General features: G+C 72.9%; 50 protein-coding genes (2 of these 50 only partly in view). 35 read left to right on the top strand and 15 right to left on the bottom strand.

Annotated elements, in window-relative coordinates; genetic code table 11:
• The 5 genes from ACGFIA_RS08475 to polA all read left to right on the top strand — a co-directional run.
• Window positions 1–193, top strand: partial view of an ABC transporter ATP-binding protein gene (locus ACGFIA_RS08475; RefSeq protein WP_393259239.1) — the end only. It extends 518 nt beyond the left edge of the window; 193 of the gene's 711 nt are visible here — the last part of the coding sequence; the start codon falls outside the window, past its left edge; its stop codon occupies window positions 191–193.
• Between the two features lie 32 nt (window positions 194–225).
• Window positions 226–1137 (top strand): ABC transporter substrate-binding protein, encoded by a 912-nt coding sequence (locus tag ACGFIA_RS08470; protein ID WP_393259237.1) that lies wholly within the window; start codon window positions 226–228, stop codon window positions 1135–1137.
• Window positions 1138–1139: 2 nt separating this feature from the next.
• Window positions 1140–2114, top strand: coding sequence for an amino acid ABC transporter permease (locus tag ACGFIA_RS08465; protein WP_393259235.1), 975 nt, complete (start codon window positions 1140–1142; stop codon window positions 2112–2114).
• A complete protein-coding gene (locus ACGFIA_RS08460; RefSeq protein ID WP_357380944.1) occupies window positions 2111–2914 on the top strand; it encodes an amino acid ABC transporter ATP-binding protein in 804 nt (267 codons plus the stop codon). Before ACGFIA_RS08465 ends, ACGFIA_RS08460 begins: the two co-directional genes overlap by 4 nt.
• A 72-nt stretch (window positions 2915–2986) precedes the next feature.
• A complete protein-coding gene (polA, locus tag ACGFIA_RS08455) occupies window positions 2987–5686 on the top strand; it encodes a DNA polymerase I (protein ID WP_393259233.1) in 2700 nt (899 codons plus the stop codon).
• 455 nt (window positions 5687–6141) lie between these two features.
• On the opposite strand, the gene ACGFIA_RS08450 is transcribed toward polA, so the two are convergent.
• From ACGFIA_RS08450 to ACGFIA_RS08435, 4 genes are read right to left on the bottom strand one after another with little or no spacing between them, the layout of a single operon-like run.
• The gene (locus ACGFIA_RS08450; RefSeq protein ID WP_073830920.1) at window positions 6142–6489 is read right to left on the bottom strand and encodes a DUF3140 domain-containing protein; all 348 of its coding nucleotides are present in this window, start codon (window positions 6487–6489) and stop codon (window positions 6142–6144) included.
• Window positions 6476–6694 carry a DUF2945 domain-containing protein gene (locus ACGFIA_RS08445; RefSeq protein WP_393259231.1) on the bottom strand — a complete coding sequence of 73 codons (219 nt, stop codon included), beginning with the start codon at window positions 6692–6694 and terminating at the stop codon, window positions 6476–6478. The genes ACGFIA_RS08450 and ACGFIA_RS08445 overlap by 14 nt, the downstream gene beginning before the upstream one ends.
• A gap of 41 nt (window positions 6695–6735) precedes the next feature.
• Window positions 6736–7338: a Uma2 family endonuclease gene (locus ACGFIA_RS08440; RefSeq protein WP_393259229.1), complete on the bottom strand. Its 603-nt coding sequence runs from the start codon at window positions 7336–7338 to the stop codon at window positions 6736–6738.
• Window positions 7339–7394: 56 nt separating this feature from the next.
• Complete coding sequence (locus ACGFIA_RS08435; RefSeq protein WP_357380951.1) at window positions 7395–8198, bottom strand: methyltransferase domain-containing protein; 804 nt, start codon at window positions 8196–8198, stop codon at window positions 7395–7397.
• A gap of 312 nt (window positions 8199–8510) precedes the next feature.
• Between ACGFIA_RS08435 and rpsA the strand changes: the two genes are divergently transcribed.
• Both rpsA and coaE read left to right on the top strand, forming a co-directional pair.
• Window positions 8511–10040 (top strand): 30S ribosomal protein S1, encoded by a 1530-nt coding sequence (rpsA, locus tag ACGFIA_RS08430; protein ID WP_357380953.1) that lies wholly within the window; start codon window positions 8511–8513, stop codon window positions 10038–10040.
• A gap of 159 nt (window positions 10041–10199) precedes the next feature.
• Entirely contained in the window at window positions 10200–11378 is a 1179-nt protein-coding gene (gene coaE, locus ACGFIA_RS08425) for a dephospho-CoA kinase (protein WP_393259332.1), read from the top strand.
• Between the two features lie 41 nt (window positions 11379–11419).
• Here the strand turns inward: coaE and ACGFIA_RS08420 are convergent, their stop codons facing one another.
• Complete coding sequence (locus tag ACGFIA_RS08420; protein WP_393259225.1) at window positions 11420–13030, bottom strand: hypothetical protein; 1611 nt, start codon at window positions 13028–13030, stop codon at window positions 11420–11422.
• A 295-nt stretch (window positions 13031–13325) separates the two neighbouring features.
• Between ACGFIA_RS08420 and uvrB the strand changes: the two genes are divergently transcribed.
• From uvrB to ACGFIA_RS08400, 4 genes are all read left to right on the top strand, one after another.
• Window positions 13326–15431 carry an excinuclease ABC subunit UvrB gene (gene uvrB, locus ACGFIA_RS08415; protein ID WP_357380959.1) on the top strand — a complete coding sequence of 702 codons (2106 nt, stop codon included), beginning with the start codon at window positions 13326–13328 and terminating at the stop codon, window positions 15429–15431.
• A 16-nt stretch (window positions 15432–15447) separates the two neighbouring features.
• Complete coding sequence (locus ACGFIA_RS08410; protein WP_357380961.1) at window positions 15448–16284, top strand: helix-turn-helix transcriptional regulator; 837 nt, start codon at window positions 15448–15450, stop codon at window positions 16282–16284.
• A gap of 25 nt (window positions 16285–16309) precedes the next feature.
• Window positions 16310–16678, top strand: coding sequence for a VOC family protein (locus ACGFIA_RS08405; RefSeq protein ID WP_357380963.1), 369 nt, complete (start codon window positions 16310–16312; stop codon window positions 16676–16678).
• A gap of 85 nt (window positions 16679–16763) precedes the next feature.
• A complete protein-coding gene (locus ACGFIA_RS08400) occupies window positions 16764–17657 on the top strand; it encodes a DUF5753 domain-containing protein (RefSeq protein ID WP_357380964.1) in 894 nt (297 codons plus the stop codon).
• 99 nt (window positions 17658–17756) lie between these two features.
• On the opposite strand, the gene ACGFIA_RS08395 is transcribed toward ACGFIA_RS08400, so the two are convergent.
• Complete coding sequence (locus ACGFIA_RS08395) at window positions 17757–18050, bottom strand: antibiotic biosynthesis monooxygenase (protein WP_357380967.1); 294 nt, start codon at window positions 18048–18050, stop codon at window positions 17757–17759.
• A 394-nt stretch (window positions 18051–18444) separates the two neighbouring features.
• On the opposite strand from ACGFIA_RS08395, the gene ACGFIA_RS08390 reads away from it, so the two are divergent.
• Window positions 18445–19443, top strand: coding sequence for a TerC family protein (locus ACGFIA_RS08390; protein WP_357380969.1), 999 nt, complete (start codon window positions 18445–18447; stop codon window positions 19441–19443).
• A gap of 57 nt (window positions 19444–19500) precedes the next feature.
• Here ACGFIA_RS08390 and ACGFIA_RS08385 read toward each other — a convergent pair whose 3' ends face one another.
• Both ACGFIA_RS08385 and ACGFIA_RS08380 read right to left on the bottom strand, forming a co-directional pair.
• The gene (locus ACGFIA_RS08385; protein ID WP_357474998.1) at window positions 19501–20370 is read right to left on the bottom strand and encodes a C40 family peptidase; all 870 of its coding nucleotides are present in this window, start codon (window positions 20368–20370) and stop codon (window positions 19501–19503) included.
• A gap of 99 nt (window positions 20371–20469) precedes the next feature.
• Entirely contained in the window at window positions 20470–21567 is a 1098-nt protein-coding gene (locus ACGFIA_RS08380; RefSeq protein ID WP_393259220.1) for a mandelate racemase/muconate lactonizing enzyme family protein, read from the bottom strand.
• Between the two features lie 44 nt (window positions 21568–21611).
• Between ACGFIA_RS08380 and ACGFIA_RS08375 the strand changes: the two genes are divergently transcribed.
• Window positions 21612–22409: a tyrosine-protein phosphatase gene (locus ACGFIA_RS08375; RefSeq protein WP_357380975.1), complete on the top strand. Its 798-nt coding sequence runs from the start codon at window positions 21612–21614 to the stop codon at window positions 22407–22409.
• A 4-nt stretch (window positions 22410–22413) separates the two neighbouring features.
• Here the strand turns inward: ACGFIA_RS08375 and ACGFIA_RS08370 are convergent, their stop codons facing one another.
• Complete coding sequence (locus tag ACGFIA_RS08370; protein WP_357474992.1) at window positions 22414–23283, bottom strand: serine hydrolase; 870 nt, start codon at window positions 23281–23283, stop codon at window positions 22414–22416.
• Window positions 23284–23356: 73 nt separating this feature from the next.
• Between ACGFIA_RS08370 and ACGFIA_RS08365 the strand changes: the two genes are divergently transcribed.
• Entirely contained in the window at window positions 23357–24022 is a 666-nt protein-coding gene (locus tag ACGFIA_RS08365) for a class I SAM-dependent methyltransferase (protein WP_393259217.1), read from the top strand.
• Between the two features lie 386 nt (window positions 24023–24408).
• Here ACGFIA_RS08365 and typA read toward each other — a convergent pair whose 3' ends face one another.
• The gene (gene typA / locus ACGFIA_RS08360) at window positions 24409–26277 is read right to left on the bottom strand and encodes a translational GTPase TypA (protein ID WP_357380982.1); all 1869 of its coding nucleotides are present in this window, start codon (window positions 26275–26277) and stop codon (window positions 24409–24411) included.
• Between the two features lie 131 nt (window positions 26278–26408).
• Here typA and ACGFIA_RS08355 point away from each other — a divergent pair, with 131 nt between their 5' ends.
• Both ACGFIA_RS08355 and ACGFIA_RS08350 read left to right on the top strand, forming a co-directional pair.
• Window positions 26409–27932, top strand: a complete 1524-nt coding sequence (locus ACGFIA_RS08355; RefSeq protein WP_357380984.1) for a DedA family protein — start codon at window positions 26409–26411, stop codon at window positions 27930–27932.
• Window positions 27933–27963: 31 nt separating this feature from the next.
• Window positions 27964–28836 (top strand): transglycosylase SLT domain-containing protein, encoded by an 873-nt coding sequence (locus ACGFIA_RS08350; RefSeq protein WP_357380986.1) that lies wholly within the window; start codon window positions 27964–27966, stop codon window positions 28834–28836.
• Between the two features lie 101 nt (window positions 28837–28937).
• Here the strand turns inward: ACGFIA_RS08350 and ACGFIA_RS08345 are convergent, their stop codons facing one another.
• Entirely contained in the window at window positions 28938–31064 is a 2127-nt protein-coding gene (locus ACGFIA_RS08345; protein ID WP_357474811.1) for an MMPL family transporter, read from the bottom strand.
• Window positions 31065–31200: 136 nt separating this feature from the next.
• Between ACGFIA_RS08345 and ACGFIA_RS08340 the strand changes: the two genes are divergently transcribed.
• The 5 genes from ACGFIA_RS08340 to ACGFIA_RS08320 all read left to right on the top strand — a co-directional run bounded on the left by ACGFIA_RS08340 (window position 31201) and on the right by ACGFIA_RS08320 (window position 36416).
• Window positions 31201–31716 (top strand): MarR family winged helix-turn-helix transcriptional regulator, encoded by a 516-nt coding sequence (locus ACGFIA_RS08340; protein WP_393259214.1) that lies wholly within the window; start codon window positions 31201–31203, stop codon window positions 31714–31716.
• A gap of 2 nt (window positions 31717–31718) precedes the next feature.
• Window positions 31719–33368, top strand: coding sequence for a CocE/NonD family hydrolase (locus ACGFIA_RS08335; protein WP_393259212.1), 1650 nt, complete (start codon window positions 31719–31721; stop codon window positions 33366–33368).
• A gap of 169 nt (window positions 33369–33537) precedes the next feature.
• The gene (locus tag ACGFIA_RS08330; protein ID WP_357380990.1) at window positions 33538–34446 is read left to right on the top strand and encodes a hypothetical protein; all 909 of its coding nucleotides are present in this window, start codon (window positions 33538–33540) and stop codon (window positions 34444–34446) included.
• Between the two features lie 97 nt (window positions 34447–34543).
• Window positions 34544–35119 carry an ArsR/SmtB family transcription factor gene (locus ACGFIA_RS08325; protein WP_393259209.1) on the top strand — a complete coding sequence of 192 codons (576 nt, stop codon included), beginning with the start codon at window positions 34544–34546 and terminating at the stop codon, window positions 35117–35119.
• A 22-nt stretch (window positions 35120–35141) separates the two neighbouring features.
• Window positions 35142–36416 carry an MFS transporter gene (locus tag ACGFIA_RS08320; protein WP_393259207.1) on the top strand — a complete coding sequence of 425 codons (1275 nt, stop codon included), beginning with the start codon at window positions 35142–35144 and terminating at the stop codon, window positions 36414–36416.
• Window positions 36417–36466: 50 nt separating this feature from the next.
• On the opposite strand, the gene ACGFIA_RS08315 is transcribed toward ACGFIA_RS08320, so the two are convergent.
• Window positions 36467–36670, bottom strand: a complete 204-nt coding sequence (locus ACGFIA_RS08315) for a cold-shock protein (RefSeq protein WP_184686822.1) — start codon at window positions 36668–36670, stop codon at window positions 36467–36469.
• 181 nt (window positions 36671–36851) lie between these two features.
• Between ACGFIA_RS08315 and ACGFIA_RS08310 the strand changes: the two genes are divergently transcribed.
• On the top strand, window positions 36852–37526 hold the full coding sequence (locus tag ACGFIA_RS08310) for a 50S ribosomal protein L11 methyltransferase (protein WP_357380996.1): 675 nt from the start codon (window positions 36852–36854) through the stop codon (window positions 37524–37526).
• Window positions 37527–37615: 89 nt separating this feature from the next.
• Window positions 37616–38224: a VTT domain-containing protein gene (locus ACGFIA_RS08305; protein WP_357380998.1), complete on the top strand. Its 609-nt coding sequence runs from the start codon at window positions 37616–37618 to the stop codon at window positions 38222–38224.
• A 45-nt stretch (window positions 38225–38269) separates the two neighbouring features.
• On the opposite strand, the gene ACGFIA_RS08300 is transcribed toward ACGFIA_RS08305, so the two are convergent.
• Both ACGFIA_RS08300 and ACGFIA_RS08295 read right to left on the bottom strand, forming a co-directional pair.
• Window positions 38270–38923, bottom strand: a complete 654-nt coding sequence (locus ACGFIA_RS08300) for an MBL fold metallo-hydrolase (protein ID WP_357381001.1) — start codon at window positions 38921–38923, stop codon at window positions 38270–38272.
• Window positions 38924–38931: 8 nt separating this feature from the next.
• On the bottom strand, window positions 38932–39648 hold the full coding sequence (locus tag ACGFIA_RS08295) for a maleylpyruvate isomerase family mycothiol-dependent enzyme (protein ID WP_357381002.1): 717 nt from the start codon (window positions 39646–39648) through the stop codon (window positions 38932–38934).
• 223 nt (window positions 39649–39871) lie between these two features.
• Between ACGFIA_RS08295 and rsgA the strand changes: the two genes are divergently transcribed.
• The 5 genes from rsgA (at window position 39872) to ACGFIA_RS08270 (ending at window position 48372) form a co-directional block, all read left to right on the top strand.
• Window positions 39872–40951 carry a ribosome small subunit-dependent GTPase A gene (gene rsgA, locus ACGFIA_RS08290; protein WP_393259204.1) on the top strand — a complete coding sequence of 360 codons (1080 nt, stop codon included), beginning with the start codon at window positions 39872–39874 and terminating at the stop codon, window positions 40949–40951.
• Between the two features lie 209 nt (window positions 40952–41160).
• Window positions 41161–44103, top strand: a complete 2943-nt coding sequence (gene uvrA / locus ACGFIA_RS08285) for an excinuclease ABC subunit UvrA (protein WP_357381007.1) — start codon at window positions 41161–41163, stop codon at window positions 44101–44103.
• Between the two features lie 100 nt (window positions 44104–44203).
• The gene (locus ACGFIA_RS08280; protein ID WP_357476881.1) at window positions 44204–44692 is read left to right on the top strand and encodes a Rieske (2Fe-2S) protein; all 489 of its coding nucleotides are present in this window, start codon (window positions 44204–44206) and stop codon (window positions 44690–44692) included.
• 83 nt (window positions 44693–44775) lie between these two features.
• Window positions 44776–46719 carry an excinuclease ABC subunit UvrC gene (uvrC, locus tag ACGFIA_RS08275; protein WP_357476884.1) on the top strand — a complete coding sequence of 648 codons (1944 nt, stop codon included), beginning with the start codon at window positions 44776–44778 and terminating at the stop codon, window positions 46717–46719.
• Window positions 46720–47715: 996 nt separating this feature from the next.
• Window positions 47716–48372: a C39 family peptidase gene (locus tag ACGFIA_RS08270; protein ID WP_393259201.1), complete on the top strand. Its 657-nt coding sequence runs from the start codon at window positions 47716–47718 to the stop codon at window positions 48370–48372.
• 105 nt (window positions 48373–48477) lie between these two features.
• Here ACGFIA_RS08270 and recQ read toward each other — a convergent pair whose 3' ends face one another.
• On the bottom strand, window positions 48478–50334 hold the full coding sequence (gene recQ / locus ACGFIA_RS08265) for a DNA helicase RecQ (RefSeq protein WP_393259199.1): 1857 nt from the start codon (window positions 50332–50334) through the stop codon (window positions 48478–48480).
• A gap of 199 nt (window positions 50335–50533) precedes the next feature.
• Here recQ and rapZ point away from each other — a divergent pair, with 199 nt between their 5' ends.
• The 7 genes from rapZ to secG form a co-directional block, all read left to right on the top strand.
• The gene (gene rapZ, locus ACGFIA_RS08260) at window positions 50534–51430 is read left to right on the top strand and encodes an RNase adapter RapZ (protein ID WP_135244018.1); all 897 of its coding nucleotides are present in this window, start codon (window positions 50534–50536) and stop codon (window positions 51428–51430) included.
• Window positions 51427–52431: a uridine diphosphate-N-acetylglucosamine-binding protein YvcK gene (yvcK, locus tag ACGFIA_RS08255; RefSeq protein WP_357381018.1), complete on the top strand. Its 1005-nt coding sequence runs from the start codon at window positions 51427–51429 to the stop codon at window positions 52429–52431. Before rapZ ends, yvcK begins: the two co-directional genes overlap by 4 nt.
• Window positions 52432–52485: 54 nt before the next feature.
• Complete coding sequence (gene whiA, locus ACGFIA_RS08250) at window positions 52486–53466, top strand: DNA-binding protein WhiA (protein ID WP_018788213.1); 981 nt, start codon at window positions 52486–52488, stop codon at window positions 53464–53466.
• Between the two features lie 265 nt (window positions 53467–53731).
• The gene (gene gap / locus ACGFIA_RS08245) at window positions 53732–54736 is read left to right on the top strand and encodes a type I glyceraldehyde-3-phosphate dehydrogenase (RefSeq protein WP_357476887.1); all 1005 of its coding nucleotides are present in this window, start codon (window positions 53732–53734) and stop codon (window positions 54734–54736) included.
• Window positions 54733–55932 carry a phosphoglycerate kinase gene (locus ACGFIA_RS08240; RefSeq protein ID WP_393259196.1) on the top strand — a complete coding sequence of 400 codons (1200 nt, stop codon included), beginning with the start codon at window positions 54733–54735 and terminating at the stop codon, window positions 55930–55932. Before gap ends, ACGFIA_RS08240 begins: the two co-directional genes overlap by 4 nt.
• Entirely contained in the window at window positions 55933–56724 is a 792-nt protein-coding gene (tpiA, locus tag ACGFIA_RS08235) for a triose-phosphate isomerase (protein WP_357381024.1), read from the top strand.
• Between the two features lie 95 nt (window positions 56725–56819).
• Window positions 56820–57063 carry the 5' portion of a preprotein translocase subunit SecG gene (gene secG / locus ACGFIA_RS08230; protein WP_091420428.1) on the top strand. Its footprint extends 17 nt past the window's final position, so 244 of the gene's 261 nt are visible here — the first part of the coding sequence; the start codon lies at window positions 56820–56822; its stop codon lies off the right edge, out of view.

Here is a 57063-nt window from a genome sequence, read left to right as displayed (position 1 = left end):
GATCTTCACGATCATCACGGAGATCAACCAGCAGGGCACCACCATCCTGCTGGTGGAGCAGAACGCCCAGCAGGCGCTGGCGCGCGCCCACCGGGCGTACGTGCTGGAGACCGGCCGGATCGTCAAGAGCGGTTCCGGCGCGGACCTGCTGCACGACCCCTCGGTCAAAGAGGCCTACCTCGGCGTGGCCTGACCGACCGACCCCTCGCAATAAGGAGTACAGCCATGTTCCACCCCAACCCCGGACGGCGGGCGGCGCTCGGCGTCGCCGGTGCGGCCGTCCTGCTGCTCTCCCTCGCCGCGTGCGGCGAGAAGGAGAACTCGGCCGAGCCGGGCTCCGGCCCGTCGGTGTCCGCCGCGGCCGACTCCAACCTGGCCGCGAAGGTGCCGGACGCCATCAAGGCCGACGGCGTGATCAAGGTCGGCACCGACTCGACGTACGCCCCGGCCGAGTTCCTCGACCAGGATGGCAAGACCGTGGTCGGCTTCGACGTGGAGCTGTTTAACGCGGTGGCGCAGAAGCTCGGCCTCAAGGCCGAGTACGAGTCGGCACCGTTCGACGCGATCCTGCCCGGTGTGGGCTCGGGCAAGTACGAGGTCGGCGTCTCGTCGTTCACCATCAACCCCGACCGGCTCAAGAGCGTCAACATGGTGAGCTACTACTCGGCGGGCACCCAGTGGGCGACCAAGAAGGGCAACCCGGCCGGGGTCGACCCGGAGAACGCCTGCGGCAAGAAGATCGCCGTGCAGGTCGGCACCGTCCAGCTCGACGACATCACCGCCCGGTCGAAGAAGTGCACCGACGCCGGCAAGCCGGCCATCAAGATCGACCAGTACCAGGCGCAGAGCGACGCCACCGCCGCCGTGGGCAGCGGCAAGAACGACGCCATGCTGGCCGACTCCCCGGTCGGCGCGTACGCGGTGAAGCAGAGCAACGGCCAGCTTGAGGTGCTCGGTGACATCTACGAGTCGGCGCCGTACGGCTACGCGGTGAACAAGGACCAGCAGGCGTTCGCCGAGGTGCTCAAGGAGGCCGTGCAGGCGGTCATCGCCGACGGCAGCTACAAGGCCGCGCTCAGCAAGTGGGGTGTCGAGGGCGGCGCCATCACCAACGCTGAACTGAACCCGTCGGTCTGACCATGTCGGTCGACACATCCGGACGGGCACGGCCTGAACCGATCAAGGCCGTGCCCGTGCGGCACCCGGGGCGCTGGGTCGGCGTGGCGGTCATCGCCGTGCTGGTCGCGATGTTCGTGCACATGCTGGTCACGAACTCCGCGTTCCAGTGGTCGTTCATGGTGGACGAGATGTTCCGCCCGCCGATCATCGAAGGGCTGCGCGGCACCATCCTGCTGCTGATCACCTCGATGGTGATCGGCATCGCCCTGGGCGTCGTCATCGCGATCATGCGGCTGTCGCCCAACCCGGTGCTGCGCGGCGTGTCCTGGGTCTACACCTGGTTCTTCCGCGCGGTACCCCGGCTCGTGCTGGCGATCCTCTTCGGCAACCTCGGCATCCTCTGGGCGCGGCTGGAGTTCGGTCTGCCGTTCGACAGGCAGATCGGCGCCCTGTTCGGCCTGCACGACTTCGAGGCCCGGCTGTTCGGGTTCAGCGCGGTCGACATCCTGACCGGCTTCGTCGCCGGCATGCTGGCGCTGGGTCTGTCCGAGGCCGCGTACATGGCCGAGATCGTCCGGGCAGGCATCCAGTCGGTGGACGAGGGGCAGACCGAGGCGGCTCAGGCGCTGGGCATGAGCCGGGCGCAGATCCTGCGGCGGATCGTGCTGCCGCAGGCGATGCGGGTGATCATCCCGCCGACCGGGAACGAGACCATCGCGATGCTGAAGGACACCTCGCTGGTGGCCTTCGTGCCGGTGTCGATGGAGCTGTTCTTCCAGCTCAAGGCCGTCGGTTCCCGGACCTTCCAGCCCTTCCCGATGTACGTCGCCGCGACGTTGTGGTACCTGCTCCTCACCAGCGTCCTGCTGGTGGGGCAGTACTACCTGGAGCGCCACTACTCCAAGGGTGTCGGACGCAGCGGGCGAGCCCGGCAGCGGCTACGGGGTCTGGCCGCCGAGAGCGGCGGCACCACGAGTGGGACGGCGGAATCATGACCGAGGCGACGGTTTCCCCGCAGACGCCGACCGCGGAGTCCGGGCTGATGGTGCGGGCCGAGCAGGTGCACAAGTCGTTCGGGCCGCTGGAGGTGCTCAAGGGCATCGACCTGGAGGTCCGCTCCGGTGAGGTGTGCTGCCTGCTCGGGCCCTCCGGCTCCGGCAAGTCGACGTTCCTGCGCTGCATCAACCACCTGGAGAAGATCGACGCCGGCCGGATCTGGGTGGACGGCGACCTGATCGGCTACCGGGAGCGCGGCGGCAAGCTGTACGAGATGCGGGACAAGGACGTGGCCGCGCAGCGCCGGGCCATCGGCATGGTGTTCCAGCGGTTCAACCTGTTCCCGCACATGACGGTGCTCCAGAACGTCATGGAGGCGCCGGTGCTGCTGCGCCAGGCCAAGAAGGCGGAGGCCCGGGAGCACGCCGCGCAACTGCTGGACCGGGTGGGGCTGGGTGACAAGCTCGGCGCGTACCCCGGTCAGCTCTCCGGCGGCCAGCAGCAGCGGGTGGCGATCGCCCGGGCGCTGGCCATGCGGCCGAAGCTGATGCTGTTCGACGAGCCGACCAGCGCGCTCGACCCGGAGCTGGTGGGCGAGGTGCTGGACACGATGAAGGACCTGGCCCGCGACGGCATGACGATGATCGTGGTGACCCACGAGATCGGCTTCGCCCGGGAGGTGGGCGACCACCTCGTGTTCATGGACGGCGGGGTGGTGGTCGAGCAGGGCGACCCGCGCGAGGTGATCTCGGCGCCGCAGCACGAGCGGACCAAGGCGTTCCTGGCCAAGGTTCTCTGACCTCGGCCTCCGGTGCGGCGCGCGCCGCACCGGAGGCCGGAGTTGTCGGGCGTACGGACTAGAGTCGCAGCCGTGACAGCTACGACGCCGCGCCTGCTCCTCGTCGACGGACATTCCCTGGCATACCGGGCGTTCTTCGCCCTGCCGGTGGAGAACTTCTCCACCACCACGGGGCAGCCGACAAACGCCGTCTACGGCTTCACCTCGATGCTGATCAACGTGCTGCGCGACGAGCAGCCCACGCACATCGTGGTGGCGTTCGACGTCTCCCGCCGCTCCTTCCGCACCGAGAAATACTCCGAGTACAAGGCCGGCCGCAGCGAGACCCCCACCGACTTCAAGGGTCAGGTCAGCCTGGTCAAGGAGGTCCTCGCCGCCTTGCGCGTGCCGGTGGTCGAGAAGGAGGGCTACGAGGCGGACGACGTCATCGCCACGCTCGCCTGCCAGGCCCGCGACCAGGGCATGGACGTGCTGATCTCCACCGGCGACCGGGACGCGTTCCAGCTCGTCGGCGAGCACGTGACCGTGCTCTACCCGCGCAAGGGCGTCTCCGACCTGGCCCGGATGGACCCGGCCGCCATCGAGGCGAAGTACGGCGTCACCCCGGACCACTACCGCGACCTGGCCGCGCTGGTCGGCGAGACCAGCGACAACCTGCCCGGTGTGCCCGGCGTCGGCCCGAAGACCGCCGCCAAGTGGATCAACCTGTACGGCGGCGTCGAGGGCGTGGTGGCCCGGGCCGACGAGATCAAGGGCAAAGCCGGTGACAGCCTGCGCGAGCGGCTCGCCGACGTGATCCGCAACTACGAGATCAACTGCCTGGTCTCCGACCTGGAGCTGCCGGTCCGCCCCGAGGACGCCCGCTGGCAGGGCTGGGACCGCGAGGCGGTGCACCAGGTCTTCGACACGCTCCAGTTCCGCATCCTGCGCGACCGGCTCTACCAATACCTGGAGGCGGTCGAGCCCGAGGCCGAGGCGGGCTTCGAGCTGGCCGGCGAGGTGCTCACCGAGCCGGGCGCGCTCGCCGGCTGGCTCGACACGCACGCTCCGGCGGGCGCGTCGGTCGGCATGGCGGTCACGCTCGACACCGGTCCCAACCGCCGGCACACCGCCACCGTCACAGCGATGGCGCTGGCCACCGCCGCCGGCGCCGGCGCTTGGTTCGACCCGAGCCGGCTGGACGCCGGTGACGAGGCCGCGCTGGCCGGGTGGCTGGCCGACGTCGAGCGCCCGAAGGTGCTGCACGACAGCAAGCCGGCCGTGCTGGCGTTCGCCGCGCACGGCTGGGAGCTGCGGGGCATCGCCCGCGACACCCAGATCGCCGCCTACCTGGCCCGCCCCGACCAGCGCTCGTACGACCTGACCGACCTGGCGCTGCGCTACCTGCACCGGGAGCTGCGCGTCGACGCGCCGGAGAGCGGGCAGCTCACCCTCGACGGGCTCGGCGACGAGGGCGTGGCCGAGCAGAACCTCATGCTCCAGGCCCGCGCCACGCTCGACCTGGCCGACGCGATCGACGCCGAGCTGTCCCGCGACGGCGAGCAGTCGGCCCGGCTGATGGCCGGTGTGGAGCTGCCGCTGATGCGGGTGCTCGCCACGATGGAGCGCACCGGCATCGCCGCCGACACCGACTACCTCTCGGAGCTGGAGGCGCACTTCGCCGCCGAGGTGAAGGCCGCCGCCCAGGGCGCGTACGAGGTGGTCGGCCGGGAGTTCAACCTGGGTTCGCCGAAGCAGTTGCAGGAGATCCTCTTCACCGAGCTGGGCCTGCCCAAGACCAAGCGGATCAAGACCGGCTACACCACTGACGCCGACGCGCTCCAGTGGCTGTTCGCGCAGACCGAGCACCCGCTGCTGCATCACCTGCTGCGCCACCGCGACGTCGCGAAGCTCAAGTCGACTGTCGACGGGCTGCTCAAGTCCGTGTCCGACGACGGCCGGATCCACACCACGTTCAACCAGACCGTGGCGGCGACCGGGCGGCTGTCCTCCACCGAGCCGAACCTCCAGAACATCCCGATCCGCACCGAGGAGGGGCGGCGGATCCGGCGCGCGTTCGTCGTCGGCGAGGGCTACGAGTGCCTGCTCACCGCCGACTACAGCCAGATCGAGATGCGGATCATGGCGCACCTGTCCTCGGACGACGCGTTGATCGAGGCGTTCAACTCCGGGCACGACTTCCACGCCGCCACGGCCTCGTCGGTCTTCGCCGTCGAGGTCGGTGACGTCACCGCCGACCAGCGCCGCAAGATCAAGGCGATGAACTACGGCCTGGCGTACGGGCTCAGCGCGTTCGGCCTGTCCCAGCAGCTCGGCATCAGCGCCGAGGAGGCGCGCGGGCTGATGGAGAACTACTTCGCCGGGTTCGGCGGGGTCCGCGACTACCTCCAGGAGGTCGTGGCCCGGGCCCGCCAGGACGGCTACACCTCCACCATCCTGGGCCGCCGCCGCTACCTGCCCGACCTGGTCAGCGACAACCGGCAGCGCCGGGAGATGGCCGAGCGGATGGCGCTCAACGCCCCGATCCAGGGTTCGGCGGCCGACATCATCAAGGTCGCCATGCTGCACGTCGACGGCGCGCTGCGCGACGCCGGTCTGCGCTCCCGGATGCTGTTGCAGGTGCACGACGAGCTGGTCTTCGAGGTCGCCCCGGGCGAGCGCGAGGCGCTGGAGGCGCTGGTGCGCAAGGAGATGGGCGAGGCGTACCCGCTGTCGGTGCCGCTGGAGGTGTCGGTCGGCGAGGGCCACGACTGGAACAGCGCCGACCACTGACCCCGTCCCCACCGACGCCGGCCTCCACCCGGCCCGCAGGCCCCGGTGATCAAGGAGTTCGTGTCACGCCCGAGCCCGTTCGGGGACACGAACTCCTTGATCACTGGGGAAGAGACGGCGGCGAGCGCGACCCCGGCCAGCAGCGGCGGCACCGCCTCGCGGTACGGCGCGACCGGGTCCGGCCACCTCGGGTCGGGTGCGGGCGGGATCAGGCGGATCAGCACGATCCCGGCCAGCGCCGGGATCCACCGGTGCCACATCGGTACGGTGCCGTCGTGGTCGGCGCTGTACCTGATGCCGGTGCCGCCGGTCAGCACCAGGAGGAGCGCCGCGACGCGACGAGCCCGAGGCCCGCCAGGAGGATCACCCGTCCGGCGCGGGATGACGGCCGGCGGTCGGGACGTCTGTCGTCATCGCCGGCACGCTACCAACGCGCGGCGAACGGACCGGGCGGCTCAGCTCTTGAGTGGGTCGTGCCCCCAGTTCATCAGCGACCAGCGCCAGCGGGTGTCCCGGACGTCTCCGGACGGCCGCTGGGCCAGGTGGCGGTGGACGTACCCGATGACCTTGCGCATGTGCTTGTAGTCGGCGGCGGTGAGGTCGGCGCGCTTGCGGCGCAGCAGGTCGACGATGCGCCGGCCGGAGTCGTGGCCGACCGACTCACCGCCCTGGGTGCCCTTCTTGTGCCAGCCGACGTGCTTGGACTCCTCGGTCTCCAGCCAGCGGGTCAGCTCGCCCGGCTTCATGTTCACCGCGTCGGTGAACTCCCGGTAGGTCTGCTGCGGGTCCTCAGCGCGACTCATGGCGAAGCACCTCCGGCCGGTGGGCGACGTCGCGGCCCGAGTCGTCGTTGGTGATCCGGTACTGCGGCTGCGCGGGCGAGGCGTTCACGGTGTGCCAGCGTACGTGGGTGCGCTCGGTCAGCTTCTCCTTGACGACGCCGTACGCCCGGCCGCTGTGGCTGGCCCAGGAGACGTGGTCGCCGGCGCGGAACTCCTTCTCGGCCATGCGGCCCGGTTACCCGTGCCGGACACCGAGTAACGGTGTGGTCAGGGCCGGATCTCCGCGATCGGCAGCTTGATCGCGAAGGGCTCGGACAGCTCGATCACCTCGCTGCTGTCGTCCACCAGCTCGTACTGCCGCTCGCCGCCGGGGCCGATCCGCTCACCGAGGCGGTACGCGTAGAGGTGCACCGGGTCCTGCTCGATCCGCCAGTAGAACGGGATCCGCGCGGCGGCGTACTCGCCCGGCTTGGCGAACCGGTCGACGCGCCGGGTGCCGGGGGAGACGATCTCGACGGCCAGGACGACGTCCGCCGGTCGCAGGAGGGACCTGTCGCTCGGCAGCCCGGCGTGGTGGAGCAGCACGTCCGGACGGCGACTGGAGTCGACGTCCAGACCGATGCTCACCGCCTGGGCCGCGCGCAGATGGGCTGGAACGCGGGATCGCAGCCATATCGCCAGCAGGCTGGCGATGCCTTGGTGGCCGAGAGTGGGGAAGGGCGTCAGGTGGATGATGCCATCGACGAGTTCGACGCTCGGTGCTTCGGGCGGCAGCGTCAGTAGGTCGTCCAGCCTGTAGTCGGTCAGCAGTTGCCGAATGGGGTCAGGGCGCCAGGGAAAGGCTGAGGTGGGGGCCGGGCCGACGCTCATGGGGACAGCGTGCCGCGTGCCACGGGAGGGTCGATCGCACAGCGGGTCCGTTGGCGTCAGCCGGCCGGCTTCTCCGCGACGAAGATCGCGGTGCCGGGGAACAGCCGGCCGCGCAGCGGGCTCCACTGCCCCCAGACCCCCTCGTGCCCGGCCGGCCACTCCGGTTCCACCAGGTCCAGCAGGCGGAAGCCCGCCCCGACCAGTTCCCGGATCCGGTCGCCCAGGGTGCGGTGCTGCTCGACGTACGTGGCCACGCCGTTCTCGTCCTGCTCGACGTACGGGGAACGGTCGAAGTACGAGTGCACGGCGGTCAGCCCGCCCTCGCCCGGGTCGTCCAGGAAGATCCAGCGCATCGGGTGGGTGACCGAGAAGACCCACCGGCCGCCCGGCCGCAGCACCCTCGCCACCTCGCGCATCGCCGCCGCCGAGTCGTCCACGAACGGGATCGCGCCGAACGCGGTGCAGACGGTGTCGAACGCGGCGTCGGCGAACGGCAGCGCGAGCGCGTCGGCCTGCACCAGCGGCACGCGTACCCCGGTGCGCCCGGCGGCCTCGGCGGCGTGCCGCAACATGCCGGCGGACAGGTCGAGTGCGACCGGCCGGGCGCCCTGGGCGGCGAGCCAGCGGGCGGCGGCGGCCGCCCCGGCGCCGAGTTCGAGGACCCGCCGGCCGGTGACGTCGCCGAGCAGCCGGGCGTCGGACTCGCGCAGCCCCTCCGGGCACCAGACGAAGTCGACCTCGCCGAGGAACGCGCCGTGCTCGTCCTGGTACGCGTCGGCGTCGGTGTCCCACCAGCCGCGGTTGGCGCGGCGGATCTCCCCGGCGTCGACCCGTCGGCGGGTCACCCTGTCGTCGTCCACGGGTTCACGCTAGGTCCGGCGGCGCGGACCCGGTGCGGTGGGGTGGCGGCTGGGGCGGATGTGACGGACGAGACAGCGATGGCACCTTACCGAGCAAAATCTCCGCTTTCGCAGGGGATGAGTTCGCACGGACCCGGGAGGGCTTGCACGCTGTGGTAATGCAGCGGGTAGGCTAGACGATGCGCTCGCGGATCGTGTGCCTCGGCAGGGAGCAGGTGCGCGGTCACCGGAGCCACTAATGATCTTCTCGCGTCGATCGTTCGGTGTGCCCGGCGACGGATCCGTTGGCGCGGAAGAGTCACCGCGACACCCATGCCCGCTGTGACAACCCATCCGACCGGAGCAACCGCCCACATGACGAGCAGCATCGAGGCCACCTCGAGCGCCAACAAGGTCACCCACGACGACCTCGGCTCTGAGGAAGCTTTCCTCGCCGCGATCGACGAGACCATCAAGTACTTCAACGACGGCGACATTGTCGAAGGCACCGTCGTCAAGGTCGATCGGGACGAGGTCCTGCTCGACATCGGCTACAAGACCGAGGGTGTCATCCCCTCTCGGGAGTTGTCGATCAAGCACGACGTGGACCCGGCCGAGGTCGTTTCGGTGGGTGACCACATCGAGGCCCTCGTCCTCCAGAAGGAGGACAAGGAGGGTCGGCTGATCCTCTCCAAGAAGCGGGCGCAGTACGAGCGGGCCTGGGGCACGATCGAGAAGATCAAGGACGAGGACGGCGTCGTCCGCGGTTCGGTCATCGAGGTCGTCAAGGGTGGTCTCATCCTCGACATCGGCCTGCGTGGCTTCCTGCCCGCGTCGCTCGTCGAGATGCGGCGTGTGCGTGACCTGCAGCCGTACGTCGGCCGCGAGCTCGAAGCCAAGATCATCGAGCTGGACAAGAACCGCAACAACGTGGTGCTGTCCCGCCGTGCCTGGCTGGAGCAGACGCAGTCCGAGGTGCGCACCGAGTTCCTCAACAAGCTCCAGAAGGGGCAGGTCCGCAAGGGCGTCGTCTCCTCGATCGTCAACTTCGGCGCGTTCGTCGACCTGGGCGGCGTGGACGGCCTCGTGCACGTCTCCGAGCTGTCCTGGAAGCACATCGACCACCCGTCCGAGGTCGTCGAGGTGGGCCAGGAGGTCGAGGTCGAGGTCCTGGACGTCGACCTGGACCGCGAGCGGGTCTCGCTGTCGCTGAAGGCGACGCAGGAGGACCCGTGGCGTCAGTTCGCCCGCACCCACGCGATCCAGCAGATCGTGCCGGGTAAGGTCACCAAGCTGGTGCCGTTCGGCGCGTTCGTCCGGGTGGACGACGGCATCGAGGGCCTGGTCCACATCTCCGAGCTGGCCGAGCGCCACGTGGAGATCCCGGAGCAGGTCGTGCAGGTCGGCTCCGAGGTCATGGTCAAGGTCATCGACATCGACCTGGAGCGCCGCCGGATCTCGCTGTCGCTCAAGCAGGCCAACGAGGGCTTCGTCGAGGGCGAGGAGCACTTCGACCCGACCCTCTACGGCATGGCTGCCACGTACGACAACGAGGGCAACTACATCTACCCGGAGGGCTTCGACCCGGAGACGGGCGAGTGGCTCGAGGGCTACGACAAGCAGCGGGAGACCTGGGAGAACCAGTACGCCGAGGCCCGTCAGCGCTGGGAGGCCCACACCAAGCAGGTGCAGACCTCCCGCGCCGCCGACGCCGAGGCTGCCGCCAACCCGGCTCCGGCCACCACCGGCACCACCTCGACCTCGACCTCGGCCCCGAGCCGTCAGGCCGAGGAGCCGGCCGGCACGCTCGCGACCGACGAGGCGCTCGCCGCGCTGCGGGAGAAGCTCGCCGGCGGCAAGTGACCGGACGCTGACGCGGGTCCGTCCCACCGGACGGACCGCCGACTGCCTCTGACGACGGGCCCCGTCCCCGCGTTCCGCACCAGCGGAGCGCGGGGCGGGGCCCGCGTCGTGTGGCCGGGCGGTTTGGCATGCGGACGAAGGATCCGGTTGACTGTCCGGGTGCTGAAGGTGGGGCTGACCGGCGGAATCGGATCGGGCAAGAGCGCGGTGGCGAGCCGGCTCGCCGCGCTGGGCGCGGTGATCGTCGACTCGGACCGCATCGCCCGCGAGATCGTCGCGCCCGGCACCGACGGGCTGGCCGAGGTGGTCGCCGCCTTCTCCGACCGGGTCCTGGACGCCGACGGGGCGCTGGACCGGGCCGCCCTGGGCGCGCTGGTCTTCGGTGACGAGGCCGCCCGCCGCACGCTCGAAGGGATCACCCATCCCCGGGTACGCGCGCGCAGCGCCGAACTGGTCGCCGCCGCCCCCGCCGACGCGATAGTCGTCAACGACGTACCGCTGCTGGCCGAGGTGGGACTCGCGCCGACGTACCACCTGGTGGTCGTGGTGCGGACGGCCGTGCCGATCCGGATGGCCCGGCTGACCCGCGACCGGGGCATGGCCCCGGCGGAGGCCCAGCGGCGCATCGCCGCGCAGGCCGACGACGCCACCCGCCGCGCGGTCGCCGACGTGCTGCTCACGAACGACGGCACACTCGCCGAGCTGCACGCCGCGGTGGACGTCCTCTGGCGGGACCGCCTGCTGCCCTACGAGCGCAACGTCCGCGAGCGCCGCGCCGTCCCGCCCGACCCGGCGGCGCCGGCCGAGCCGGACCCGACCTGGCCCGAGCAGTACGCCCGGCTGGCCGCCCGGATCCGCCACGCGGCCGGCGGCGACATCCGCGTCGACCACGTCGGCTCCACGGCCGTGCCGGGCCTCGCCGCCCCGGACGTGATCGACATCCAGGTGACGGTCTCCTCGCTGGCCGAGGCGGACGGGCCGCTGGCGCGGCGGCTGGCCGAGGCGGGGTTCCCGCGGCTGCCGGGCGAGTGGTGGGACACCCCGCGTCAGCCGGAGGAGGTGCGCTGGCCCAAGCGGCTGCACGGGAGCGCGGACCCGGGGCGTCCGGTGCGCCTGCACCTGCGGGAGGCCGGTTCGCCCGGCTGGCGGTACGCGCTGCTCACGCGCGACCACCTGCGCGCCGACCCGGCTCGGCGGGCCGACTACCTCCAGGTGAAGCGGGAACTGGCGGCGGCCGCGCCGGAGCACGCCGCGTGGGGCACGGTGACCGATCCCTGGTTCGACGAGGAGCACCTGCGCGCCGAGGAGTGGGCGGCGCAGACCGGCTGGCGGCCCTGACCGGGCGCTCCGGCTCAGCGGGCTGTGGAGGCCCCGCCGGTTCAGCGGGGCGGCGCGGACGGCCCGCCGCTGCCCGGCGTGAGGTCGAGCCGGATCCACACGCCCGGCCGGGTGCGCAGTTCCATCCGGCGCGGCAGGCCGCCGCGGTCCAGCCACAGGCGGCGGTTGCCGGGCAGCTCGAACACGTCGACCGTCCGGTCGCCCAGCCGGTCCTCCCGGACCCGGGCGGTGGCGCCGGGCGCGTGCCGGGCCGCCCGCAGGGCCGCGTCGAGCAGCCGGTCCAGGTCATCGCCGGGCGGTCGCGTGGGGGCGGCGAGCAGCGCGGGCGGCATCGGCGTCGGGAGGGACGCGGGCCCGTCGGGGGGGTGCCGCACCTCGGCCACCCGGTCCGGCCGGACCCACCGCAGGGTACGCCGGCCGCTGCCCTCCTCGACCACGACGAGGTACGCCGACGGGCTCGTCCAGTTCACCGTGCCGGTGGCCCGCAGGTCGGCGGACGGGCCGAGCGGGGCGGCCACGTCCACCGACGCGCCGCGCAGTGCCCGTAGCCGGGCGGGCAGCGTGGCCAGCCGGGCGGCCTCGTCGTCGGTGAGCGCCCGGGGCTGCCCCGGCCGGCCGCCGAGGGCGTCCACCGCGCGCAGGGCGGGCCGGTCGGCACGGATCAGGTCGACGGTGACGGGCGTGCCGTCGGCCAGCCGGCCGGTGAGCCGGTGCAGCCGGGCGTCCGCGTCCACCCACAGCGCCGGCCGGCCGCCGAGCGGGGCCAGGGGCGCCTGGAGCACGTCCACCGGGACGCCGTCGACCTGGTCGCGGCGCAGCCACCGCCCGTCGGCGGCGGGCCTGTCGACCCGGTCGGCCCCGAGCCCGATCAGCAGGTCGCGTACCGCGCCGAGGCCGTGGCCGCCGGCCGGATCGCGCAGCCGCCACCGGTCCGCCGGTGGCACCAGCGGCGGCCGGGCCGGGGTGGGGAGCGCGGCGGGGTCGGGACGTACCAGCAGCGCGGACGCGACGGCCTGCACCAGGCCCCGGTCGGCACCCGCGCCCGGGCCGCCGACGTCCAGGTAGACCAGGGGGCGGGCCCAGTCGACCCAGCCGACCAGTTCGGTACGGGCGGCGTCCGCGCCGACGGTGACCCGGACGCCGGCGCGCACGTCGCGCAGGTTGGTGACCCGCAGCGCTGCCACCCGGTCGGCCTGGGCGGCGGTGAGGGGGCGTTCGGCTGCCGCCTTGTCGGTGTGGCCGGGTACCCACGCCGGCAGGGCGGCGACGAGCGTCGCGGCGGATATCGCAGCCGCCGCCACGAGCGCGGCGAGCGCGAGCCGGCGCCGGCCCGGCCCGTCCGGCGGATCGTCGGCGCCGTCCAGTTCCGGTTCGCCGGCCGGCCGGGTGACGAGCGTGGGGTGGTGGCCGGCGAGCAGGCCGGCGCGGCGGCGACGCCCGGCCACTGTGGCGGGCCGGGTCGGTGTGCTGGTGCGGCCACGCCGGTGACCCCGGCCCGGTTCACGGGGTACGGCCTGGTCGCCGCCGCCACGCGCGGAGGACCGGTGGGGACGGCTCACCCCGCGCGGGCGGCCCGGCTCGTCGGCGGGCGGGGGCGTGCCGGTGCCGGTGTCGGGCTCGCGTCGCGGCCGGCGCTCGGGAGAGGTCCCCACGAGTGGAGAACGCGAGAGCGGGGTTTCGGTGACGAGCAGGGGCGCTCGCGGCGGCCGGTCAGCGCTGCGCGCGACCACCGTCGGCGCGCACGCCGGTCGTCCCGGGTGCTGCGGCCCTGGCGCCGGGGGCGACCGGCCCGCGAGGGGCGATCACCGGCCCGGTCGGCCGCCGCGAGCGGCCTACGGTACGAGGATAGGCCGGTGAGATGAGCCACACAATGCGAATATCGAAGCGGATCAGGGACGGTCAGTGGTCGTGGCCGAAGTGTCGGACCCCGGGCGTACGGTTGGTGTCATGGCGCTCGACATTCCCCGGCTCGACGGCCGCTTCCAGGTCGTCAGTGAGTTCCAGCCGGCCGGTGACCAGCCGGCTGCCATCGACGAGCTTGAGCGCCGCGTGCGGCGCGGCGACCGCAACACGGTGCTGCTCGGCGCGACCGGCACGGGCAAGAGCGCCACCACGGCGTGGCTGGTCGAGCGGCTCCAGCGGCCGACCCTGGTGCTCGCCCCCAACAAGACGCTCGCCGCCCAGCTCGCGAAGGAGTTCGGCGAGCTGCTGCCGGGCAACGCGGTCGAATACTTCGTCTCCTACTACGACTACTACCAGCCCGAGGCGTACATCCCGCAGACCGACACCTACATCGAGAAGGACTCCTCGATCAACGAGGAGGTCGAGCGGCTGCGGCACTCGGCCACCATGTCGCTGCTCACCCGGCGTGACGTCATCGTGGTGGCCACCGTCTCGGCGATCTACGGCCTGGGCACGCCGGAGGAATACCTCGACCGGGCCGTGCGGGTCAAGGTCGGCCAGGAGCTGGATCGCGACCAGTTGCTGCGCCGGCTCGTCGACATTCAGTACACGCGCAACGACATGGCCTTCCAGCGCGGCACGTTCCGGGTGCGCGGCGACACGCTGGAGATCATCCCCGCGTACGAGGAGCTGGCGGTCCGGATCGAGCTGTTCGGTGACGAGATCGAGAAGCTCTACTACCTCAACCCGCTAACCGGTGACGTGGTCCGCGAGGTCGACAGCCTGATGATCTTCCCGGCCACGCACTACGCCGCGGGCCCGGAGCGGATGGAACGGGCGATCCGCGACATCGAGGCCGAGCTGGGCGAGCGGCTGGCCGAGCTGGACCGGCAGGGCAAGCTGCTGGAGGCCCAGCGGCTGCGCATGCGCACCACCTACGACATCGAGATGATGCGCCAGGTGGGGTTCTGCTCCGGCATCGAGAACTACTCGATGCACATCGACGGCCGGCTGCCCGGCAGCCCGCCGCACTGCCTGCTCGACTACTTCCCCGACGACTTCCTCACCGTGGTCGACGAGTCGCACGTGACCATCCCGCAGATCGGCGGCATGTACGAGGGCGACGCCTCCCGAAAGCGGATGCTCATCGACCACGGCTTCCGGCTGCCCAGCGCCGCCGACAACCGGCCGCTGCGCTTCGACGAGTTCCTGGAGCGCGTCGGCCAGATGGTCTACCTCTCGGCGACCCCCGGCCCGTGGGAGCTGGAGCAGGCGCAGGGCGAGTTCGTCGAGCAGGTGATCCGGCCGACCGGCCTGATCGACCCCGAGGTGGTGGTCAAGCCGACGAAGGGGCAGATCGACGACCTCATGCACGAGATCAAGCTGCGTACCGAGCGGGACGAGCGGGTGCTGGTCACGACGCTCACCAAGAAGATGGCCGAGGACCTCTCCGACTACCTGCTGGAGAACGGCATCCGGGTGCGCTACCTGCACTCCGAGGTCGACACGCTGCGCCGCGTCGAGCTGCTGCGCGAGCTGCGCAAGGGCGACTACGACGTGCTGGTGGGCATCAACCTGCTCCGGGAGGGTCTCGACCTGCCCGAGGTGTCGCTGGTGGCGATCCTCGACGCCGACAAGGAGGGCTTCCTGCGCAGCGGCCGGTCGCTGATCCAGACCATCGGCCGCGCGGCCCGTAACGTCTCCGGTCAGGTCCACATGTACGCCGACAAGATCACGCCGTCGATGGCGAGCGCGATCGACGAGACCAACCGGCGCCGGGCCAAGCAGATCGCGCACAACGAGGCGAACGGCATCAGCCCGGAGCCGCTGCGCAAGAAGATCCACGACATCCTCGACGACATCTACCGTGAGGCGGAGGACACCGAGAACAGCAACGTCGGCGGCGCGGCGCGGCAGTTGTCCCGGGGCAAGGCGCCGGTCAAGGAGACGCGCAGCCGCCGGGGCGCGGCGGCGACCCCGTCGCGGGAGGGGATGGCCCGGGCCGACCTGGCCAACCTCATCCAGGAGCTGAACGACCAGATGCTCGCCGCCGCGCGGGAGCTGCAGTTCGAGCTGGCCGCGCGGATCCGCGACGAGGTCGCCGACCTCAAGAAGGAGCTGCGCGGGATGGACGCCGCAGGGGTCCGGTGACCGGCGCGGCGGCGCGATGCTGACCGAGGCCGTCGTCGGGCACCCCGACCCTCGGCTGCGCCGGTGGGTGGGCAGCTACCTCGGCTACCGCGAGGACGCGCCCGTCCCGCTGGTACGCCGGGAGGTGGCGGGCGCCTTCGTGGTGCTGATCCTCGGCTGGGGCGACCCCCTCGACGTGACCGATCCGCGTGCCGCCGGCCGGGGCGGGTCCGCCGCGAACGCCTTCCTGGCCGGTCCGTTCGACGGCTGGTGCGTCACCCGGACGGCCGGCACCGGCACCGGGGTGCAGGTGCTGCTGACCGCCCCGGCGGCCCGCCGCCTGCTCGGGCTGCCGCTGGCCGAGCTGGCCAACCGGGCGGTGCCGGTCGGCGCGGTGGCGGGCTGGCTGGCCCGGCTGCGCGACGAGCTGGCCGGCGAGCCGGGCTGGCCGGAGCGCTTCGCCCGGCTCGACGCCGCCCTGGCCGCGCGGCTGGCGGCGACCGCGCCGGTGGACCCGCACCTGCTGGCCGCCTGGCGGCGTCTGGACGGCAGCGGGGGAGCGGTCGGCGTGGCCGCGCTCGCAGGGGAGCTGGGCTGGTCCCGGCGCCACCTGTCGGTCCGGTTCCGGCAGGAGTTCGGCCTGCCGCCGAAGACTGTCGCCCGGCTGCTGCGCTTCGAGCGGGCGTACGCGAGCCTGGGCCGTACCCTTCTCACCGCGCCGGTCGCGGTGCCGGACGACGCCGGCTGGGCGGAGCGGGCGGCCCGGTGGGGCTACTACGACCAGTCGCACCTGATCCGGGAGTTCCGCGAGTTCGCCGGCACCACCCCGGCCGCGCTGACCGGGCCCGGATCGCATTCGTCCAATCCGGCCTGACCGCCCCGGCGGCAGACTGACCGCCATGCGAAGCATCTATCCGGTCCTGCGGTATCCCGACGTGCGAGCCGCCGTCGACTTCCTCTGTTCGGCGTTCGGCCTCACCGTGCGCGAGGCCCACGAGCTGCCCGACGGCACCATCGGCCACGCCGAGCTGGCGTACGGCGACGACCTGGTGATGCTCGGCCCGGGGCCGGCGCCGCAGTCCCGGCCGGCGGACGACGACTACCGCGTCTACGTGGCGCTCGACGACGTGGACGCGCACCACGAGCGCGCCCGGGCGGCCGGGGCGGAGATCGTCCGGGCGCCGTTCGACACCGACTACGGCTCGCGTGACTACGCCGCCCGCGACGTGGCCGGGCTGGTCTGGTCGTTCGGTACCTACCGCCCCTGAGCACGCCGTCCGCGCGGTTGCGCTCTGTGGGGGAGGTATTGCCGAGCGTGACGGCGATGCGTACGCTCCCTCCCGGGAGGCGCGCATGCCGTTGTCAGCAAGTCCTGTGGTCCGGAGGGCGAGGCTCGGTGTGGAGCTGCGCCGGCTGCGCCGTCGCGAGTCGCTCACGCTCGAGCAGGTCTGCGCCCGGTTGGGCTGGGCGTCCACGTCGAAGCTGTCCCGCATCGAGCTGGGGCAGAGCCGGCCCGACCTGGCCGACGTGCTCGACCTGCTCGACGTCTACGCGGTGCCGTCGCCGCAGCGCGACGAGCTGATCGTCATCGCCCGCGACGCCGCCACCGGCCGGGGCTGGTCCAAGGCGCTCGGCGAGATGGGGGAGCGTCAGCGGGCGTACGCCGAGCTGGAGGCGGGCGCGGAGCGCATCGTGGAGTACCAGTGCGTGCTCGTGCCCGGGCTGCTCCAGACCCCGGCGTACGCCCGGCTGCGGGTGTCGGCCGGCGCGGCGCTGACCGGGGAGGTGGACGTGGAGGCGGACGTGCGCGCCCGGGTGGCACGCCAGGAGCTGTTGATCCGGCCGGACCCGCCGCACTACACCGCGCTTGTCGACGAGCGCGTCTGCGACCCGGACGGCCTGCCCGCGGACGTGTGGCGCGACCAGATGCGGCATCTGCTCGCGCTCGCCGAGCGGCCCCGGGTCAGCGTCCGGGTGCTGCCGTCGGCGGCGTCGGGCGGAGACGGGCCGCACCCGCTGGCGCCGTTCTCCTACTACGCCTACCCCGACCCGGAGGACCCGCGCACCGTGCTGGTGGAGACGCTCACCACCGACCTGCGGCTGGTTGCCGAGGCGGAGGTGGCCCACTACGAGCGGGTGATCGAGCGGCTGCTGGCGGCGGCGCTGCCGCGGGACGCCTCCGCCGAACTGGTGGCCCGGCGGCTCGGCGCGGCGCCGGTGCCCCGGCCGCGCGGCCCGCACGAGTAACGGCTCGTCGGCTGGGCGCGGCCACCGGGCCCGGCGCCCCCGTTGCCCGTCGGGATCGGTGACCGCGCAGCGCGCAGGCTACGGCGGGGGTACGACAGTTCAGGCCGGAACGTCGATGAAGTGCTCGACCAGGGGCGGTCCGGCGAAGTGCGGGCCGATCAGCCCGCGCCACTGCGCGAACCGTTCGGTCTGGCGGAAGTTCACGTCGTGGGCCTCGACCGAGTCCCACTCGACGAGCAGCACGAACCGGGTGGGCGACTCCACGCCGCGGGTCATCCGCACGGAGCGGCAGCCGTCGGCGCCGGCGAGGATCGGCCGCGCCTGCGCGTAGGCGGCGGCGAACTCGTCCTCGTGTCCGGGAGTCACATCGATGAGCGCAACCTCAAGAACCATGCTGGCAGCCTGCCATGCCGGCCGCCCGCCGGCGCGTCCCGGGGTGAATGTGCCGGCGTGCTGCGTAGAGGCGCAGGGCTAGCCTCCTAGGACGCATTGCGCGACGTGAGCCGCGGCACCTCGGGAGATCAGGCAGCGGCCCAGAGATGCGCCATGCGGGTGCGATGGTGAACAATGGCGGCCGAGGAGGGGAGTATTCCCCCGCGACGGAGTCGTCAGCACGGAAGAGCGCCCGTACCCCCAGGCGCCCGACCCGGCTCCGTCGGTCGGAACCCGGCACCCGGGCCCCGGCGGAAGAGACCTCCGACAGTCACCCCAGTCAGCGTCGACGCACCCCGCGACCACACCCGGCGTACGGTGTGCCTCGACGCAGCGTGTCTGCCGGAGGATGGATTTGAACGTGTCCGCATTGGTGTGGGCGGTAACGCTGATCGCGATGACCGCGATCCTGCTCGCCGACCTGTTCATCATCGGCCGGCGGCCGCACGAGCCGAGCGTCCGCGAGTCCAGCCTGTGGGTGGGCTTCTACGTCGGCTTGGCGCTGGTCTTCGGGGTGGTGCTCTGGCTGACCGCCGGTGGCCGCGTCGCCGGTGAGTTCTACACGGGCTGGCTCACCGAGTACAGCCTCTCGGTGGACAATCTCTTCGTCTTCGTGATCATCATGGCCCGGTTCGGGGTGCCCCGGCAGTACCAGCAGAAGGTGCTGCTCATCGGCATCATTCTGGCGCTGGTCATGCGCGGTGGCTTCATCGCGGCCGGTGCGGCGCTGATCTCCCAGTTCTCCTGGGTGTTCTACATCTTCGGCGCGTTCCTCATCTACACCGCCGTCAACCTGGCCCGGCAGGGCGAGCCGGACGAGGACGAGTTCAGCGAGAACGTGCTGATCCGGTGGAGCCGCAGGGCGCTGCCGCTGTCCCGGGACTATGACGGCGCGAAGGTGACCACCCGGGAGAACGGCCGGCGGCTGTTCACGCCGATGCTGATCGTGATGATCGCGATCGGCACCACCGACCTGATCTTCGCGCTGGACTCGATCCCGGCGATCTTCGGCATCACCCAGGAGCCGTACCTGGTCTTCACCGCGAACGTGTTCGCGCTGATGGGGCTGCGGCAGCTCTACTTCCTGCTGGGCGGCCTGCTGGACCGGCTCATCTACCTCAGCTACGGCCTGGCGGTGGTGCTCGGCTTCATCGGCGTGAAGCTGATGCTGGAGGCGCTGGCCGAGAACAACCTGCCGTTCATCAACGGCGGCGAGCACGTGGCGTGGGCCCCGCACATCCCGATCTGGCTCTCGCTCACCGTCATCCTCGGCACCCTGGCCGTGGCGACTGTGGCCAGCCTGGCGAAGTCGTCGCGGGACCGGCGCCGGGAACTGGCCCAGGCCCGCCGCTGACCCGTCCGTACCGTCGGGGCGCTCCCGTGCCGGGGGCGCCCCGAGGCGTGTCAGGGGTCAGACGCGGTGCGCGCCGACGAGGGTGGCCCTCCGGTCGGCCGGCAGCTCCTCCTCGATCACCCGCCGGGTCAGGTAGCAGGCGTGCAGCATCCGGCGCCGGCCGCCGTGCGGCTCGGCCGACACGATCCCGACGTGGTGGATGCGCCGGCCGGGCCGGGCGAAGAAGTAGAGGTCGCCGGGGCGTTCGGCGTCCAGCGGCACCTGCGAGGTCGCCGCCGCCTGGTCGTCGGCGTCGCGGGGCAGTGTGATGCCGTACCGACGCCAGGCCAGGTGCACCAGCCCGGAGCAGTCGATGCCGTCGGTGGACATGCCGCCCCAGACGTAGGCCAGGTCGCGCAGCCGCTCGGCGACCGCGAGCACCTTCTCGGCCTCGGGACGCTCGGCGGGCAGCGGCACCAGATCGTCCTCCGGGGCCCAGAGCGGATCGGGCCGCCCGGGTACGCGGACCGGACGCCTGCCGTCCACCGCCGGCCCGGCCGGTGTGAGCCGGGTGCCGAGGACCACGCCGGTGAGCGCCGCGTCGCCCTCCGACCCGGCGCGCAACGCGGTGCGGGCGGCGTCGACGGTCAGCGGGCCGTCAGCGGCCGGGTCGGCGTCGGCCAGGTGGGCGGCCCGCAGCCAGCCCGGATAGCCGTCGGTGCCGAGCTTCGCGGCGGGCTGGCCCAGGGCCACCACCCGGACCCAGCCGTCCGGGCGGGTCTCGATGACACGCACCGGCTCGCCGAGCAGCAGCTGGGTCAGGACACAGTCGCCGACGCGCTGGTCGCGGTCCATGCCGGCGATCCAGGCGGCGACGTCGGGGGAGCCGGCGAGGGCGGGACGGTCGACCGGGCGTACCGCCTCGGGGGCGGTCCACAGGGTTGCCACCGGCACTCGTACGACGGCTCGCCGGCCGGGCTGAGGCGCCACGCGTACCCCTCTCTCCGGTGGTCGTCGGGGCGACCATATGAAAAATTCTGACGTTGCTCAACCAACTGTCTGAATTTTAGCTTCACGCAGTCCGGTGACGCCCAGACCCGGCGCGTCGGGCAGCAGCACGCTCGCGTCCTCGTACCGGATGCCACCGGTGACCGGCGACCAGGCCAGCCACCAGGCGGCGTCGAGGTCCGACACGGCCGTGGTGCCGTAGGCGGCGACCAGGCTGGCCGCGGCGCCGACCCCCACCGGGCCCTCCATCATCGAGCCGACGATGGTGCCCATGCCGTGCGCGGCGGCCAGGTCGAGCAGCGTGCGCGCCGGTTGCAGGCCGCCGCACTTGGCCAGCTTCACATTGACCATGTCGGCCGCCCGGCGCCGGATCACCTCGACCAGGTCACGCACGTCGAAGACGGACTCGTCGGCCAGCACCGGCAGGTCGACCCGGTCGCTGACCCAGGCCAGCCCGTCCAGGTCGCGACGGTGCACCGGCTGCTCGACCAGCTCCACGTCGAGTCCCGCGTCCTCGATCGCGCGGATCACCCGGACCGCCTCCCGGGGCGTCCAGCCCTGGTTGGCGTCCAGCCGGATCCGCACGTCCGGGCCCACCGCCGCGCGCACCGCGCGAACCCGGTCCAGGTCGCCGTGGGCGTCGGTGCCGACCTTGAGCTTGAGCACCGTGAACCCCTCGGCCCCGCGCCGGGCCGCCGTCGCGGCCAGGTCGACCGCGTCACCGGCGGCCAGCGTGACGTCGGTCGGCACGCGCAGCGCCGTGCCTCCGAGCAGACGCACCAGGGGTACGCCGAGCCGCCGCGCGGCCAGGTCGTGCAGCGCCACGTCGAGCGCCGCCTTCGCCGACTCGTTGCCCACCACGGCACCGCGCACCAGCGCGCAGGCCGCCTGGAGGTCGTCGGCGTCGCGGCCGATCAACAGCGGCGCGAGCAGTTCGCGTACGCACGCCTCGGCGCCCGCCACCGACGCGCCGGTGACCTGCCAGACCTGCGGCGCCTCCCCGAAACCCGGGCGGCCGTCGCTGTCGATGACCTCCACGACCAGCGTGTCCACGGTGGTGGTACGGCGCAGCGCGGTGACGAACGGCGTGTGTAAGGGGGCCGAAAGGCGGTGGGTGCGTACCGCGGCGATCGTCATGTGGGGCACCCTATAGCCAACTGGCGGCGAGCAGGGGAGGGCCGATGTCCGGGCGGGAATGGGAGCTGGTGGGCGCGCCGAACGCGCGTGACCTGGGTGGACTGCCGACGGTCGATGGACGTCGGGTGCGCGCGGGGCGGCTCATCCGCACGCCCGCGCTGGGCCGGCTCACCGACGAGGACCTGCCGGTGCTGGGCAAGCTCGGCCCGGCCTGCGTGGTGGACCTGCGTGACGCGCACGAGCAGGCGGTGGCCCCGCCGGACCGGCTCGTGGGCGAGCCCCGCACCGTGCACCTGCCGGTCTACGACGCGGCGCACCCGGTGTTCACGTACGTCTCGGCGGTGTTGCAGGGCCACGACCTGGACGCGTACGCGGCGCTGGCCCGCGAGGGCATGCCGGGGGCGATGACGGCGATCTACCGCTGGTTCGTCACCGGGGAGTCGGCGCGGGCCGGGTTCGGCGCGGCGGTGCGGCTCGCCGCCGAGGGCGCGAACCTGCCGCTGCTGTTCCACTGCTCGGCCGGCAAGGACCGCACCGGCTGGCTGTCGGTGGTGCTGCTGACCGTGCTGGGCGTCCAGGAGGAGGCGATCCGCGCCGACTACCTGGTGCACAACGAGCTGACCGAGAGCCTGCGCGAGGTGCTGCTGTCCGCGATGGTCCAGCGCCGGCCGGACCTCGACCCGGCGGTGGCCCGGCCGCTGCTGGAGGTGCGCCCGGAGTACCTGGACGCCGCCTACGACGAGGTGCGCCGCGCGCACGGCTCGTTCGACGCGTACCTGCGCGACGGTCTGGGGGTGACCGACGCGCACCGCGCGGCGCTGCGCGAGCGGCTGCTGGAGTAGCGGGTCAGCCGGCCAGGTCGTGCCGCGCGGCCCAGACCCGCGCGGAGACGTGCGCGATCAGCCGGCACGCGTCGTCCTCGGCCTCGTCGCCGTCCGCGCCGCCGTCGGCCAGGTCGGTGGTGGTGCAGACGACGATCGTGTACGGCGGCGCGTCGTCCGGGAACACCACGCCCGCGCCGTGGCGCACGCCGCGTACCCAGCCGTTCTTGTGCGCGACGCGGGTGCCGTCGGGCAGCCCGGCGGCCAGGTCCTCGCGGTGTTCCTGCGCGACGAGCACGTCGAGCATGGCGGCGCAGGCGGCCGGCGAGGCGAGCGGACCGGGCCGGGTCGCGCCGAGCGCCAGCTCGCCGAGCAGAGCGGCCAGGTCGGCGGCGGTGACCAGGTTGTCGACGCCCGAGTCGCGGGCGGCGAAGTCCTCGATGCCGCGGCCGGTGACGCTGTGCCGGGCTCCGGCGAGCGCCCACGCCTGCGCCACGGCGGGCAGCCCCACCTGGCCGATGCAGATGTTCGTGGCCAGGTTGCTGGACCGGACGATCATCCGTTCGGCGAGCCAGCGCAGCGGCGCCTCGCCGCCGACGCGGTCCCAGACCGCCTCGTCGTTGTCGTAGTCGCGGTCGTTGGCGAAGCGGGGTGCCCCCGGCAGCGCGGAGTCGAACGAGTTGCGCACCGGCACCGGCGCGTCCAGGTCGAGCCGGCCGGCCTCGGCGGCGCGGAACAGCGCCACCAGCACCGCCAGCTTCATGGTGCTCGCCGCGTAGTGGGTGGTGTCGGCCCGCCGCGCCCACGCCTGCCGCGCGCCGGGGCGGCACACGTACGCGGAGACGGTGCCGGGCACCTTGTCCAGGTGCGCGTCGAGCTCGTCCTGCCAGGTCATGCCCGCACCGTAGCCGATCTTCCCGGCGCTCGCGGGGCAGCGGTGGCCGTAGGGGCGGGGCTAGCGTACGGAGATGACGACCCCGTTGTACGACGGCATCGCCGACTGGTACGAGGAGTACGCCAGCGAGACCTCGTCGGTCTACATGGACCGCGTCCGGTCGGTGCTGGCCGGCCTGCTGGGCGACGGCCCGGGGCACTGTGTGGACCTGTGCTGCGGCACCGGCGCGCACGCGGCCGAGCTGCGCCGTCTCGGATGGACACCGGTCGGGGTGGACCTGTCCGGCGGGCAGTTGCGCCACGCCCGCGCCCGGCTGCCGGTGGCCCGTGCCGACGCCACAGCGTTGCCGCTGGCCACCGGTGCCGTACCGGCGGTGGTCTGCGTGCTGGCGCACACCGACATGCCGGACTATCCGGCGGCGATCGCCGAGGCGGCACGCGTGCTGGCACCCGGCGGGCGGCTGGTGCACGTCGGCGTGCACCCGTGTTTCGTCGGCGCGTTCGCCGACCGGTCCGAGCCGGAGCGGATCGTGATCGACGGCGGGTACGCCTCCCGGGAGCACACGCTCCGGTCCTGGAACTCGATCGGCGTCCGCGCCCGGGTCGGCGCCTGGCACCTGCCCCTGGCCGGCCTGCTGGGCGCCGTGACGGACGCCGGCCTGCGGCTGACCCGGGTGGTCGAGTCCGGCTCCGGACCCGTCCCCGACGTCCTGGCCCTGGAGGCCACCAAGCCCCGCTGACTCCGCCGCCGTCCCGCGTCGGTGCTGCTTCCGGCGTCTCGTGTTGGTCCCGGCGTCTCGTGCCCGTTGCTCGTTGCGGCGTCTGCGCTCGTCCCTCAGCCCGTGCCTGTTGCCCGTTCCGGCGTCTCGTGCCCTTTGCGCATGCCGAGTTTGTCCCTGTCGCCTCGCGTCCGTCCTTGAGATGCACATTCCGCCGACGTGGAAGTCGGGCCGCCCTCCCACCCTGCGCGCCGTGTCTCGCCCCGCGGCGAGCTAGCGCCGGCGTGCCGACTTGTGGGGGCGGTGGTGGCGAGCGGGTGCGGCGGGAGCGGGGGAGCGGGAAAGGGCGGAGCCCGGTCCGCCGTAGGGCGGGCCGGGCTCCGGGTGGTGCTGGTGACGGGCTGAGGTCAGCCGGCGTGCTTGCGGCGGGCGGCCATCCGGCCACGCTGGGTCTGGTCCAGCACCACCTTGCGGATGCGCACCGCGGCCGGGGTGACCTCGACGCACTCGTCCTCGCGGCAGAACTCCAGGGCCTGCTCCAGGGACAGCTTGCGCGGCGGGATCAGCTTCTCGGTCTCGTCGGCGGTCGACGAGCGCATGTTGGTGAGCTTCTTCTCCTTGGTGATGTTGACGTCCATGTCGTCGGAGCGGGAGTTCTCGCCGACGATCATGCCCTCGTACACCTCGGTGCCCGGCTCGACGAAGAGCTGGCCGCGCTCCTGGAGGTTGGTCATGGCGAACGCGGTGACCGAACCGGCCCGGTCGGCGACCAGCGAACCGTTGTTGCGGGTGCGCAGCTCGCCGAACCACGGCTCGTACGACTCGAAGACGTGGTGCAGGATGCCGGTGCCGCGGGTCTCGGTGAGGAACTCGGTGCGGAAGCCGATCAGGCCGCGCGCCGGGACCAGCCACTCCATCCGGATCCAGCCGGTGCCGTGGTTGACCAGCTGCTCCATCCGGCCCTTGCGGGTGGCCAGGAGCTGGGTGATGGCGCCGAGGTACTCCTCCGGGGCGTCGATGGTCAGCCGCTCGACCGGCTCGCAGGTCTTCCCGTCGATCTCCCGGGTGACGACCTGCGGCTTGCCGACGGTGAGCTCGAAGGACTCGCGGCGCATCTGCTCGACCAGGATGGCCAGGGCCAGCTCGCCGCGGCCCTGCACCTCCCAGGCGTCCGGCCGCTCGGTGGGCAGCACCCGCAGCGAGACGTTGCCGATGAGCTCCTTGTCGAGCCGGTCCTTGACCATCCGGGCGGTGACCTTCGCGCCCTTGACCCGGCCGACGAGCGGCGAGGTGTTGGTGCCGATGGTCATCGAGATGGCCGGCTCGTCCACGGTGATCAGCGGCAGCGGCACCGGGTTCTCGGCGTCGGCGAGCGTCTCACCGATCATGATCTCCGGGATGCCGGCGACGGCGATGATGTCGCCCGGTCCGGCGGACTCGGCGGGCTTGCGCTCCAGGCCCTCGGTCATCAGCAGCTCGGAGATGCGTACCCGCTGGGTGCTGCCGTCGGTGCGGCACCAGGCCACGCTCTGGCCCTTGCTGATGGTGCCCTGGCGGACCCGGCACAGCGCGAGCCGGCCCAGGAACGGCGAGGCGTCGAGGTTGGTGACGTGCGCCTGCAGCGGCGCGCCCTCGTCGTACGCGGGCGCGGGGATGGTGTCGAGCAGCGTGCGGAACAGCGGCTCCAGGCTGCTGCTGTCGTCCGGCACCGCGCCGTCGGCGGGCTGGGTCAGCGAGGCGATGCCGTCGCGGGCGCAGGCGTAGACGATCGGGAAGTCGATCTGCTCCTCGTCGGCGTCCAGGTCGAGGAACAGCTCGTAGGTGTCGTCCACGACCTCCTTGATCCGGGCGTCCGGACGGTCCACCTTGTTGATCACCAGGATGATCGGCAGCCGGGCGCGCAGCGCCTTGCGGAGCACGAACCGGGTCTGCGGCAGGGGGCCCTCGCTGGCGTCGACGAGCAACACCACACCGTCGACCATGGTCAGGCCCCGCTCGACCTCGCCGCCGAAGTCGGCGTGGCCGGGGGTGTCGATGATGTTGATGGTGACGGGCTCCGAGCCGTCCGCCGGCAGGTACCGCACGCCGGTGTTCTTGGCGAGGATGGTGATGCCCTTCTCGCGCTCGAGGTCCATCGAGTCCATGACCCGCTCGGTGTTCTCACCACGGGCGCCGTAGGCGCCGGCCTGCCGCAACATGGCGTCGACCAGGGTCGTCTTGCCGTGGTCGACGTGGGCGATGATGGCGACGTTGCGGAGGTCGGTGCGTAGCTGCATACCCTCCATACTCCTGTCTGCGGTTGCCCGGGCACGCCTCGGGGTCACCCCGAGATCGCCCGGATCTGCGTCGAAAGTGCTGTGCCGACCGTTCCAGCGACTGGCATGCTGACACCCGTGCGGGGTGCCCGATGCCTGACCTGCTGAGCTGGCTGCAGGAGCTGCCGCCCCTGCTGATCTACGTGGCCGCCGCGGCGATCGTCGCGGCGGAGACCGCGGTGATCGTCGGGCTGCTGATGCCCGGCGAGGCGACCCTGCTTCTGGTCGGCTTCCTAGCGTACGCGGGGACGCTGCGCCTCGCGCCCGTGCTGGTGGCGATGACCGCCGCCGCCGTGATCGGAGACACACTCGCGTGGCGGGCGGGACGCCGGTACGGGCCGCGTCTGCGCGCCTCGGGAGTGGGCGCCCGGATCGGGGCGCACCGGTGGCGGCGGGCCGACTCGCTGCTGGAACGCCTCGGCGGCCGGGGTGTGCTGGCCGCCCGCTGGATCGCGTTCGCCCGCACGCTGGCGCCCCGGCTTGCCGGGTCGGCCGGGATGCCGTACCGGCGGTTCGCGCCGTGGAACCTGGCCGGGGTGGCGAGCTGGGTCGGTGCCTCGGTGCTGGCCGGTTACCTGGCCGGTGAGTCGTACGAGCGGGTGTCGAAGCTGCTCGGCCGGGCCACCGGGGCGGTGCTCGTCCTGCTGCTGTGCCTGCTCGCCGTGGTGCTGGCCGGCCGCTGGCTGGGACGCAACCCGGACCCGGTACGCGCGCTGGCGGCGCGGGCCGCCGCGCTGCCGCCGCTGCGCTGGCTGCGAGCCCGGTACGGGGTGCTGTTCTTCCTGGTCGCCATGCGCGTCGGCCCGGCCTGGACGCTGCTGATCAACCTGGCGCTGGGGCTGGCGCTGCTGTTCGTCGCCGGGCTGGCCGTGGCGGTGCTGCTGGAGGCGGTCGTCGCGCACAGCGGGCTGGGTGTGCTCGACGGGCTGGCCGCCGACTGGTTCGCCGCCCGGCGTACCCCTGGGGTGGTCGACACGGCCTTGCTCGCGGTGTCGGTGCTGCGGGGCTGGGTGCTGATCGCCGCGGTGGCTGTGGTGGCCGTGGTGGTGGCGCGGCGCGGGCGGGCGTGGCGGGCCGACCCGCTCGGGGTGCTGGGCACTGTCGGCGCGGCCGTGCCGCTGGTGTTGCTCGTGGTGGTCGCGGACCTGACCGGCCCGGGCGGCCCGGACCGTCCCGGTGACCTGTTCCCGACGCAGAACGCGGTGGTGACGGCGAGCTTCGGCACGCTCGCCTGGCTGCTGTCGCGGGGCGCCCGGTGGCCGGTGGGCGCGGCGGTGTGGACCGTCGCGTCGGCGGGCGTGGTCACGGTCACCGGCGCGCGGCTCTATCTGGGCTTCAGCACGGCGAGCGGCACCGTCACCGCGGTCCTGCTGGGCCTCGCCTGGACCACCGTGTTCGTGGTGGCGTGGGCGACCCGGGACCGCCTGGCGGACGCGGACGAGCGGCGGCCCGACGCGGACCCGGACGGGCGGCCGGCCGGCGCGGACCGGGAGGAGTCGTCCGCCGACGGGGACCCGGGCGAGCGGCCGGCCGGCGCGGTGGCGGAGCCGCCGCCCCGGCCCCGGCGCCGCCGGTCCGCGTTTCGGGTACCCCGCGGACCTGTCGATCCTTGTTAGGGTGCGCCGACGAGGACGACGGGGAGGTCCGATGCGGCGAGGATTCGGCCGGTGGGCCGTGGCAGTGGTGGCGCTGCTGGCGGCGGGCACGCTGACGGCGTGCGGCGAGGGGGAACGGCCGGTCCGTGAGGTAGCCGTGGCGCTGCCCAGCACGGAGGTGCCGGTCGACGAGCCGCAGGCGGCGCCGGCCGACGCGCCGAGTGAGGAACCACCGGCGGTGGCGGCGATGGGCGGCCGGCCCAGCCCGAGCGCGTCGGCGAGCGCGAAGCCGCGGGTCAAGCCGTCACGTACGTCGACCGCACCCCTGGCCCGGCCGAAGCCGCCGACCGAGACCCAGGTGCCGCCGGCGCCGCCGAAGCCGGTGGAGAACGGCTGCAAGCCGAGCTACCGGGGCACCAAGGCCAGCCAGAGCCAGGTGAAGGCGGCGCTCGCCGACGCCGCGGCGCGCACCTACTGGCCGACCTCGGCGCCGGACATCCGCATCCCGCCGGCGCTGTTGAAGGCCACCGCCTGGCAGGAGAGCGGGTGGCAGTCGAACATCGTCGCCTGTGACGGCGGGGTCGGGCTGATGCAGGTCATGCCGGCCACGGCGGAGTGGATGAACCAGCGGTTCGGCCAGTCGTACGACATCGACGCCTACCGGGACAACGCCTACCTGGGCGGCACCTACCTGGCCTGGCTCACCAAGTACATCGGCGACATGTACTTCGAGTCCGACTACCGGCTGGACGCCTCGCTGTGCACTGCCGAGCTGAACTCCTGCCTGCTCAACGCCGTGATCGCGGCCTACAACTACGGGCACGGGGCGGTGGCGCGTGAGGATCAGCCGCTGGCCATCCCCAACCCGCAGTACGTGCGCAACGTGCGGGCGCTGATGACCGAGTGCGAGTGCCTGAGCTTCTAGAAGCGGGCGGACGAACGGGGGGGGGGGGGGGGGGGGGGGGGGGGGGGCGGGGGGCGCCCCCCCCCCCCCCCCCCCCCCCCCCCCCCCCCCGTCTGTTCGGCTCAGTCCCGTGCGGGAACCGGCTCGGCCGGCGCCACGGCGGGCGCGTCGGCGTCCCGGGCGATCCGCCCGGGCCACCAGAACCGGTCGCCGAGCAGGAACGCCAGCGCCGGCACCAGCACGGTACGGACCAGCAGCGTGTCCAGCAGCACGCCGAGGCAGACGATGATGCCGATCTGGGTGAGCGTGATCAGCGGCAGCACGCCGAGCACCGCGAACACCGCCGCGAGCAGCACACCCGCACTGGTGATCACGCCGCCGGTGACGCGCAGCGCGGACAGCATGCCGTCGCGGGTGCCGCTGCGCCGCGCGTCCTCCCGGGCCCGGGTGACCAGGAAGATGTTGTAGTCGACGCCGAGCGCCACCAGGAACACGAACGCGAGCAGCAGCACCCCGCTGTCCAGCGCCGGGAAGTCCAGCACGTGGTCGAAGAGCAGCCAGGCCGCGCCGAGGCTGGCGAAGAACGAGCCGATGACGGTGAGCACCAGCAGCAGCGGCGCCAGGATCCCGCGCAGCAGCAGCACCAGCACCGCGCCGACCAGCAGCAGGATGAGCGGCAGGATCAGCTGGAGGTCCTTGGTGTTCGCCTCGTTCGAGTCGTACGTGGCGGCCACCGAACCACCGACCAGCGCGCCGTCGGGGGCGTCCGCTCCGTCCACAGCGGGCGGCGCCGAATCCGGTACGGCGGCCACGGCGTCGCGCAGCGCCACCACGGCCCGGTCGGAGGCGGCGCTGCCCGGCTCGGCGGTGAGCACCACGTCGATCTGGGCGACCCGGTCCCCGGCGGTGCCGGGGCGGGCCGAGGCGACCCCGTCGACGTCGGAGGCGGCGGCGAGGACCGCCGGGGCGGCCTGTGGGTTGGTGATGACCGCGACCGGCTGGGTGCTGCCGGCCGGGAAGGCCCGGGCGAGCGTCTCCGCCCCGGCGACCGCCTCGGGCTTCTCGCTGAACTGCTCGGTCTCGGACAGCCCGGTACGGATGCCCAGGCCGCCGAGTGCGAGGCCGGCGAGCAGCAGGACGGCGAGCGCGGCGACCGGCAGCGGGCGGCGGACCACCAGCTCGCCGAGGCGGCCCCAGATCCGGCCCTCGCGGGCGGCGCTGCCGACCCGGGGGATGAACGGCCAGAACAGGCCCCGGCCGAACAGCAGCAGCGCGGCCGGAAGCACGAACAGCGCGGAGAGCATGGCGAGGATCACGCCGGTGGCGCAGGCCAGGGCCAGCGCCCGGTTGGTCTCCTGCTCGGAGAGCAGCAGCGTGAGCACGCCGAGGACGACGGTGCTGCCGCTGGCCAGGATCGGCTCGGCGGTACGGCGCAGCGCGGCGCGCATGGCGGCGAACCGGTCCTCCTCGCGGCGCAGTTCCTCCCGGTAGCGGGCGATGAGCAGCAGCGCGTAGTTGGTGGCGGCGCCGAAGACCAGCACGCTGGCGATGCCCGTCACCTGCCCGCTGGGCAGGTAGATGCCGAACGCGGGGACGAGGGACTCCACCACGCGCAGCGTGATCTGCTCGGTGGCGCCCACCACGAGCAGCGGCACCAGCCACAGGAACGGGCTGCGGTAGGTGATGAGCAGCAGCACCGCCACCACGGCGGCGGTGAACAGCAGCAGCGTGGTGTCGGCGCCCTCGAAGACCTTGCCCAGGTCGGCGGTGAACGCCGGGCCGCCGGTGACCTCGACGGTCAGCTCGCCGGGCAGGCCACCGACCGCCTCGCGGAGCTTCTCCACCTCGTCGACCACCGCCGACGGGCCGCCCTCGGTGGACAGCGGCACCGCGACCAGCGCCACGGTGCCGTCGGGGGAGACCTGGGCGGGGGAGACCCGCCCGCCGGCGGCGAGCGAGTTCAGCTCGCCGGCGATGCCGTCGAGCGTGCTGCGGTCCGTGCCGCTCAGCGGTGCCTGGTCGGCGCGGCTGACCACCACGAGGGCGGTCTGGGCGTCCTTGGAGGGCAACTGGTCCTGGAGCCGTTCGACCTGCGTCGACTGCCATTCCACGGACAGGCCGGTGCCGGACACCGGGTCGGGGTTGTCCGGCTTCGGCAGCCCGAAGGCGACCACGCCGACGACGAGCGCGACGGCCAGGGTGAGCCAGGCGGCGAGCCGGCCCCGGACGACGCGGGAGAACAGTGACATCGGATGCCCTCACATATTGGTCGCGGAGGATTCTCTCTGAGCGAGTATCTTGATAAGCGAGATTATCCGGGGTGGCTCTATGCTGCAACCGAACCGGTTCGGACAGGGGAGGCGACGAGCGGTGGCGGCGCACAGGATGTATCGGCGACGCGACGACCCGCGCGGTCGGATGGTCGCCGAGATCACAAACGACCTGCGCCGTTACTCGGTCGACGCCCAGCACATCGGGCACGCGTTCGCCGGGCTGCACGGGCTCAACGCCACCGACCTGTACGCCCTGATCGCGGTCATGGAGGCCGAGCTGGTGGGCGACCCGATCACTCCCGGCCGGCTCGGCGAGGCGCTCAACCTCTCCTCCGGCTCGGTGACCGCGCTCGTCGACCGGCTCGAGCGCGGCGGCCACATCCGGCGCGACCGGGACACCACCGACCGACGCAAGATCCTGCTGCACTACGCCGACCGGGGCGCCACGCTGGCGCAGAGCTTCTTCGGGCCGCTCGGCCGCCGTACCGACGAGGTGATGGACCGCTTCAGCGACGACGAGCTGGCCGTGGTGCGGCGGTTCATGGCCGAGATGGTGCACTCCATGCGTACCCACCGGGACGAGATCCGCGCCGCCCCGCGCCGCGGCGCCGGGTCCGTGGACGCCTGACCGTGCGGCTGGTCACCCGGGCCGCCGCCGCGGCGCTGCGACTGCCCGCCGCCCGCACCGGGCGGGTCGCGGTCCGCCGGGACATCCCGGTGCGGGTACGCGACGGAGTGACGCTGCGCACCGACCACTACGCGCCCGACCTGCCCGCCGCGCCGTGCGTGCTGATCCGCACGCCGTACGGGCGGGGCGGCCCGGTCCGGCTGCTGGGCCGCCTGATCGCCGAGCGGGGCTTCCACGTGGTGATCCAGTCGTGCCGCGGCACGTTCGGGTCCGGCGGCGAGTTCGCGCCGTTCGTGCACGAGCGCGACGACGGCCTGGACACGCTCGACTGGCTGCGCCGCCAGCGGTGGTGGACCGGCGCGTTCGGCATGTTCGGCGCCAGCTACCAGGGCTTCGTGCAGTGGGCGCTCGCCGCCGAGGCGGGCGAGGAACTGCGCGCGATGGTCGCCGTGGTGACCGCGTCGGCCACCCGCGACTCCACGTACGCGGGCGGGTCGTTCGCGCTGGACACGGTGCTCACCTGGGCCGAGCTGATCGAGGCGCAGACGGTGCCCTGGCTGGCCCGGCAGTGGGAACTCAAACGCGGCCAGCCCCGGCTCGCCCGCGCCCTGACGCACCTGCCGCTGGCCGAGGCCGACCGGATCGCCACCGGCGTCACGGTGCCGTTCTTCCAGGAGTGGCTGCGCCACCACACCCCCGGCGCCGACTACTGGCGTACCCGGGTCTTCGGCGACCGGATCACCGAGGTCCGCGCGCCGGTCGTCATGGTCAGCGGCTGGCAGGACATCTTCCTGCCCGCCCAGCTCGACGACTTCGCCCGCCTGCGGGCCGCCGGGGCGCGTCCCCGCCTCGTCGTCGGGCCGTGGACGCACGGCAGTCCCGGGCTGCTCCTGGCGTCGCTGCGGGAGGGGCTGGACTGGCTCGACGCGCACCTGGCCGGGCGGCCCGCGCCACAGCGGGCGCCGGTGCGGGTGCACGTCGGCGGCGTCGGCGGCGGCTGGCGCGACCTGCCGGACTGGCCGCCGCCCGCCACGCCGGTCCGGTGGTACCTGCGGTCCGGTGGCGCGCTCGCCCCGCAACCGCAGGAGCACGGCACGCCGGACCGCATCCGGTACGACCCGGCCGACCCGACCCCGTCGCTGGGCGGGCCGCTGCTGGTGGCCCAGCGGGCCGGCCCGGTGGACAACCGGCCGGTGGAGGCACGCCCGGACGTGCTCACGTACACCAGCGAGCCGTTGCGGGAGCCGGTCGAGGTGGCCGGGCCGGTACGCGCCGAGATCCACCTGCGCAGCGAACTGTCGTACCTGGACGTGTTCGTGCGTCTGTGCGACGTGGACCGGCGCGGGCGCTCGTGGAACGTCTGCGACGGCCTGGTGCGCGTCGAGCCGGGCCGGTTCCCGGGGGATGCGTCCGGCGTGGTCACCGTGCCGGTCCCGCTCTGGCCGGCCGCGTACCGCTTCGCGCCCGGGCACCGGCTGCGGGTGCAGGTCTCCGGCGGCGCCCACCCCCGGTACGCGCGCAACCCCGGCACCGGCGAGCCGCTCGGCACCGCCGTGACCCTCCGTGCTGGATGGCGGGAGATCCTCCACGATCGCGAGCATCCCTCGGCGCTGGTGCTGCCGCTCGTGCCGGCACCGTCCACAGCGGGCTGATAGTTCAAAAAGCGCCCCTGAGCTGGGCATTTCTGCCTAACCGCGGTTAAGCTCGGAGCAAGTGCCCGGTGCCGTGCAGTTCTCCGGCGGGGCGCGTCCGCGGATCTCATGTCATCGCGCGGTGTGATTGTCGTGTCCTCGCCGGTCATCGATCGGAAGGGGATCTGCCATGACGTCGGCCCCGGCGAACCTGCTGGCCGTCCGGAATCTGTTACTCACCTACCTCAACGTCGACAAGAACGCCGTACGCGCCGACGACCTGGAGCCGGCGGAGGTCGGCATCGTCGGCGACGTCAACCACCGCGGCGGCTACCACTGCGGCTCCGACCGGGTCGTCACGAACGACTACTCCGTGGTGGAGTCCAGCCGGGACCGGTCCGGGCTCACGCTCTACGCGTCGGCGCTGGACGTCGGCACGTTCTCCGTCCGCTCCGGCGGCGGTACGCACAACCTGCGGACGTTCTCCACCTGGATGGTGGCGCAGTGCGTGGCGAACGCGGCCGACACCCGGGACATCCGGGAGATCGTCTACTCCCCGGACGGGCGGACCGTACGCCGCTGGGACCGGCTGGGACGGCGCACCGGCGGCGACAGCAGCCACCTGTTCCACACCCACTTCAGCTTCTTCCGCGACTCCACGAAGGCGGGCCGGGACCAGACCCCGCTGTTCCGCCGCTACCTGACCGCGATCGGGATGATCGCCATCGCGAACCCGGAGGACGACATGGAACAGACCGACAAGCTCATCAACGACACCGGAGCCAAGAACCGTACCGTCGGCGACGTCCTGGCCGACCTGCAGAACCTGCGCAACTGGCTCATCTCGCCGGCCAACACCACCGGGCTGGTCAACCCGCCCATGGCGAACTCGCCGTTGCAGCAGATGCTGGCGATGCTGCGGGCCTGGCCGGCGCTGGTGGCGCAGGTGAACGAGCTGTCCGGCAAGGACTTCACCGACGAAGAGCAGATCGTCTCCGGGGTGCTGGCCGGGCTGCCGCCGGAGAAGATCGCCGAGGCCATCCCGCCGCAGATCGCCCGGGACGTCGCCGACGAGCTGTCCCGGCGGCTGACCGCCTGACCGTCCGGCGCCGCGACCGTCACATCGCGGCGCCCCGGTTCCTCGTAATCCGCAATATGTGTTGCGCAATGGTTCTTGCGGATGCCAGGCTCGCCGCGTGGAACAGCCCTCCGTCCGGCAGATCACCGACTCGCGAGTGCTCGCCGCGCTCGCCCATCCGCTGCGCCGCCGGCTCATGGACGTGCTGAAGGTGTACGGCCCGTGCACCGTCGGCATGCTCGCCGAGCGCACCGACCAGGCACCGGCGAACGTGAGCCACCACCTCAAGGTGCTCGCCGCCGCCGACCTGCTGGTCGAGGCGCCCGAGCTGGCCCGGGACCGCCGGGAACGCTGGTGGAAGCCGCGCAACCGGGGCGTGCGCTGGTCCGAGTCCGACTTCGGCGACGACCCGTCCACCCGGGTCGTCGTCGAGGCCGCCGGCTCGCTCAACCTGGAGCGGCACGCCGAACTGGTACGGGCCTGGCATGCCGCGTCGGACGAGACGTACGCCGCCTGGAACGACGCGCCGTTCAGCACCGACCACTGGCTGCACCTGACCCCGGAGGAGCTGGACACGCTCGGCCGTGAGGTGATCGCGCTGTTCGCCCGGTGGGCCGACCGGCCGGTGCCGGACGACGGGCAGCGCCGCGAGCCGGTCTTCGTGTTCGCCCACGGCGTTCCGGGCCGGCCGTGACCGCCGCAGCGGGGCGGCGGTCGTGACCGCCCCCGCGCACACCTCAGGGCCGGTCGACGCCGCACCCGGCCCGCTGTTCCGGCACCACGACTTCCGGCTGCTCTGGACCGGTCACACGGTCGGCGCCGTGGGCAGCAACATGACCACAGTGGCGCTGCCACTGGTGGCGGTCGCGGTGCTCGACGCGACCACCTTCCAGGTGGCGGTGCTCACCGCCGCCGCCTGGCTGCCCTGGCTGCTCGCCGGCCTGCCGGTCGGGGCGTGGGTCGACCGGGTCCGCCGCCGCCCGGTGATGATCGCCGCCGACCTCGCCGCAGCGGCGCTGTTCGCGAGCGTGCCGGTGGCCGCCCTGGCCGGACTGCTCACCGTCGGGCATCTGCTGATCGTGGCGCTCGGCGCCGGCCTGGCCCGGGTCTTCTTCGAGACCGCCGACCAGGTCTACCTGCCCACGCTGTTGCGTCCGGCGCAGGTGCCCGAGGCCAACGCGCGGCTGCACGCCACGCAGACGGCGAGCTACCTGGTCGGGCCGGGACTGGCCGGCCTCGTCGCCCAGCTGGTCGGCGCGGTGACCGCTGTGGCAGTGGACGCGTTCAGCTTCCTGCTGTCCGCGCTGTGCCTGCGGCGCATCCGCGCGGTCGAGCCCCGACCGCACCGTCCGGACGGGTCGACGTCGCTGCGCCGCGAGGTCGCCGCCGGGCTGCGATTCGTCGCCCGCGACCCGTACCTGCGGGTCCTGACGGTGTTCGGGGCGGCGAGCAACATCGGGCTCACCGGCTACCAGGCGGTGCTCGTGGTGTTCCTGGTCCGGACGGCCGACCTTCCGGTGGGCCTCGTCGGCCTCCTGATCGGGCTCGCCAGCCTCGGCGGCGTGATCGGCGCCGCGCTCGCCGCGCGCCTGGCCCGCCGGCTCGGCAGTGCCCGCACACTGCTGGTCGCCGGCGCCCTGACCGGCCCGCCCGCGCTGCTCATCCCACTGGCCGGGCCCGGCGCGCGTACGGCGTGGCTGGTGCTCGGCGGCGTACTGGTGAGCCTGGGCGTGGCGATCGGCAACGTGGTGAAGGGCAGCTTCCGGCAGACGTACACGCCGCACCGGCTGCTCGGCCGGGTGACTGTGAGCATGCACCTGCTCAACTACGGCACCATTCCGCTGGCCGCGCTGCTCGCCGGGGCGCTGGGCGCGGCCTGGGGGCCGGGCGGCGCGATCCGGGCGATGACCGCCTGGCTGGCGCTGACCCCGCTGATCCTGCTGGCCGGGCCACTACGGAAACGGCGCGACCTGCCGGTCGCGCCGTCCTGATGATGCGCTGCGACGGCGGTCGGGTTCCGACCGCCGTCACCGGCACGTCACTACATGGGACGGACGTTGTCCGCCTGCGGGCCCTTCTGGCCCTGCGTCACCTCGAACTCGACCTTCTGGCCCTCGTTCAGCTCGCGGTAGCCATTGCTCTGAATGGCCGAGTAGTGGACGAACACGTCCGGGCCTCCGCCGTCCTGCTCGATGAAGCCGAAGCCCTTTTCCGAGTTGAACCACTTGACCGTGCCGGTTGCCATGCGTCTCTCCCTGTTCAATGCGGGCGAGCACCTGTCCCTCGACCGATGATCGCCCTCTACCACCCCCGACAGTAACCGCCCGGACGGCATTCCGCTGCCGGAAGCGCGCGGCGCGCCCGTGAATACGCGCGCGGCGGGAAAAAGACCCCACCGCCGGGCGGGGCGCGGCATGCTTGCCCCGATGAGCACGCAGACGGCTCTGGCCGACCTGGAACAGGAGATCGCGGCGCCCGGCGCGGGCCCGGACCGCCTGCGCCTGGTCGGCACGCCGTTCGTCCCCGAGGTGCGCCTGCACCTGGCCGAGGACGCCATCCTGTGGTGGGCCCGGATGGAGGCCGCCGCCGGGCGGTCGCTGCCGCCGCCGTACTGGGCGTCGGTCTGGGCCGGTGGCCAGGCGCTGGCCCGGCACCTGCTGGACCATCCCGAGCTGGCCGCCGGGCGACGGGTGCTCGACCTGGGCGCCGGATCGGGGCTGGTCGCCATCGCCGCCGCTCTCGCCGGGGCCGACGAGGTGGTCGCCAACGACATCGACCCGTACGCGGTGGCCGCCGTCACGGTCAACGCCCGCGCCAACCGGGTCCGGGTGAGCGTCGACGGCGCCGACCTGCTCGACGGGGTGGCGGACGCCGACCTGCTGGTGGCCGGCGACGCGCTCTACGACGCGGGCCTGGCCGCCCGGGTCCTGCCCTACCTGCGGCGCTGCGCCGCGCACGGGGTGCAGGTGCTGGTCGGCGACCCGGACCGGGGCCACCTGCCGCCGGACGGGCTGGAACCGGTGGCCAGCTACCTGGTGCCGACCACCGAACCCTTTGTCGACTCCCCGGTACGCCGGGTGCAGGTGCTGCGCCCCCGCTGACCCTCAGGGATCTCCGGGTCGGGTGTCGGGGACCACTGGGGGTTCATGCCCCATGTGCCGGCGTGCCGCCGGGACATAGCGTGCAGCTCATGAACGAACTCGTGGCCGCCGCCGGTGAGCTGCCCACCACCCTGCTGATGGGGCTGCTCGGCGTGGTCATGCTCGCTGACGCCGTACCCCTGATCGGGGTGCTGGTGCCCGGCGACGCCGCGGTCCTCGCGGCGGTCGGCGCGGGCCGCCCGGCCGGCGGAGCGCTCACCGTCGCGGCGGTGGTCGCCGGCTGCCTGGCCGGGTGGTCGCTGAGTTTCCTCGCCGGCCGGCGCTGGGGCGGGTGGCTGCGGGACAGCCGGGTGGGCGGCTGGATCGGCGAGTCCCGCTGGGCCGCCGCCGAGACGCTGCTGCACCGCGGCGGCGGCCGGATCGTGCTGGTGGCGCCGTTCCTGCCGGTGTTCAACGCGTTGCTGCCGCTGGCCGCCGGCGGGCTGCGGATGTCGTACCGGCGGTTCCTGGCCTGCGCGGCGGCCGGGGCGACCGCGTGGGCCGGGCTCTACGTGGCGCTGGGGCTGGCCGCGCGGGCGCTGACGGGCTTGTTGCCCGCGGCGCTCAACCCCACCGTGCTGACCATGGCGGTCGGGCTGCTGCTGGCCGGCCCGGTGCTGCTCGCCACCCGGCGACGGTTGCGGGCGGTCACCGGCTGACCGCGCCCGGCCCGGCCGCCACGGGGGAGGCCGGGCCGGGCGTGCTCACCAGCCGCGGGCGCGCCACTGCGGCAGCGCGGGCCGCTCGGCGCCGATGGTGCTGTCCTTGCCGTGGCCGGGGTAGAACCAGGTGTCGTCCGGCAGCCGGTCGAAGAGCTTGGCCTCGACGTCGTCGATGAGATGGCCGAAGCGCTCCGGGTCCTGGTCGGTGTTGCCCACACCACCGGGAAACAGCGAGTCCCCGGTGAAGAGATGCGGGGTGCCGGCCGGGTCGCGGTAGAGCAGCGCGATCGAACCCGGCGTGTGCCCGCGCAGGTGGATGACCTCCAGCGCGCAGTCACCGACCGGCACCGTGTCGCCCTCGGCGAGCCGCTCGGCCTCGATGGGCAGGCCCTCGGCGTCGTCGGCGTGCACCAGCGCGCGCGCACCGGTCTTGGCCACCACCTCCTCCAGCGCGACCCAGTGGTCCATGTGCTGGTGGGTGGTCACCACGGCGGCCAGCCCGCCGTCGCCGACCAGCTCCAGCAGGCGAGGCGCCTCGTTCGCGGCGTCGATCAGCACCTGCTCGCCGGTGGCCCCGCAGCGCAGCAGATAGGCGTTGTTGTCCATCGGGCCCACCGACAGCTTGGTGACGGTGAGCCGGTCGAGCTCGCGTACGGCCGGCGGGCCGCCGGGCGTGACGTCTCCGGTGTAGGTCATGACGATGTTCAGATCCATTCCGGTGGGTTCGGCAGGGGGCCGTCGGGTTCGACGGTGAGCATCTCGCCCGCGCCCCGGCCGGTCAGCCAGGCGGCGAGTTCCGGCGCGGGGCCGGTGACCGTGGGCGCCCCCTCCGGGTCGCCCACGACGAGTTCGGACGCGGCGCCGTCGAAGCGCAGCACCATGGACGGCGCGGCCGGGTTGGCGGCCAGCCCGGTGACCACCTCGTGCAGCAGCCGCTGGGCGAACGCCTCCGGCCACTCCGCGGGCCGGTAACCGGCGGCCAGGTCGACGTGGTGCACCTCGACCTCGCGCAACCGGCCCCAGACCAGCATCGCCGCCGGCCACGGGCCACGCCGGGTCCGCACCGTGGCGCCCCAGGCGTCGACGGGCATCGCCGCCACCGCCGCGTCGAAGCGCTGGCCGCTGCGGCGTACGTCGTCCAGCAGGTCGGCCGGGCCGCGGCTCGCGCCCGCGTCGATGTCGTCGGCGCGGGCCTGCGCCGAGGCGTACATCGGGATGTCCTCGCCGGTGCGCGCGGAGGTGAGCAGGTTGACGAACCCGTCGGCGTTGCGGGCCAGGTGGGTGAGCACGTGCGCGCGGGACCAGCCCGGCAGCAGCGACGGTGCCGCGACGTCCTCGGCGGTCAGACCGGACACGGTACGCAGCAGCCGGTCGTTCGCCTCGGCCAGCGCACCGGTCAGCAGCAGGGGGTCGGCGGTCATCGCGTTCTCACGGTTCGACAGTAGCGGGCCGGACCGGGCCGTGCCGCCGGGGAAATCGCTTTCGGCGCGTCGGCGCGGCCCCTACCGTCAGGGCCGACGACCTCGGACCGCCTGGTCCGTGCCGTCGTCTACGCGGCACCGGGAGTCGGAGGGGAGGTGGTGCGCATGCCGGTCGCAACGCGTGTGTTCCGCCGTATCTCCCCTCGACACCGATGAGGACACCATGACTCTCGATCTGACCGCCCTCGGCTGGGACGCCGGCTGGGCGGCCCATCTCGACCGTCGCTCCGGCCGTACTCCCGGGCGGGTCGCCCGGGTGGACCGGGGCGTCTGCACCGTGCTGTGCCCGCAGGGGCCGGTGCGGGCCAGCCTCGGCGGCGGCGTGCTGTCCGCCGCCGCCCGCGACGCGACCGCGCTGCCCTGCGCGGGTGACTGGGTGCTGCTGTGCGCCTGGCCGGACGGCCCGGTCACGGTGGAGGCGGTGCTGCCCCGGCGTACCGCGCTGGTGCGGCGTACCGCCGGCAAGGACGCCAGCGGCCAGGTGCTGGCCGCCAACCTCGACGCCGCGGCGGTGGTCGAGCCGGTGCACCCGGAGCCGGACGCCGCGCGGATCGAACGGCTGCTGTCCCTGGTGCACGAGTCCGGCGCGGAGCCGCTGGTCGTGCTCACCAAGGCGGACCTGGCCGCCGACCCGGCGGCGGTCGCCCGGCAGCTGGCCGACCTCGCGCCGGGGGTGCCGGTGCTGCCGGTCAGCGCCGAGCACGGCACCGGCCTGGCGCCGCTGCGCCGGCACGTCGCCCCGGGCCGCACGCTCGGCCTGCTCGGCCCCTCCGGGGCCGGCAAGTCGAGCCTGGTCAACGCGCTGGCCGGGGCCGATGTGATGCGCACCCAGGCGATCCGCCGGGTCGACGGCAAGGGCCGGCACACCACCACCTGGCGGTCGCTGGTGCCGCTGCCGGGTGGGGGAGCGGTGCTGGACACCCCGGGCGTACGGGCGGTCGGCCTGCTCGACGGCGCGACCGGCCTCGACCGGGCGTTCGCCGACATCACCGAGCTGGCCGCCGGCTGCCGGTACGGCGACTGCGCCCACGACGCCGAGCCGGGCTGCGCGGTGCGGGCCGCGCTGGACGACGGCGCGCTGCCGGTGCGCCGCTGGGAGAGCTGGCGCCGGCTCCAGCGGGAGATCGAGTACGAGAGCGGCCGGCGCGCGGCCCGGCTCGCGGCCGAACGGCGGGGCGGCCGGCGGGGTGGGCGGCGACGCACCGGGCGTCCGGCGACCCCGCCCGCACCAGGGGGATTCTGAGCCGGCCCGGGCCGGTCGGGTGGGGCTGCGTGATTCGCACCCGACCGTCCTGAGCTGGGGGAATGTTCGCACGACGGAAGTTGTCATACGTCGGGGCTAGAGTTGCCGGGGCGTTTTCTCTGCGCCCCCGACAACCTGTGAAAACCATCCAGACCCGGCGTCTGGTGCACAGATCCGCCTCATATTCTTCTTCCGGGAGCACACGCACCGTGGCCGACCGACTGATCATCCGTGGCGCGCGCGAGCACAACCTGCGTGACGTCAGTCTCGACCTGCCCCGGGACGCCCTGATCGTCTTCACCGGGCTCTCCGGTTCGGGCAAGTCGAGCCTGGCGTTCGACACCATCTTCGCCGAGGGGCAGCGCCGCTACGTCGAGTCGCTGTCGTCGTACGCCCGGCAGTTCCTCGGCCAGATGGACAAGCCCGACGTCGACTTCATCGAGGGCCTCAGTCCCGCCGTCTCCATCGACCAGAAGTCCACCTCGCGCAACCCGCGCTCCACCGTCGGCACCATCACCGAGGTCTACGACTACCTCCGCCTGCTCTTCGCCCGCATCGGCGAGCCGCACTGCCCGATCTGCGGCGAGCGGATCTCCAAGCAGAGCCCGCAGCAGATCGTCGACCGGGTCCTGGCCATGGCCGAGGGCACCCGGTTCATGGTGCTCGCGCCCGTGGTGCGCGGCCGCAAGGGCGAGTACGTCGACCTGTTCGCCGAACTCCAGGCCAAGGGCTACGCCCGTGCCCGGGTCGACGGCGTGGTGCACCCGCTGACCGAGCCGCCGAAGCTCAAGAAGCAGGAGAAGCACACCATCGAGGTGGTGATCGACCGGCTCAGCGTCAAGCCGAGCGCCAAGCAGCGGCTTACCGACTCGGTCGAGGCCGCGCTCGGCCTCTCCGGCGGCCTGGTGCTGCTCGACTTCGTCGACCTGCCCGAGGACGACCCGGCCCGGGAGCGCCGCTACTCCGAGCACCTGGCCTGCCCGAACGACCACCCGCTCGCGATCGAGGACCTGGAACCCCGGGTCTTCTCCTTCAACGCCCCGTACGGCGCCTGTCCCGAGTGCACCGGCCTGGGCACGAAGAAGGAGGTGGACCCGGAGCTGGTCATCCCCGACCCGGAGCGCACGCTGCGCGAGGGCGCGATCCAGCCCTGGGCCACCGGGCACAACCTCGAATACTTCCTGCGGCTGCTGGAGGCGCTCGGCGAGGCCGAGCACTTCGACATCGACACGCCGTGGCGGGCGCTGCCCTCGCGGGCGCAGAAGACGATCCTGCACGGCTCCGACGACCAGGTGCACGTGCGCTACCGCAACAAGTACGGCCGCGAGCGCTCCTACTACACCGGTTTCGAGGGCGTGGTGCAGTGGATCGAGCGCCGGCACACCGACACCGAGTCGGAGTGGTCCCGGGACAAGTACGAGGGCTACATGCGGGACGTGCCCTGCGCGGCCTGCGGCGGCACCCGGCTCAAGCCCGAGGTGCTCGCGGTCACCCTGGCCGGTAAGAGCATCGCCGAGGTCTGCAACCTCTCCGTCGGCGAGGCGGCCGACCTGCTCGCCGGCATCGAGCTGACCGACCGGCAGAAGATGATCGCCGAGCGGGTGCTCAAGGAGATCAACGCCCGGCTGAAGTTCCTGCTCGACGTCGGCCTGGACTACCTCTCGCTGGACCGCCCGGCCGGCACGCTCTCCGGCGGCGAGGCCCAGCGCATCCGGCTGGCCACCCAGATCGGCTCCGGCCTGGTCGGCGTGCTCTACGTGCTCGACGAGCCGTCGATCGGCCTGCACCAGCGGGACAACCACCGGCTCATCGAGACGTTGCTGCGGCTGCGCGGCCTGGGCAACACGCTGATCGTGGTCGAGCACGACGAGGACACCATCCGCGTCGCCGACTGGATCGTCGACATCGGCCCGGGCGCGGGCGAGCACGGCGGCAAGATCGTGCACAGCGGGTCGGTGCCGGCGCTGCTCGACAACACCGAGTCGGTCACCGGGGCGTACCTGGCCGGCCGCAAGGTCATCCCGACGCCCGCCACCCGCCGGCCCCAGACGCCCGGCCGGGAGCTGGTCGTGCACGGCGCACGCGAGCACAACCTGCGCAACCTCACCGTGAGCTTCCCGCTCGGCCAGCTCATCGCGGTCACCGGGGTCAGCGGCTCGGGCAAGTCGACGCTGGTGAACGACATCCTCTACGCCGTGCTGGCCAACCAGATCAACGGCGCCCGGCTGGTGCCCGGCCGGCACACCCGGGTCACCGGCCTGGAGCACGTGGACAAGGTCGTCGGCGTGGACCAGTCGCCGATCGGGCGGACCCCGCGCTCCAACCCCGCGACCTACACCGGGGTCTGGGACCACGTCCGCAAGCTCTTCGCCGAGACCACCGAGGCCAAGGTCCGGGGGTACGGCCCGGGCCGGTTCTCGTTCAACGTCAAGGGCGGGCGCTGCGAGGCGTGCTCCGGCGACGGCACCATCAAGATCGAGATGAACTTCCTGCCGGACGTCTACGTCCCCTGCGAGGTGTGCAAGGGCGCGCGCTACAACCGCGAGACCCTTGAGGTGCACTACAAGGGCAAGACGGTCGCCGAGGTGCTGGACATGCCGATCGAGGAGGCGGCCGAGTTCTTCTCCGCCATCCCGGCCATCCACCGGCACCTCAGGACGCTCGTCGACGTCGGCCTCGGCTACGTCCGGCTCGGCCAGCCCGCGCCGACGCTGTCCGGCGGTGAGGCGCAGCGCGTCAAGCTCGCCTCCGAACTCCAGAAGCGCTCCACCGGCCGCACCGTCTACGTGCTCGACGAGCCCACCACCGGCCTGCACTTCGAGGACATCCGCAAGCTGCTGATGGTGCTGGAGGGCCTTGTCGACAAGGGCAACACGGTCATCACCATCGAGCACAACCTCGACGTGATCAAGACAGCCGACTGGCTCATCGACATGGGCCCCGAGGGTGGCCACCGGGGCGGCACCGTGCTCGCCACCGGCACGCCGGAGGAGGTCGCCGAGGTGCCGGAGAGCCACACCGGGGAGTTCCTGCGGCCGATCCTCAAGCTCGACGGCAAGGCCAAGGGCGCCAAGGCCGCCACCACCCGGGCGGCGAAGGCCAACGGCAGCGCCAAGCAGCGGGCCCGCAAGGTGCCCGCCGGTGCGCGCTGACCGGCGTCCTCCACCGCGACGCCCGGTTCGTTGACGCGTCAATATGAACCGTGCCGCAAGCTTGTGCGTGTTCCGCAGTAAGTCGAGAGAAAGGCCGGAGATGAGTGATGATCAGGCGCTGACCCGACCGGTCACCCAGAGCCGCCGTACCCTGCTCGCCGGAGCCGGCGCGGTGGGGGCGGCAGTGGTGCTCGCGGGTTGCGGCAGCGACGACGACGCGTCACCCGGGCTCGCCCCGACCAGCGGCGGCCCGCCCGGTGCCACCGCCACCGGGGATGCCGGCGGCGGCGACCGGGCCGGCAGCAACTCCGTGGCCCGCACCTCGGACATCCCGGTTGGTGGCGGCGCCGTCTTCGCCAGCCAGGGCGTGGTGATCACCCAGCCCGAGGCCGGCCAGTTCAAGGCGTTCGACCCGATCTGCACGCACCAGCGCTGCCCGGTGTCGAACGTCGACGGCGGCACGATCAACTGCACCTGCCACAACAGCCGGTTCTCCATCACCGACGGCTCGGTGAAGGGCGGCCCGGCCACCAAGCCGCTCGCGGCCAAGGAGATCAAGGTCGACGGCGACCAGATCCGCCTGGCCTGACCGCGTCGGCGCCCCCGTCGCCAGGTGGCCGGCGGGGGCGCGGCGGCGGCCGGGTGTCAGGGGTGCGGACTAGGCTTGGCGCCGTGGCTGACCCCTCGACCTACCGTCCCGCGCCCGGCACCATCCCGGAGTCGCCAGGGGTCTACCGCTTCCGCGACGGCACCGGCCGGGTGATCTACGTCGGCAAGGCGCGCAACCTGCGCAGCCGGCTCAACTCCTACTTCGCCGACCCGGTCGGCCTGCACCAGCGCACCCGGCAGATGGTCTTCACCGCCGAGTCGGTCGACTGGATCACCGTCGCCACCGAGGTCGAGGCGCTCCAGCAGGAATACACCTGGATCAAGCAGTACGACCCCCGGTTCAACGTCCGCTACCGCGACGACAAGTCGTACCCCTATCTCGCTGTCACGCTCGACGAGGAATACCCGCGGTTGCAGGTGATGCGCGGGGTCAAGCGCAAGGGCGTGCGCTACTTCGGGCCCTACTCGCACGCATGGGCGATCCGCGAGACGCTCGACCTGCTGCTGCGGGTCTTCCCGGCGCGGACCTGCTCGTCCGGGGTGTTCAAGCGGGCCGGGCAGGTCGGCCGGCCCTGCCTGCTCGGCTACATCGGCAAGTGCTCGGCGCCGTGCGTCGGCAGCGTCACCGCGCAGCAGCACCGGGAGATCGTCGACGGCTTCTGCGACTTCATGGCCGGCCGCACCGACACCATGGTCCGCCGGCTGGAGAAGGAGATGCTCGACGCCAGCGAGCAACTGGAGTTCGAGCGGGCCGCCCGGCTGCGCGACGACGTCGCGGCGCTGCGGCGGGCGATGGAGAAGCAGACTGTGGTGCTCGGCGACGGCACCGACGCCGACGTGGTCGCCTTCGCCGACGACCCGCTCGAAGCCGCCGTGCAGGTCTTCCACGTCCGCGGCGGCCGGGTGCGGGGCCAGCGCGGCTGGGTGGTGGAGAAGACCGAGGAACTGACCACCGGCGACCTCGTGCACCACTTCTGCACCCAGGTGTACGGCGGCGAGCAGGGCGAGGCCGACGTGCCCCGCGAGCTGCTCGTCCCCGAGCTGCCCGGCGACGCCGACGCGCTCGCCGACTGGCTCACCGCCCGGCGGGGCAGCCGGGTGTCGCTGCGCGTGCCGCAGCGCGGCGACAAGCGGTCACTGCTGGAGACCGTCGAGCGCAACGCCAAGGACGCGCTGGCCCGGCACAAGCTCAAGCGGGCCGGTGACCTGACCACCCGCAGCCAGGCGCTCGACGAGATCGCCGACGCGCTCGGCATGGACACCTCGCCGCTGCGCATCGAGTGCTTCGACGTCTCCCAGATCCAGGGCACCGACGTGGTCGCCAGCATGGTCGTGTTCGAGGACGGGCTGCCCCGCAAGAGCGAATACCGGCGGTTCATCGTGCGCGGCGCGACCGACGACCTGTCGGCCATGTCCGAGGTGCTGCGGCGGCGCTTCGCCCGCTACCTCGACGCCCGCGCCGAGACCGGTGAGCTGGGCGAGGAGACCGCCTCCGACCCCGACCGCCCCGGCATCGACCCGACCACCGGGCGGCCGCGCAAGTTCGCGTACCCGCCGCAGCTCGTCGTGGTCGACGGCGGCCCGCCCCAGGTCGCCGCCGCCGCGAAGGCGCTCGCCGAGCTGGGCATCGACGACGTGGCGCTGTGCGGGCTGGCCAAGCGGCTGGAGGAGGTGTGGCTGCCCGACGACGAGTTCCCGGTGATCCTGCCGCGCACCTCCGAGGCGCTCTACCTGCTGCAACGCGTACGCGACGAGGCGCACCGCTTCGCCATCACGTTCCACAGGCAGCGGCGCTCCAAGCGGATGACCGAATCCGCGCTGGACAACGTCCCCGGCCTCGGCGAGATACGCCGCAAGGCGCTGCTGCGGCACTTCGGCTCACTGAAGCGGCTGTCCGCCGCCACGGTGGAGGAGATCAGCGAGGTGCCCGGGGTGGGCAGGCGTACGGCCGAGGCGATCCTGGCCGCGCTGGACGGCTCGACAGCGGACGCCGCCCCCCGCTCCTGACCTCTTCCTGGGTTCGTCCGCCGCCCGGATTACCGGCACGTCACCGTCAGCCCCGTCAGGAACCCGTGGGTGCCCGAGCGCCGAGAGCCCCGTCCCACAACTGAGAAGCTGGGTAGATCTTGGTACGAAACGGCCCTCATGGGGGCCGTTTCGTACCAAGATCTCGCGTCGGCCCCCGTGCCCCGATGAGTGGTGAGACGGAAGCCCACTCCTCGGACGCGAGTACCGCAGCCGCCCCCCCACGCTCCGCACCCCCACCCGCGCCCCGCGCCCCGCCCCACGCCCCACGCCCCACGCCCCACGCCCCACGCCCCACGCCCCACGCCCCACGCCCCACGCCCCACGCCCCACGCGATCTTGCAGTTAGTGCCCCGGGGATGCCGGATTTGCGGGGTTTGCCCGGCACTAAAGTGCAAGATCGCCGCAGGCGGGGCGGGCGGGCGGGGTGGATCATGGTGGCCGCTGTTCCGAGGCCGGTGTTTCGCGGGTCCGTCCGCGTCCGGGCGGGTGGTCTGGGAAGTGGTGTCCGGTTCGGCTGCGGTGGCCCTGACGGGCTGTGGTCGGTGCCATCGTGAGGGTGGAATCGGTGGCGGGCGCGGGTCGTTGTACATGACTGGCCGGCGAGGCACCGGGTCGAGCGCCGCGCTCCGGCCCACCGGGGCGTCGAGCGGATCGCCAGGTCAGGGAATGGCCCCGGCCCGATGGCCGTTACATCCCCAGCGACGGGCACCCCGGCCGCCCCGGGAATGGCCCCGGCCCGCCGGTCGTTACATCCCCGAGCCGCGGACAGCAGGCAACGCCCTCGGGCCGTCAGCCCCGGACGGAGTCACCACCGCCGGGAATGACACCGGGCCGGTCGTCGTTACATCCCCGAGCCGCGCCCAGCAGGCCCCCAGGGCCGCCCGCGCGCCAGCCCTTCGACGGGCACCCCCGAAGACTTTCCCCCTTTCGCGGCACCCCCGCCGCGTCATCCCCCACTTCAGGGAGGCAACCATCATGGCTACCACTCTGCTGCGCAAGACCGTTCTGACCGCTGCCGGTATCGCCGCCACCGCCGGAGGCATCGCCGGCCCCGCCATCGCCGCCCACGCCGCCCCCACCACCAGCACCACCACCGTGGTGGCCGACCGCAAGGGACACGGCGAGCGGGAACTCGACGTCCGCTACGAAGCGCAGCCCAACTTCTACTTCTGCGGCCCCGCCGCCGCCCGCAACGCCCTGAGCGTGCAGGGCAAGAACATCGACGTGCACGCCATGGCCAAGGAGATGGGCACCACCGAGGCCGGCACCGACTCCATCAACGACATCACCCCGGTGCTGAACAAGGAGACCGGCGCCAAGGACGCCTACAAGTCCGTCGAGATCAGCACCCCCAAGGCCGACGACAAGCAGACCGACACCCTGCGCGCCGACGTCGTCAAGACCGTCGACGCCGGCCGGGCCGTGGTCGCCAACATCGCCGGCACCGCCACCGACACCGACGGCAACGCTCACTCCTTCGAGGGCGGCCACTACATCAGCGTCATCGGCTACCGCGACGACGGTAAGACCGTCACCATCGCCGACAGCGCCGACCCGAACACCGCCACCTACCGCATGAGCATCGACAACCTCGCCGACTGGATCGCCACCCGCGGCTACAGCACCAGCTGACCAATCCGCCGCACCCATGGCCGCAGAGCAAGAACACTTGCGAGGCCACAGCACGCCGGAAGGGCCCGACCCCACCACGGGGCCGGGCCCTTCCGCGCGTGCGTGTCAGGACTCGGCGAGCACGGCCAGGATCGACTCGCCATACTTGGCGAGCTTGTTCTCCCCGACGCCGTTGACCCTGGACAGCTCGGCAAGCGAGGCCGGCGGCTCGGCGGCGATCTGCCGCAGGGTCGCGTCGTGGAAGATGACGTACGCCGGGACGCCCTGCTCCTTGGCGGTGGCCGCGCGCCAGGCGCGGAGCCGCTCGAAGACGGGCGCGGCGGCGGGGGAGAGGTCGGCGACAACGGTGGCCGCGCCCCGGGGCTTGGCGGACCGGCCGGCCGCCGGACGCTCGGGCTCCTTGCGCAGCGTGACGGTACGGCGGCGGCCGAGCACGTCCGCGCTGGCCTCGGTCAGCGCCAGTGTGCCGTAGTCGCCCTCGACCGCGAGCAGCCCTTCGGCGAGCAGTTGCCGTACCACGCCACGCCACTCGGCCTCGCGCAGCTCGGTGCCGATGCCGAAGGTGCTCAGCGCGTCGTGGCCGTACTGGTCGATCTTGTCGGTGTGCTTGCCGAGCAGGATGTCGATGCTGTGCCCGGCGCCGAAGCGCTGGTTGCGCTCGCGGTCGAGCCGGTAGACGGTGGACAGCAGCTTCTGCGCGGCGACGGTGCCGTCCCAGGACTCCGGCGGTTCGAGGCAGGTGTCGCAGTTGCCGCAGTCGGCCACCCCGGCCTCGCCGAAGTATTCGAGCAGCTGGGCGCGGCGGCAGCGGACCGTCTCGCAGAGCGCCAGCATCGCGTCCAGGTGGGCGGCCAGGTTGCGCCGGTGCGCGAGGTCGCCCTCGGACGTCTCGATCATCTTGCGCTGCTGCACCACGTCCTGGAGCCCGTACGCCAGCCAGGCCGTGGACGGCAGCCCGTCGCGCCCGGCGCGGCCGGTCTCCTGGTAGTAGCCCTCGACCGACTTCGGCAGGTCCAGGTGGGCGACGAAGCGTACGTCGGGCTTGTCGATGCCCATGCCGAACGCGATGGTGGCGACCATGACCAGGCCGTCCTCGCGCAGGAACCGCTGCTGGTTGGCGGCGCGGGTCGCGGCGTCCAGCCCGGCGTGGTACGGCAGCGCCGGGATGCCGTTGGCGACCAGGAACTCGGCGGTCTTCTCCACCGAGGCCCGGGACAGGCAGTAGACGATGCCGGCGTCGCCCGGGTGCTCGTCGCGCAGCAGGCTCAGCAGCTGGCGGCGCGGTTCCCGCTTGGGCACGATGCGGTACTGGATGTTGGGCCGGTCGAAGCTGGCCACGAAGTGCCGCGCCTCGGTGAGCCGCAGCCGGGTGGCGATCTCGGTGCGCGTGGCCCGGGTCGCGGTGGCGGTCAGCGCGATGCGCGGTACGTCCGGCCAGCGCTCGTGCAGCATCGACAGGTTGAGGTAGTCGGGGCGGAAGTCGTGCCCCCACTGCGAGACGCAGTGCGCCTCGTCGATCGCGAACAGCGCGATCCGGCCGCGTTCCAGCAGGCCGAGCGTGGACCGCACGGCCAGCCCTTCCGGGGCCAGATAGAGCAGGTCCAGCTCACCGGCGAGGTAGGCCGACTCGACCCGGCGCCGCTGCGCGGGATCCTGGGTCGAGTTGAGGAACCCGGCCCGGACGCCGACCGCTGTCAGCGCGTCGACCTGGTCCTGCATGAGCGCGATCAGCGGCGAGACGACCACCGCCACGCCGTCGCGGACCAGCGCGGGGATCTGGTAGCACAGCGACTTGCCGCCACCGGTGGGCATGAGCACCAGCGCGTCGCCGCCGGCCACCACGTGGTCGACGACCTCCTGCTGGAAGCCGCGGAACGCGTCGTACCCGAAGACCCGCCGCAACACGTCGAGCGCGTCGCCGGCCGGTGCGGAGGTGGTCCGCTCGTCGGTGGGGGAGACCATCCGCGCAGTCTACGAGCGTCCCCCGACACCGCCCGTCCCGGCGAGCCGTGCTGGGGCCGCCGACATGTTCCGGTCGTCACCCCGTGGAATCCCGGGCCGGGTCGCAGCCGTTAGAGTCGCTGATTGACCATGCGCGGCCGACCGGCCGCGGCGCCACGGCTGGGGGTAGCGGGTGAGCGAGGCGCGTACAGCGGGTGACCTGGGACGGACCGAGGGGGAGACAGCGCCGGCCGAGTCGGACACCTCACTGGTGGTGGTGACCGGCCTGTCCGGCGGCGGGCGCAGCACCGTGGCCCGGGCGCTGGAGAACGTCGGCTACTACGTGGTCGACAACCTGCCGCAGGCACTGCTTCTCGACATGGCCGAGCTGGCGTTCAAGGCCGGCGGCGCGGCCCGGCGTACGGCGATGGTGCTGGACGTGCGCTCGCGCGCGTTCTCCACCGACCTGGCCGGGGCGATCCGGGAGCTGCGGGAGCGCGGCTTCCAGCCCCGGGTGGTCTTCGTCGACGCCGACGACGAGGTGCTGATCCGCCGGTTCGAGAGCGTGCGCCGCTCGCACCCGTTGCAGGGCGACGGGCGGCTCGCCGACGGCATCGCTGTCGAGCGGACGCTGCTGGAGGAGGCCCGCGAGCAGGCCGACGTGATCATCGACACCAGCCACCTGAACGTGAACCAGCTGCGCCGCCGGGTGGAGGAGCTGTTCGGCGGTGAGGACGCCCGCCGGCTGCGGATCACGGTGATCTCGTTCGGCTTCAAGTACGGCCTGCCGCCGGACGCCGACTTCGTGATGGACGCCCGGTTCCTGCCGAATCCGTACTGGGTGCCGGAGCTGCGCGAGCACACCGGCCGGGAGGAGGCGGTCAGCGCGTACGTGCTGGGCCAGGAGGGCGCCGACGCGTTCGTGGCCGGGTACGCCGACCTGGTGAACGCCACCACCGCCGGGTTCGAGCGGGAGGGCAAGCGCTACCTGACCGTGGCGGTCGGCTGCACCGGCGGCAAGCACCGCAGCGTGGCCATCGCCGAGGAGCTGGCCTCCCGCCTGCGCCACTCCGGCATCGCCGCCAACGCCCAGCACCGGGACCTGGGGCGGGAGTGATCCCGACCAGGGTGGTCGCCTTCGGCGGCGGGCACGGGCTCTCGGCGTCGCTGCGGGCGCTGCGGCACTGCGTACCCGAGCTTGACCTGGACATCACCGCGGTGGTCACCGTCGGCGACGACGGCGGCTCCAGCGGCCGGTTGCGCGCCGAGCGCGGCGGCCTGCCGCCGGGCGACCTGCGTCAGGCGCTGGTCGCGCTGGCCGGCGACCACCCGGCCACCCGGCGCAGCGCGGCGTTGTTCCAGCACCGCTTCGCCGCCGCCGTGCCGCCGGCGCCGACGCTCGCCGCGCCGGTACCGGTGACGGTCGGCGACTCGCTGGCCGGCCACGCGGTCGGCAACCTGCTGCTGCACGGGCTCACCGAGCTGCTCGGCGACCCGGTGGCCGCGCTCGACCACGCCGGGGCGATGCTCGGCGCGGTGGGGCGGGTGCTGCCGATGTCCCGCCAGCCGGTGGGCATCGAGGCCCGGGTCCGCGGCGCCGACCCGGAGCACCCGGACGAGGTGTCCACGGTGCGCGGCCAGCACCAGGTCGCGGTCACCCCGGGCACCGTCGAGTCGCTGCGGCTCAGCCCGTCCGCGCCGGCCGCGTGCGCCGAGGCGGTGACCGCGGTACGCGCCGCGGACTGGCTGATCTTCGGCCCGGGGAGCTGGTACACGAGCGTGCTGCCGCACCTGCTGGTGCCGGGGCTGGCCGACGCGATCGTGTCCAGCCCGGCGCGGCGGCTGGTGACGCTCAACCTGGTGGCCGAGAACGAGACCTCGGGGCTCTCCCTTCCCGACCATCTGGACACGCTTCGGCGCTATCTGCCCGAGCTGAAGGTGGACCGGGTGCTCGCCGACTCCACGGCGGTGGGTGATCCCGCGGCGGTCGAACGTGCGGCAGAATCGCTTGGTGCCCGGCTGGTCCTCGCTCCCGTCGCCGTCCTCGACGGCACGCCCCGTCATGATCCAGCCGCGTTGGGCGCCGCGCTGGTGCCTGTCCTGCGCGCCGATCGTTAGACACGTACGTAATCACCGGCGACACGCCGGAACCGGTCCGTGAGGGGGCGCACTATGGCGATGACGGCTGCGGTCAAGGACGAGCTGAGTCGGGTCGACGTGCCCAAGCCCTGCTGTCGGCGGGCGGAGATGGCCGCCCTGCTGCGTTTCGCGGGTGGCCTGCACATCGTGTCGGGTCGCGTCGTGGTCGAGGCGGAGCTGGACACCGGCGCGGTGGCCCGCCGGCTGCGGCGGGAGATCGCCGAGGTCTACGGCTACCCGAGTGAGATCCACGTGCTCGCCTCCGGCGGGCTGCGCAAGGGCAGCCACTTCATCGTGCGGGTGGTCAAGGACGGCGAGGCGCTCGCCCGGCAGACCGGTCTGCTCGACGTGCGCGGCCGTCCGGTGCGCGGCCTGCCGCCGCACGTGGTGGCCGCGAACGTCTGCTGTGCCGTCTCGGCCTGGCGGGGGGCGTTCATGGCGCACGGCTCGCTCACCGAGCCGGGCCGCTCCAGCGCGCTGGAGATCACCTGTCCCGGTCCGGAGTCGGCGCTGGCGCTCGTCGGCGCGGCCCGCCGCATCGGCATCACCGCGAAGAACCGCGAGGTGCGCGGCGTGGACCGGGTGGTGGTCAAGGATGGCGACGCGATCGCCGCGCTGCTCACCCGCATAGGGGCGCACTCCAGCGTGCTGGCCTGGGAGGAGCGGAGGGTACGCCGGGAGGTGCGCGCCACCGCGAACCGGCTGGCCAACTTCGACGACGCCAACCTGCGCCGTTCCGCGCGTGCCGCGGTGGCCGCCGCCGCCCGGGTGACCCGCGCGCTGGAGATCCTCGCGGACGACGCGCCGAACCACCTGACCTCGGCCGGCCGGCTGCGGCTGGAGCACCGCCAGGCGTCGCTGGAGGAACTGGGCGCGCTCGCCGAGCCGCCGCTGACGAAGGACGCCATCGCCGGCCGGATCCGCAGGCTGCTCGCGCTGGCCGACAAGCGGGCCCGTGACCTGGGCATCCCGGATACCGAAGCGGCAGTCACGCCGGACATGCTCGTGGTCTGATAGGACTCGGGCGGCGGCGCACCGCGAGCGGGATCACCACCCGCCGCAGCGCGACGTCGCACGCTCGGATATGGTCGCTGCGTACGGCAAGGGGGCCGCGCACAGGCATCCCTCGCCGTGCTCACCGCCTCGGGCGGTCAGGTCTCCGTGACCGCGGCGGGGTGGCCGAGATGACATGTCGACGGCCGGCTCCAACGGTCGGCGCACACACCTCCGCCGGCAGCGGTCTGGCGCCGGCGGACCAGAACGCGAGGAGATGGGACCTGTGACCATCCGGGTTGGCATCAACGGCTTCGGCCGGATCGGCCGCAACTTCTTCCGGGCAGTGCTGGCGTCCGGCGCTGACATCGAGGTCGTGGCGGTCAACGACCTGACCGACAACGCGACGCTCGCCCACCTTGTCAAGTACGACAGCATCCTGGGCCGCCTCCCGCACGAGGTGAAGGCCACCGCCGACGAGATCACCGTGGGCGGCAAGACCATCAAGGCGTACGCCGAGAAGGACCCGGCCAAGCTGCCGTGGGGCGAGGTCGGCGCCGACGTGGTCATCGAGTCCACCGGCTTCTTCACCGACGCCACCAAGGCGAAGGCGCACCTCGACGGCGGGGCCAAGAAGGTCATCATCTCCGCTCCGGCGAAGAACGAGGACGTCACCGTGGTCATGGGCGTCAACCAGGACCAGTACGACCCGGCCAAGCACAACATCATCTCGAACGCCTCCTGCACCACCAACTGCCTCGCCCCGATGGCGAAGGTCCTGCAGGACACGTTCGGCATCCAGCAGGGTCTGATGACCACCATCCACGCGTACACGCAGGACCAGAACCTGCAGGACGCGCCGCACAAGGACCTGCGCCGGGCCCGGGCCGCCGCGCTGAACATCGTGCCGACGTCGACCGGCGCCGCGAAGGCCATCGGCCTGGTCCTGCCGGAGCTGAAGGGCAAGCTGGACGGCTACGCGCTGCGCGTGCCGATCCCGACCGGCTCGGCCACCGACCTGACCGTCACTGTCGGCCGGGAGACCACTGTGGACGAGGTCAACGCCGCGCTCAAGGCCGCCGCCGAGGGCCCGCTGCGGGGCATCCTCAGCTACAACGAGGACCCGATCGTCTCCGCCGACATCGTGACCGACCCGGCGTCGTGCATCTTCGACGCGCCGCTGACCAAGGTGATCGGCAACCAGGTCAAGGTCGTCGGCTGGTACGACAACGAGTGGGGCTACTCGAACCGCCTGGTGGACCTGGTCAAGCTGGTGGGTAGCTCGCTGTGAGCATCCGCAACCTCGACGACCTGCTCGCCGAGGGGGTGTCGGGTCGGCGCGTGCTGGTGCGCGCCGACCTGAACGTCCCGCTCGACAAGCAGACCGGGGAGATCACCGACGACGGGCGGATCCGGGCCGTCCTGCCGACGCTGAGCGCGCTGGTGCGGGCCGGCGCGAAGGTGGTCGTCTGCTCGCACCTGGGCCGCCCGAAGGGCGCCCCGGACCCGCAGTTCAGCCTCCGCCCGGTCGCCGGGCGGCTCGGTGAGCTGCTCGGCGCCCCGGTGGCCTTCGCCGAGGACACCGTGGGTGACTCGGCGCGGTCCACCGTGGAGGGGCTGGCCGACGGCCAGGTCGCGCTGCTGGAGAACCTGCGGTTCAACAAGGGCGAGACCAGCAAGGACGACACCGAGCGGGGCGCGTTCGCCGACCAGCTCGCCGCGTTCGGCGACGCCTACGTCGACGACGCGTTCGGCGCGGTGCACCGCAAGCACGCCAGCGTGCACGACGTGCCGGCCCGGCTGCCGCACTTCGCCGGCCGGCTGGTGCTGCGCGAGGTCGAGGTGCTCAGCCGCCTCACCGGCTCCCCGGAGCGGCCGTACGTGGTGGTGCTGGGGGGCTCGAAGGTCTCCGACAAGCTCGCAGTGATCGAGGCGCTGCTGCCGACGGTGGACCGGCTGCTCATCGGCGGCGGCATGTGCTTCACCTTCCTCAAGGCCCAGGGCCACGAGGTGGGCACGTCGCTGCTGGAGAAGGACATGGTCGAGACCTGCGGCAACCTGATGGAGCGCGCGCCGGGCAAGATCATGCTCCCGGTCGACGTGGTGGTCGCCGACGCGTTCGCGCCGGACGCCGCGCACGACACCGTGCCGGCCGACGGCATCCCCAGTCACCGGCTGGGCCTGGACATCGGCCCGGAGACGGTGGCCGGTTTCGCCGCCGCGCTGTCGCAGGCGAAGACCATCTTCTGGAACGGCCCGATGGGCGTGTTCGAGATGGCGGCGTTCGCCAACGGCACCCGGGGCGTGGCCGAGGCGATCACCAAGGCCGACGCGTTCAGCGTCGTCGGCGGCGGCGACTCGGCCGCGGCGGTGCGCGCGCTGGGCCTGGACGAGTCCTCGTTCGGGCACATCTCCACCGGCGGCGGCGCCTCCCTGGAATACCTGGAGGGCAAGACCCTCCCCGGCATCGCGGCTCTGGAGAACTGAATGGCGAGCACGACCCGCCGGCCGCTGATGGCCGGCAACTGGAAGATGAACCTGAACCACCTCGAGGCCAACCTGCTGGTGCAGAAGCTGGCCGCGAGCCTGAACGAGAAGCAGCTCACCGACGTCGAGTGCGTGGTGCTGCCGCCCTTCACCGATCTGCGTACCGTGCAGACCGCTGTGGACGGCGACAAGCTGCTGATCGGCTACGGCGCGCAGGACCTGTCGCCGCACCCGTCCGGCGCGTACACCGGTGACATCGCCGGGCCGATGCTCGCCAAGCTGGGTTGCGGCTACGTGGTGGTCGGCCACTCCGAGCGGCGGCAGTACCACCACGAGGACGACGCGCTCGTCAACGCGAAGGTGTCGGCGGCGCTGGCCAACGGGCTCACCCCGATCCTCTGCATCGGCGAGGGCCTGGAGGTCCGGGAGCAGTCGGGTCAGGTGCGGCACTGCTGCGACCAGCTCGACGGCGCGCTCAAGGGGCTCACCGCCGAGCAGGTCACCAAGGTCGTCGTGGCGTACGAGCCGGTCTGGGCGATCGGCACCGGCAAGACGGCGACGCCGGAGGACGCCCAGGAGGTCTGCGGCGCGGTGCGCAAGCGCATCGCCGAGACCTACGACGCGGGCACCGCCGAGCAGGTCCGGGTCCTGTACGGCGGGTCGGTCAAGGCGTCGAACGTCGCCGCGATCATGGCTCAGCCGGACGTGGACGGGGCCCTGGTCGGGGGCGCGAGCCTCGACGCCGAGGAGTTCGCGCAGATCTGCCGGTTCCCGGAGCACACGGCCCGCTGATCGCTCGCTATCCTTGACGCTGCCCGTCCACCGGCCGGTGCCGCAGTGCCCGACAGGTCCGGGCAGTGATCGCAACGAGAGGACTGACCCCCGCCATGCCGATCTGGTTCGCCTACACGATGATCACGCTGCTGGTCATCACGAGCGTCCTGCTCACCCTGCTCATCCTCCTGCACCGTGGTAAGGGCGGCGGGTTGTCGAGCATGTTCGGCGGCGGGGTCAGCTCCAGCCTGGCCGGGTCGTCGGTGGCCGAGAAGAACCTCGACCGCTACACCGTTCTGGTGGGAATCGTCTGGTTCGCGTGCATCGTCGGGCTCGGCCTCTGGCTGCGGCTGCAGA

The sequence above is a fragment of the Micromonospora sp. NPDC049203 genome (genome assembly GCF_043197215.1).
Taxonomy (GTDB): Bacteria; Actinomycetota; Actinomycetes; order Mycobacteriales; family Micromonosporaceae; genus Micromonospora.
Note: the sequence above shows the minus strand (reverse complement) of the source record. Positions and strands in the feature narration are given on the sequence as shown.

Coding starts and splice junctions, on each gene's coding strand:
- typA (WP_357380982.1), bottom strand. CDS start 26,277: ATGCAGCTACGCACCGACCTCCGCAACGTCGCCATCATCGCCCACGTC.
- ACGFIA_RS08340 (WP_393259214.1), top strand. CDS start 31,201: ATGTATCGGCGACGCGACGACCCGCGCGGTCGGATGGTCGCCGAGATC.
- ACGFIA_RS08365 (WP_393259217.1), top strand. CDS start 23,357: ATGACGACCCCGTTGTACGACGGCATCGCCGACTGGTACGAGGAGTAC.
- ACGFIA_RS08295 (WP_357381002.1), bottom strand. CDS start 39,648: ATGACCGCCGACCCCCTGCTGCTGACCGGTGCGCTGGCCGAGGCGAAC.
- ACGFIA_RS08330 (WP_357380990.1), top strand. CDS start 33,538: ATGACGTCGGCCCCGGCGAACCTGCTGGCCGTCCGGAATCTGTTACTC.
- ACGFIA_RS08405 (WP_357380963.1), top strand. CDS start 16,310: ATGCGAAGCATCTATCCGGTCCTGCGGTATCCCGACGTGCGAGCCGCC.
- ACGFIA_RS08345 (WP_357474811.1), bottom strand. CDS start 31,064: ATGTCACTGTTCTCCCGCGTCGTCCGGGGCCGGCTCGCCGCCTGGCTC.
- ACGFIA_RS08270 (WP_393259201.1), top strand. CDS start 47,716: ATGGCTACCACTCTGCTGCGCAAGACCGTTCTGACCGCTGCCGGTATC.
- ACGFIA_RS08280 (WP_357476881.1), top strand. CDS start 44,204: ATGAGTGATGATCAGGCGCTGACCCGACCGGTCACCCAGAGCCGCCGT.
- ACGFIA_RS08375 (WP_357380975.1), top strand. CDS start 21,612: ATGTCCGGGCGGGAATGGGAGCTGGTGGGCGCGCCGAACGCGCGTGAC.
- ACGFIA_RS08465 (WP_393259235.1), top strand. CDS start 1,140: ATGTCGGTCGACACATCCGGACGGGCACGGCCTGAACCGATCAAGGCC.
- ACGFIA_RS08410 (WP_357380961.1), top strand. CDS start 15,448: ATGCTGACCGAGGCCGTCGTCGGGCACCCCGACCCTCGGCTGCGCCGG.
- rsgA (WP_393259204.1), top strand. CDS start 39,872: ATGACTCTCGATCTGACCGCCCTCGGCTGGGACGCCGGCTGGGCGGCC.
- tpiA (WP_357381024.1), top strand. CDS start 55,933: ATGGCGAGCACGACCCGCCGGCCGCTGATGGCCGGCAACTGGAAGATG.
- ACGFIA_RS08315 (WP_184686822.1), bottom strand. CDS start 36,670: ATGGCAACCGGCACGGTCAAGTGGTTCAACTCGGAAAAGGGCTTCGGC.
- uvrB (WP_357380959.1), top strand. CDS start 13,326: ATGGCGCTCGACATTCCCCGGCTCGACGGCCGCTTCCAGGTCGTCAGT.
- ACGFIA_RS08440 (WP_393259229.1), bottom strand. CDS start 7,338: ATGAGCGTCGGCCCGGCCCCCACCTCAGCCTTTCCCTGGCGCCCTGAC.
- ACGFIA_RS08300 (WP_357381001.1), bottom strand. CDS start 38,923: ATGACCTACACCGGAGACGTCACGCCCGGCGGCCCGCCGGCCGTACGC.
- ACGFIA_RS08460 (WP_357380944.1), top strand. CDS start 2,111: ATGACCGAGGCGACGGTTTCCCCGCAGACGCCGACCGCGGAGTCCGGG.
- ACGFIA_RS08395 (WP_357380967.1), bottom strand. CDS start 18,050: ATGGTTCTTGAGGTTGCGCTCATCGATGTGACTCCCGGACACGAGGAC.
- rpsA (WP_357380953.1), top strand. CDS start 8,511: ATGCCCGCTGTGACAACCCATCCGACCGGAGCAACCGCCCACATGACG.
- ACGFIA_RS08400 (WP_357380964.1), top strand. CDS start 16,764: ATGCCGTTGTCAGCAAGTCCTGTGGTCCGGAGGGCGAGGCTCGGTGTG.
- ACGFIA_RS08305 (WP_357380998.1), top strand. CDS start 37,616: ATGAACGAACTCGTGGCCGCCGCCGGTGAGCTGCCCACCACCCTGCTG.
- ACGFIA_RS08450 (WP_073830920.1), bottom strand. CDS start 6,489: ATGAGTCGCGCTGAGGACCCGCAGCAGACCTACCGGGAGTTCACCGAC.
- ACGFIA_RS08370 (WP_357474992.1), bottom strand. CDS start 23,283: ATGACCTGGCAGGACGAGCTCGACGCGCACCTGGACAAGGTGCCCGGC.
- whiA (WP_018788213.1), top strand. CDS start 52,486: ATGGCGATGACGGCTGCGGTCAAGGACGAGCTGAGTCGGGTCGACGTG.
- ACGFIA_RS08355 (WP_357380984.1), top strand. CDS start 26,409: ATGCCTGACCTGCTGAGCTGGCTGCAGGAGCTGCCGCCCCTGCTGATC.
- ACGFIA_RS08310 (WP_357380996.1), top strand. CDS start 36,852: ATGAGCACGCAGACGGCTCTGGCCGACCTGGAACAGGAGATCGCGGCG.
- ACGFIA_RS08350 (WP_357380986.1), top strand. CDS start 27,964: ATGCGGCGAGGATTCGGCCGGTGGGCCGTGGCAGTGGTGGCGCTGCTG.
- ACGFIA_RS08445 (WP_393259231.1), bottom strand. CDS start 6,694: ATGGCCGAGAAGGAGTTCCGCGCCGGCGACCACGTCTCCTGGGCCAGC.
- recQ (WP_393259199.1), bottom strand. CDS start 50,334: ATGGTCTCCCCCACCGACGAGCGGACCACCTCCGCACCGGCCGGCGAC.
- ACGFIA_RS08380 (WP_393259220.1), bottom strand. CDS start 21,567: ATGACGATCGCCGCGGTACGCACCCACCGCCTTTCGGCCCCCTTACAC.
- ACGFIA_RS08470 (WP_393259237.1), top strand. CDS start 226: ATGTTCCACCCCAACCCCGGACGGCGGGCGGCGCTCGGCGTCGCCGGT.